The organism is Candidatus Microthrix parvicella Bio17-1 (genome assembly GCF_000299415.1).
GTDB classification, from domain to species: Bacteria; Actinomycetota; Acidimicrobiia; order Acidimicrobiales; family Microtrichaceae; genus Microthrix; species Microthrix parvicella.
Map to the genome: position 1 here is coordinate 55182 of NZ_AMPG01000005.1, position 57014 is coordinate 112195.

Here is a 57014-nt window from a genome sequence, read left to right on the forward strand (position 1 = left end):
CCTGGCCGAGCCTCGCCCAGATCGTGGCGGGCGGCACGAACGGCACTGTTCCGCTGGTGATGCTGGCCATCGGCTCGGCGTTCGCCACCGCAGTGGCACCCCACGTGGCCCGCCCGTTCCGGCGTTTCGGCCAGTGGACGGTCGCCACTGCCGGCGTGTCGGTCGTGATGCTCGAGGCGACGACGCCCATCGGCACCTTGATCAGCCTGCTTCTCGGCACCGCCGCTGCGGCGTTGGTCCACGTCGCGCTCGGCACGACAACGGGCCGACCGACCACGGTCGAGGTCACCAGCGCGCTCGCCGACCTGGGGGTGACGGCGAGCAACATCGAACTTGCGCCTCGACAGTCGGGGGAGTCGTCGCTTTGGACGCCCTCGACGAGCACGGCGATGCCCTGCGGGTGAAGGTGTACGGGCGCGACGCACGCGACGCCCAGCTGTTGGCCCGGGCCTGGCGAGGCCTGTGGTACCGGGGGAGCACTGGAACCCCGGCGGGCCGCCTGCAGCAGGTCGAGCACGAGGCATTCGTGACGTTGTTCGCCTCGGCCCGAGGTCTGCTCGTGCCCGAAGTGGTCGTCGCCGGGAGCGACGCTCGTCAGGACTCGGTCATCGTCGTGCGCGACGTCAGCAGCGCACTCGTCGATCGGTCCACCGACGAGCTGCCAGATGCCGCCGCCCTCGCCGGCATCTGGGGTGTCGTCCGTGGCATGCACCGGCTCGGCCTGACCCATGGGGAGCTCTCGCCCGAGGTCTTCGGGGTCGTCGCCGGTCGGGTCTCGCTGCGGGAGATGAGCCGCGTGGCCCTCGCCGACAGCGACGACCAGCAACAGAAGGACCTGGCGCAGGCGCTGGTGTCGACCGCGCTGCTCGTCGGAAACGACCGTGCGGTCAGCGTCGCCGGCGACGAGCTTGGCCCCGACGGCGTTGCGGCCATGTTGCCGTACCTTCAGCAGGCGGCGCTCGGGACGGCGCTGCGTCATCGGGTCAAGTCCGAGGCATTCGATCTCGCTGCGCTGCGCTCTGCGATTGCTGCGGCGGTGGAAGTGGACGTCCCCAAGGTCGCCGAGCTTCGCCGCGTGAGGCCGCAGTCGCTGGTGACGATGGCCCTGATCGTGTTCGTGGCGTACGCACTGATCTCCGCGTTTGGCAACGTGGACGTGTCGCAACTGGTCGACGAGATCAGCGGCGCTTCGATCGGTTGGCTCGTCGCTGCGTTGATCGCCGCGCAACTGCCCTTCCTTGCCCAGGCCGTGGCCACGCGGGGCGCCTGCCCGCAGGCCGTGCCGCTTGGACCGCTCGCCCTGCTCCAGTCGGGGATCGGGTTCGTGGCGCTCGCCGTCCCCTCCACCGCCGGACGGATTGCACTCGACATCCGGTTCTTCCAGCGTCAGGGGCTGCAGGCAACCACTGCGGTGTCGATCTCTGCGATCGACGGTTTCAGCGGGTTTCTGGTGCAGGTTTCGGTGCTCGTGTTGACCCTCGCGGTGGGCGTGGGGGACGTCGAGCTGCAGTTCAAGCGTTCCGGGAGCGACGGCTCGGGCGGCGGCTCCAACCTGGGGATCGCACTTGGGGTTCTGGCGGCCGTGGTCCTCGTGGCGGCGATCGCAGCGATGGCGCTGCCGAAGATCCGCGCCCGGGTCGTCGAGCGCGTGCGCCCGATACTCGGACAGGTAGCCGACACCGTCCGCTCGCTCCGGTCCCCGAAGAAGCTCCTCCAGCTCTTCGGCGGCAACCTTGCCACCCAGCTCCTCTTCGCCGTCGCCCTGGGCCTGTGCCTGCGGGCGTTCGGGGGCAGCCTGAACCTGGCCACGCTGCTCACCGTCTACGTGGCCTCCGCGCTGTTCGGCGGAATGATGCCCGTGCCGGGCGGGGTCGGCGTGATGGAGGCTGCGTTAACCGCCGGCATGGTCGCCGCAGGCATCGGCTCGACCACCAGCGCCGCAACTGCGCTGGTATTCCGACTGGTCACGTTCTACCTACCACCGCTCTGGGGCTGGCTATCGCTGCGCTGGCTCCGCCACCACGACTACCTCTAGCCAGAAAGCGACCTCACCGTGAGCGACCCGACGCCATCAACACTGTCTCGCCGGACGCGACGCAGGCTCATCATCCTGGGTCTTCTGCGTGCGTGCTCATCCACCGTCGTGTTGCTCGCGCTGTACTTCGTCGTGCCGCTCGACCGCTCCGACGCCATCCCAATCGGGGCCTCGCTTGCGCTCGCGCTCGTCGTGCTGCTCGGCGTGGCCGTGTGGCAGATGAAGGCGACCATCCGCTCCTCCCATCCGCCGATCCGTGCAGTCGAGGCGCTCGGCGTCACCGTGCCGCTGTTCCTGTTGCTGTTCGCGACGAGCTACTTCCTGATGGCGCAGTCCAACCCAGCCAACTTCAGCGCCGGGCTGACCCGGATCGATGCCCTCTATTTCACGATTACCGCGTTCAGCTCCACGGGCTTCGGTGACATCACGGCGACGAGCCAGTCGGCGCGATTGCTCGTCTCGGTCCAGATGATCCTCGACCTGCTCGTCCTCGGTCTCGGCGTCAAGGCGTTCGTCGGAGCGGTCCAACTCGGTCGCCAGCACCACTCGAGTTCGACAGACACGCCCACAGACACCTAGCGACAGAACCTCAGCTGATTTCGGAGGTGGCCTCCTTGACCGCCGATGATGGCCGGCGGGAAGAGGATGCCGATGACGGCTCCCGCTGCGGCGCCGCCCCATCCGCCGTGGCGAGTGGCCATCTCGTCCTTGGTGACGACGGCGGCGTCAGAGGTGCCGACGATGCCGTCCGTGTGGAGGTCCTTGCCCACGGCGTAGTCGGCTCGGGCGGCCGTTTCGCTCCCGTACGTGCCGATGCAGAGGAACGTTCCGTCTGCTGTGGCCATGTGATCCCCCTCCTGTCCCGTGAGTCTTGAACGGCTCATGTCAATCAGCTCGATACTGCGCCGGAGCGACAACGTACTGCGGTGAAGCGCCGCCGCCAGGCGCCGGGCGCGGCAGGGATGCCCGTACTCCTGATGAGGGCGTTCCCTGGTCGGTTCACCCGATCTGGTTGAGGCGGAACCCGGCGCCCTGCTCCAACATGGATCCGTCCTCAACTCTTGAGGGCGGGAGGCGGCTCGGATCTGTGCGATTAACACGTTGGACCATGACGGGACGCGAACTGTCGTGATCCGACTTCCCGGTGGGCTCGATCCGTTCGCCCCCGCCAGGCGGTTACAGGAATGGCTGGGCAATGCCGAGGGCCGGGTGCACCGTCGGACTTCGGTGACGGCGGACCATGCTCACATCGAGGTTCGGGGCATCGATAGTCCCGACCGTTCAGACATGGCGGACAGGCTCAAGGCGGACCTGGAACGGTTGGAGGGGGTGAACTGGGCTGAGATCGATGCGGTCGTCGGCCGGGCTGTGGTGCTGTTCGATCCCGAGTCGATCGAGGTGGACGATCTCATCTCGGTGGTGGAGGACGTCGAGGACGCCCACGGCGCGGCGGAGGAGCGGTTCCCCCACGACAGGCCAGACCACCCGTCCGACCAAGAGCCGATCAAGCGAAACATGGTCGCCCTGGTGGCCGACGCCGCCGGGCTCGGCATCGCCTCGATCAGCCAGGCCCTCAGGTTCATGCCCATCCCGGCGGAGATCCCCGGCGTGGTGTCGCTGATCGACAGCCAGCCGCGGATTCGTCGGATCATCGAGGACCGGCTGGGGCGCCCGGCGGCCGACATGACGGTGGCCGCGACCGCCGCCCTCGCTCAGGCCCTGGGGCAGGGGCCGATCGGCCTTGGCGTGGACATGGCCTACCGCGCGTCGCTCATCTCGGAGCAGCGATCCCGACAGGCCACCTGGGAGCGCCGCGAGCGTGAGCTCGTGCAGGGCCCATACAGCGTTCGGCACCGCGCAACGGTGTTGCCACCCCGTGAGACGCCGCTGCCCAAGGGCCCGATCGAACAGTACGCAGACGCCGCATCCGTTGCCTCCCTCGGCGCTGTCGGGCTCACCCTCGGCCTCACGCGGGATCCCCGGCGCGCTGCTGACCTCATCCTGACCGGGGTGCCCAAGGCCGCCACCCTCGGCCGCGAGGCGTTCGCCGCCCAGCTCGGCGTGGCCCTGTCCAAGAGCGACGTCGTGGTGATGGACCCCGCCGTGCTGCGACGCTTGGACCGGGTCGATGCCATGGTCCTCGACGCCCGGCTGCTCGGCACTGAGCGCTGGTCGATCGATCGGATCGACCAGGTCGATGAGGACATGGATGCCACCAGCTGCGCTGCCCGCGTGCGCTCGCTGTTGGATCCGACGCAACCGGACGCGAGGCGCCGACGGGGTTCGTGGGTGCTGGCACCCTGGGAGTCCGACCCGCGTGCCCCGAGGGGTTCGGTGACCCGCGCCCGTCGTCTCGCTCGCGGGGGTCGCCGGGCGTTGGGGCTGTGGCGGAGTGACCATCTGGTTGCCTTGGTGGCGGTCGCAGAGGAGCCCGTCGCCTTGGCGTGCGAGCTGGTGACCGAAGCGCGGGCCTCGGGCTTGGACGTGTCGCTCGCCGGTGGAAACGACGCGCTCGCCGCCCGACTCGGTGATCTGGTCCGGAGCCCTGCGACCAAGGTGGCGGGGGAGATCCGAGCCGCTCAGACGGACGGCCACGTGGTGATGTTCGTCAGCGGACGGGCGCACGCAGGGCTCCGAGCCGCCGACGTCGGCATCGGCGTTGAGACTCCGGGGAGCAAGGCACCTTTCGGCGCACACCTGCTCATCAAGGAGGGCCTCGGCCAAGGCTGGATGCTGCTCGCTGCAGTTCGACGTGCGCGTAGCGTCAGCCGGCGCAGCGCGCTGATCGCGCTGGCCGGCGCCAGCACGGGTGGTTCGTGGGCACTCCTCGGGTCGGGGCGCACCGCTGCGCAGCGGACCATGCTCGCCGTGAACTCCAGCGCGCTGCTGAGCATGGCCAACGGAGCGGTTGCCGGTGCGGGCATCGGGGCCGTTGCACCGCCACCGGTGCCGTCGACACAGCCGTGGCACGAGCTCGACGGCGCCGGGGTACTTCGTCTGGTCGAGTCGAGCATCGACGGCCTCGACGATGAGGATCGCGCAGCGCGCCAGCGCGCCGAGACCGCTCGTGTGGAGCGCGCCCCAGTCGGGATGGCCAAGGCGGCACTCGACGAGCTGGCAAACCCGTTGACCCCGTTGCTGGGCGTGGGTGCGGCGCTGTCGGCCGCCGTCGGTTCCATGGTGGACGCCGGGCTTGTCCTCGGCGTGGTTGGCGTCAACACAGCAGTCGGCGCGGCCCAACGGGTGCAGACCGAACTCGCGCTGCTGCGCTTGGAACGTAACGGACAGTCGGGCGCCCGCGTGCTGGTGCGCGGGGAGGTGGTGGACGTGCCGGCCGACAGCGTCGTCGTCGGCGACGTCATCCTGCTGGAGGCCGGCGACGCCGTGCCCGGCGACTGTCGGCTGCTCGACGCCACAGCGCTCGAGATGGACGAGTCGGCGCTGACCGGGGAATCGCTGCCGGTGCAGAAGTCCTGCGACCCGACACCCGGTGCGGCGGTGGCAGAGCGCACCTCCATGCTCTACGACGGCACCGTCGTTGCGGTGGGCGATGCCACCGCGGTGGTCGTCGGGGTGGGATCGCACACCGAGGCCGGTCGGAGTGCTGCCGCTGCGGGCGAGGCCCCACCGTCAGGCGTCGAGCAGCGGCTCGGACGCTTGACCCGACTCACCGTACCGGCGACCCTCGCTGCGGGTGCCACGGTGACCGGACTCGGGTTCCTGTACAGGCGCCCAATTCGTCAGTCGATCGGTACCGGCGTCAGCTTGATGGTCGCCGCAGTGCCCGAAGGCCTCCCGGCCCTGGCCACCCTGGCGCAGGTGGCATCCGCACGGCGTCTCGCCGATCGCAACGCACTCGTGCGCAACCCCCGCGCCATCGAGGCGTTGGGCCGAGTGGACCAGATCTGGTTCGACAAGACCGGCACCTTGACCGAAGGGACGATCTCGGTCGCCCACTTGTCCGACGGGTTCGACGAGGAACCCGTCGGAGCGGCCGGCGACTCGCTTCTGGCCGTGCTCGCCGCTGCCCGCCGGGCCACCCCACCGACCAACGGGGATGCTCAGCTGCCCCACGCCACCGATCGTGCCGTTGTCGCAGCGGCCCGAACGGCTGGGCTCGACGATGCGGATACGGGCTGGGAACGTATTGAGGACCTGCCGTTCGAGTCGGCTCGCGGCCTCCACGCCACCGTCGGGCGCCAGGGTCGCCGCCACATGGTTGCGGTGAAGGGGGCCCCGGAGGTGGTGCTGCCCATGTGCGGTGCGTGGCGCCGTGACGGCAGAGAGTCCCCGATGGACGCCGAGGCACACCGGGTGCTGGAGGATCGAATCGAGTCGATGGGGCGCCGCGGGCTTCGGGTGCTTGCAGTTGCGACCGCCGACACACCGTCTCGCACCCGGCTCACCGATCCCGCCGATCTGCCGTCGCTCACGCTGCAGGGTTTTGTGGGCCTGTCGGACGTTGTTCGCCCCAGCGCAGCGGTCGCCGCCGGAACCCTCACCGAGGCCGGTATCCGTGTTGGGATGATCACCGGCGACCACCCGACCACCGCCCAAGCGATCGCCGTCGAACTGGGCATCCTCAACGGCGGCCGCGTCGTCACCGGGGTCGAGCTCGATTCCCTCGACGACGGCGAACTCGACGCGATCATCGACGACGTCACCGTCTTCGCCAGAGCCACCCCGCTGCAAAAGGTTCGCATCGTCGCCGCATCCCAGCGGGCGGGACGATCGGTTGCGATGACCGGCGACGGGGCAAACGACGCCGCTGCAATCCGGCTCGCCGACGCCGGCATCGCCCTCGGCGGGCGGGGGACCGACGCTGCCCGGGCCAACGCCGATGTGATCGTCGTCGACGACCGCATCGAGACGATCGTCGACGCCGTCGTCGAGGGCCGAGCCATGTGGGAATCGGTCCGTGGTGCGGTCGCGATCCTCGTCGGCGGCAACCTCGGAGAGATCGGCTTCACCCTCGCCGGTACCGCCGTCGGCGGTGTCGCACCGCTTAACGCACGACAGTTGCTGCTGGTCAACCTGCTCACCGACATGGCCCCGGCGCTCGCCATCGCCCTCCGAGAGCCCCGCGACCGCTCGCCCGAAACGCTCCTGCACGCTGGGCCGGATGCCTCCCTCGGTGGCGCGCTCACCCGCGACATCGCAGTTCGTGCCGGCGCCACCGCTGCCGGTGCCACCGGCGCATGGGCCGTCGCCAGCCTCACCGGGACGCCGACCCGCGCCCGAACGGTCGGCCTCGCCGCCCTCGTCGGCACCCAACTTGGACAGACGGTCGTCGCCGGCGGGACGAGCCCATTGGTGCTGGGAGCTACGGTCATCAGCGTGGGTGCCCTCGTGACCGCCATCCAGACGCCAGGCATCAGCCAGTTCTTCGGTTGCCGCCCGCTTGGCCCCGTCGGCTGGACCACAGCGGTGTACGCATCACTCCTCGCCACCGGCGGATCGGTGGCGGTTCCGTGGGCTGCAGGCCGGGCGGGTGATGCCATCGTGGTCGCCCACAACAGCGCTCAACGACGGCTGCAGTCGGGGCCTGGCGAGGGCGTCGTGGCCACTCAAACGATTCCAGCGCGCACGTGAAGCGCCCCGAACCTGTAAGAGTCCCGGGGCGCTGGTCGGCGATCGGCACGTCTCCAGCTCCCGAAGCTCCCGAGTCCGCTGTCTCCCGTCGTCGGCAGGGCCTCGCGAGCGTTGCGGAGCACGATGTCCCTGGCGACAGGGTCCAGCTCGAGTTGGCACCCGGCGGGAACTAGGGAAAGCCTTGATCGATGTCGTCAACGAGGTGCCGCCGGCTCCGGCCGAGCATCCGCCGGTAGCGAAGATCGAAGCGGAACTCCTTGCGCTGCTGACCGACACAGTCGAGCACGTCCTTGCCGACGGTCCGGCGCAACCCGCGACCGAGCTGTTGCAGAAAGATCGCGGCGCTCTCGGCCGGCCATGAAGTTGGCGTGGTCGATGCTGACGCACAACCCGAGCACTCGCATCTGCGTTGCGTCGCCGACCGTGTCGCGGACCGGAGCGCCTTCGGCCCGTTTGAGGACCGCTCCGTCGACACGATGGAGGAGCTCTCATGACCAACACCTTCCTCCCGATCCTCCTCGCCAAAGCTGCCCTCGGCGCGCTCACCCAGGGAGGGGTCATCGTAAACATCCCAGGCGTGATCGCGGAACAGAACCTTCCCGGCATGGCCGCCGCACACCGAGACCGGATTGGCGGACCGTCCCATCGAAGGTCGGACGCCCAAGATGTCGAAAGGGCTGGATCCGGTGGACGTCGCAAGCGATGATCTGCGATGCCATCGACGGCGACACCACCGACCTTCCCAGCACAACGTTCGCCTGATTGGCAGCACAACGAAGTCGCTGTGCTGAAGTCTACAAGGTTGACATCAGATTCGTGGGGTCCATACTGGACGATGCAGTTCACCCAATGTGAACACGGAACACCAAGAATGCTGGAAAGGCGAATCCAATGGCTGACCCAATCATCAAAATTGGCTCCAAAGGCCCTGCCGTCAAGAATGCGCAAAAGGCTCTCAATAACCGCGGCGCATGGTTGACAGTTGACGGGATCTTCGGATCATTGACACGTAACGCCGTCATCGACTATCAAACGTACCGATCCTCTGGCCAGTACTGGGCGCTCTCCTATCCATTAAAGGTTGACGGAATCGTTGGACCAGCAACCTGGTCGAGGCTGACTCCGCCGGTGATCAAGAAAAAGTCCACAGGAAACGCAGTACGGCTCCTTCAGGAAATCTTGAAGGACTTCGCCTACCCACCCTTTGATCCCGGCGTGGTCGACGGTAAATTCGGTCCGCAAACCGAAAGCGCTGTCAAGGAGTTCCAGGACTGGTGGCCCCTAACCGTCGATGGAATTGTCGGTCAAGAGACGTGGGCCGCCCTCTGGAGCTGACCGGGCCTCTAGGTGGGTAGTGTTTCCTGTACTGAAGAGGCAGGCGACAATCCGACAAGACGAAGCAGCGTCAACGATGACGCTGAACCAGTTGTCTGATCTGACCCGCAGCGTCTTGGCTGAGACCGACGACGAACTGTTCGGGGTTGGACCAAACTTGCCGCTTGGCAGCTTCCGTTCGGTAGCACCGAGGATCTTCAGCGCTCCCGACCTGCGCACGATGCTGATCTGGATGGATTAAGCGACCTGGGTGCTCACCCCAGCGCCTCTCATCGAGGCCGTGCTCGATGGCGACACGCCCGGGCTAACAGTCGACGTCCACCGGCTGGACGATCCCGGGCACCTCGTGGTCGACGCGTTGATCGCCTTCACCACGGCCCGATCGGGTGGGCGATCGGGCCGTCGCGTGCCCCTCGTATTCCTGGAAATGCCTTACGAGGGACATGAACGGGATGACCGTCCTCGCCGAGGACGAAGACATGCGGCCCGAGGGCGACTGACCATGGGCGGCATCATCAACTGGGATCGTGATGCCGACGGCATCGTCACCCTGACCATCGACGATCCTGGTGCCGGTCCCAACGGCGCGTTGCTCGCTGCCAGGTTCACATCCGCGGTGCCGCCGGCATGCTCGCCCTCACCGATGCAACGAAACGATCCGTCCGGTGTCGGGCGATACGGCGCCGGCATGGACCTCGGCCCAGGTTGCCGCTGCGGCATGCGCTCCAGTGGTGCGCTGGACGTGGAGCCAGTCGCCTGAGCCTTCAACAAACGCGCCGAGCGCAACGATCGAGCGTTCTTGAAGCTCCAAGGCGTCGGTGCCACCCTCGGCGAGTTGGCTCATCGCCGTTGGAGCAAAGAACACCTCGGGGGTGGGGCCATGCTCGGGTCGAGCCGGTGGGGTGTCGTGGTGGGTACGCCCGACGATCATGGAATGGGCCAACGAATCGCCCAGCCTGGCATGCAGTGCGCCGATGGCGGGACCGTCGCCCGCCATGTCCACCGACACCGCCGAACCGGTGGCAATCGATCCGATGTCGTCATAGCTGACGACGTCGCTGTATCGACCCAGCCCACGCACGAAGTCGACGTTGCCCGGCGAGGTCACGCCGATCAAGGCATCAAGGCCCCGCTGGGCGGCACAGTCCGCAAATGCAATGGCGGTCTTCGAAGATGCCGACATGACAATGGCCCGCCGAGCCCCGAACCAGTTGTTGGAGTCGAAGAATGCATCGATGAGGAACCCGGTCATGAAGAGGCCTCGGAGGAGGGCGTGTCGGTCCTCAAGGTCGCCTCGGCGTGCGGCGTCGTCGAAGGCCGTGGGTCCCGACGGATCGGTGCGGCTGTCCACAAACGTGCGATACACCGACGCATGGGCGGCGCGGTGTGCGCCGTCGTCGCGAAGACCTTGCCCGGTGGGATGGACGGCCAGGTCGACGGATCCCACCATGGGGAACCAGCCGTAGTAGCGCCCACCGACCTCGACGTCCGGATGTGCCGAGGCCACCACGTCGGCCCAGCCCATCGCTGGAACCCGGCCCCAGGCGTCGTCGCCGGTGGGGTAGAAGTCCCAATAGCCGAACACGTCGCCCATCTCGGCGTAGGTCACCGTGTTGGCGGTGATGGCCAGGCGGTCCACCCGCATCCGCACCGTTCCGTCGCCAAGTTCGTCCTCATCACAAAGCTGGTCGACCTGCATGCGGGTCAAGGACGTGTCGCGCCGGTTGACCTCCAGCGCATCGGTACTGAATGTCATATGTGGTCCTTCGTGTGAGTTGCTGTTGCGTTGCGTCGGTAGAAGTGCTTACCAGCCCGAGGTGCCTGGCTCGCCCTTGAACGGGCCGACCACATCATCGGTGATCCAGCCGCCGTAAAAGCCTCCGGCCTGAGGGCGTACCGGCTCGTCGTTCACGGTGCAATCCACTCGTCCCGGGTAGAACGACACCCAACCGGCGTGGTCGCTGAACTCCGGATACGGGGTGGGGTAGCGCCAGGCGACCGGCTCGACGGTGCCCTCAACCGCCAGGTACTCGGCGGCCCCCTTCCACTCACAATGCGACGACCCGTTCGTCAGCACGAGGCGACCCGGCACCACCGCGTCGGGCGGCACATAGAAGGCCGGAGGATGAGACGTTTCGAGCACGCGAACCGAGGTTGTCGAGCGGGCAATCAACCGTTCGCCGTGGGTGACCTCGATGGACCGGCCATCGGGTACCACCGCCGGCGGACGCGGATAGTCCCAGACCGATTCCTGGTTGGGCCCGGGCTCGTCGGCAAACGGCGGCCGTTGGTTGCCGCGATGTTGCCAGTGGGCTCGCGCCTGCTGGAGCCAGGCGGGCGGTTCGGTGGACATGTGGGACAGGGTACCCACGTGTGCGCTCAGCCCGGCCGCTGCCCACCTGGGTAATGGCCACCTATTAGGTTGATGTCATGAAAAGTTTCCATGCCCTCCTCGCCGCCATCGTCATCGGGGTGCTGGGGGCCTCCGGATGCAGTTCAGACAACCCGGGTGCGGCCGCACCGACCTCCGCAACCGGCCCAACCACCACGACCGCCGCGGTTCGGTCCGAGGTGTACGCCGACCTCGTCGACCCGCCGGGAGCGGAGGGACGCAAGCTCTCCCTGGTGCGCTACACGATCGCACCAGGCGCCAAGCTGGTTCCACACGTGCACCCGGGCGTGCAGATGGCCCGAATCGAGTCCGGCACGCTCACCTACACGATCGAATCCGGCACGGCACTGGTGCGACGGGCCGGAAGCACCACCGACGAGCCCGAAACGGGCCCGACCACCATCACCCTTGAGGTGGGCGACGCCGTGATCGAACAGGACAACATGGTGCACTTCGGTGAGAATCGGTCGTCGAAGGAACTGGTCATCATCGCCGCGTTGCTGACCAAGGACGGTATGAAGCTCGCCGAACCGGTGACCACAACCTCGGCCCCCGACTGATCAACGGATCCACCCGGCGCGCCGCCGACCAACCTTGGTCGTTGCAGCCCACCGTGGCAGTCTGCTGCGGGTGCTGGATCATCCGGCACGGAAAGGACCGCCATGGCGGAGCCCGCTCAGCAGGTCGATCGTCCCCTTCCTGAACACACCGAGGTTGCTGTCATCGGCGCCGGGCTCGCCGGCCTGGCGGCGGCCCGTCGCCTCAACGACGCCGGCAGGGACGTCGTCGTGCTCGAGGCGACCGACGGCGTGGGCGGACGGGTGCGCAGCGACCTGGTCAAGGGCTACCGGCTCGATCGCGGGTTCCAGGTGCTCTTAACCGCCTACCCCGAACTGGGGAAGCAGTTTGATGTGAACGCGCTCGACCTGAGGCGCTTCGAGCCGGGGGCGCTGGTGTGGAACGGCACGAAGATGCACCTTGTGGGCGACCCGACGCGGCGACCTCGCACCCTCCTGAAGACCGGCCTCGCACCGGTTGGTTCGATCACCGACAAGGTTCGACTGCTGCGGCAACGGATCCGGCTTGGACGCACCTCGGCCCCGGCGCTCCTGCGTCAGGAGGACCTGTCGACGCTGGAAGCCCTGAAGAACGATGGCTTCAGCCAGGCCATGATCGACGGCTTCTTCCGGCCCTTCGTTGGTGGCATCCAACTCGATCCGGCGTTGGCGACCAGCAGGCGGATGTTCGACGTCGTGTTGAAGAGCCTGTTCGCCGGCGCCGCAGCCGTTCCCGCAGGCGGAATGCAGGCGATCCCCGACCAACTCGCGGGCCGGTTACCCAACGGTACCGTGCGGCTGAACGCCCGGGTGGGGGCCGTGCGCCCAGGCGAGGTGGCGCTCGCCGACGGTCGGACCCTCACAGCCGACCGGGTGGTCATCGCCGCCGAGGGTCCTGGCGCCGCCAAACTTCTCGGACTGGCGACCGTCGGATCGAAGTCGGCATCGTGCGTGTGGTTCGGCGCTCCGACACCACCGATCACCGACCGCTACATCGTCGTGGATGGGACCGGCCAGGGCCCGGCGCTCAACATCGCCGTCATGACCAACGTTGCACCGGAGTACGGCCCTGCGGACTCCGCACTGATCGCCGCCGCTTGTCCGGGGGTGGACGACGCCAACCTGGAACCAGCGGTCAGGAAACAGTTGCGGGGTATCTGGGGCCCGACGGTTGACTCGTGGAGCCACTTGCGAACCGATGCGATCGCCCACGGTCAGCCCAAGCAGCAGCCACCGTTCGCACCAAAACAGGCGGTTTCGCTGGGTGATGGCATGTTCGTCTGCGGCGACCACCGCGACACCGCATCCATTCAAGGGGCGCTCTTCTCCGGACGGCGCTGTGCCGACGCGGTGCGGGCCGGCCTCGGCTGAGCCCGACCTGGTCGGTTTGATCCTCGGATTCAGGCCGTCACCGGCTACCCGCCGAGTGCCCCAAGACCCTGTCCGAGGAGTTTGACGCCCAGCACGAGCAACAGGATCATCATGATCGCCGGGTTGTGAACGGACATGAAGTCCTTGATCGACGCAAGCGGCCCGGCGGCCCGTTTGCTCGCCACCAGATAGAACACCACCGGTCCGGCCACCGTGAGTGAACCGATGATCACAAACACCGCCACGGCGATGGCGCTGTCGGTGCCTCCAAGCCCGGCCTGAGAAATGCTGGCCGCCGCAGCGGCGGTGAGCGCCAGGTTCTTCGGGTTCACCCCTGACAGCAACGCGCCGAGTCCAAGCGACTTACCGACGGAGAAAGTGTCGATACTGGCCATCCACGCCGGCATCTCTGCCTCCTCACCTGGTGCGGGACGGTCGCGCCACTGTTTCAAGGCCAACAGCAGAAAGAGTGCGCCAATCGCAACCTGGAACCAGTTCACGCCGGTGGCGGTTGCGCTGGTCGAATCGGAGGCGCCGGAGGTGGCGACCAGAACGATGGTGGAGGCGATGACGAGCCCGGCAATCCAACCAACTGCAAAAGCCGACCCGGTGGCTCGGGCCTTGGGAGTGCCCAACATCAGGATGACCGCAATAATCGGAACCGGGCTGAGCGCCACTCCAAGCGCGGACGGCAGCAGGTCGCCGATCACTTGGATCATAGGACGGCAGCCAATTCATCCTGTCTCATCTCGCAGATGGTAGCCGGATCCCGGACCGTTGCCGGAGACGTCAGCTTGAGGCAACCGGTTTGGTTGCAACGCTCCAAAGGAAACACGGTCGCTACACTCGCCACGATGCCTGGGGGGCCGATGTCACAGAAGAATCGTCAGGGGGTGCTCCGCAGCCGGCCGAAGGGTCTGGTGGCTGATGGCGACATCGAATTGATCGAAACCGAGTTGCCGGAACTCGTCGGAGGCGAGGCGCTGGTGAAGACAACCCTGGTGGGTATCGACGCAGCCGCGCGCACCTGGCTGGACGATCAACCGGGGTACCTGCCGCCGGTGCAGGTCGGTGAAGTGGTGCGTGCTGCGACGGTGGGGGAGGTTGTGGCCACCCGCTGCGACGCCTACGAGGTGGGCGACGTGGTCACCACGCTGGGTGGATTCAGCGCCTACTCGATCTCGCGCGACGATGTGTACACCACGGTGATGGGCCGGGTGAGTGCCGGCACCGCAGGTGTGGACCAAGAGGCGCTGCTGGCGCTCTTCGGATCCACCGGCGCAACGGCGTACTTCGGGATGTATGACATCGGCAGGCCCAAAGCCGGGGAAACCGTGGTGGTCAGCGCAGCCGCCGGTGCCACGGGCTCGATCGCCGGCCAGTTGGCCAAAGCAGCCGGTGCCCGGGTGGTGGGCATCGCCGGGTCGGACGAGAAGTGCGCCGTGGTCACCGACGACTTCGGCTTCGACTCGTGCATCAATTATCGCACCACCGACCTGAGGGCGGCGCTGCGAGAGCATTGCCCGGACCGCGTGGACGTGTACTTCGACAACGTGGGCGGGCCCATCCTCGACGCGGTCCTGGGCCGGCTGGCCATGCACGCCCGAGTGGCACTGTGCGGCGTCATCTCCAGTTACGTCAGCGGGGAGCACCCGGGACCTTCAAACTACGTAAAACTGCTGGCGATGCGGGCCAGCATGGCGGGCTTCAACACGCTGGACAATTGGGGGCGTTTCGACGAGGCCAACGCCGAGCTTCGCCGCCTGTTCGACGCCGGGAAGCTCACCTTTCGCAGCCACGTGTTCGACGGTCTCGACCAGGCGATTCCGGCGCTGAACGCCTTGTTCGAGGGCACCAACATCGGGAAGACGTTCCTGAGGCCCTGAGCCAGGCCGAGTGCCGTGTTGCAGCCACCACCAAACGCGCAGTTAGGCTGACCTTGCAACGAGCCGGGCGTACGCCTCATGTGCAATCCGGCAGTAGACCAGTTGGAGGCGCAGCGCGTGTTTCAAACCTTCCTCACCGGGCTTCGCGAGGGTCTCGAGGCCGCCCTGGTGGTGAGCATCCTGCTGACCTTCCTGGTTCGGGGCGACCACCGTGATCGAATCCCCGCGCTGTGGGCCGGCGTCGGGGTGGCCATCGCGGTGTCGTTCGGTTTCGGCGCCGTCTTGCACTTCACCTCGGCGAACATGAGTTTTGAGGCCCAGGAGGCGTTCGGCGGCATCCTGTCGATCGTGGCCGTCGGATTTGTCACCTGGATGGTGTTCTGGATGAAGCGGGCATCCCGCACGATCAAGGGCGACCTGACCCACAAGATGGAGGCCGCACTCAAGCTTGGCGCCTCGGGGGTGTTTCTTGCTGCCCTGCTGGCCGTGGGCCGCGAGGGGCTGGAGACGGCGTTGTTTTTGTACCCGACGCTTCAAGCTCAAGGCTCGGGAATCGGCCCGGCGCTGGGCGCCGTGCTGGGCATCGCAACCGCTGTGGGCATCGGTTTCCTGCTCTACCGGGGTGCGGTGAACCTGAACCTGGCCACCTTCTTCAAGGTCACCGGCGCCGGTCTGATCGTGATCGCGGCCGGTGTCCTGGCCTACGGCGTCCATGACCTCCAGGAGGCCGCCATCCTCCCGGGCCTTAACACGCTTGCCTGGGACATCAACGGCTGGGACATCACCAGCTGGTACGGCACCCTCCTCAAGGGCATCTTCAACGTCGGCCCGCAGATGACCGTGCTGGAGGTCATCACCTACGTCGCCTACCTGGTGCCCACCATGGTGCTGTTTCTACGGCCCCTGCCTGCATCAGATACGGGATCAACTTCATCTGCGCCCGGGGAGCACACCGCGACGGCTGCTCCAACGCTCACCCCCCCGACCACCGTGCCCGCCGGAGGACACTCGTGAACCCACTGCCCCAACGCGCCGCCACCATGGCACTGGCGCTCCTGCTTCCCATCGCCGGCCTCGCCGCGTGCTCCGGAGGCACGGCCGACAGTGCCACCGCGGTGACGGGCACCGACGACGCCTGCACGCTTGACCGCGACGTGATCGAGGCCGGCAAGATCGACTTTGAGTTCACGAACAACGGCAAGGACGTCTCCGAGCTCTACGTACTGAAGGACAACGGCGACGTGGTGGGCGAGGTGGAAAACGTCACCACCGGCACCTCCCGCACCCTGACGGTCGATCTGGTGGCAGGCGATTACGAGGTCAATTGCAAGCCCGGCATGAAGGGCAAGGGCATCAGTGCCGACTTCACCGTCACGGGCGACGGAGGCACGGCGCAGGCCAAACCCGAACGGACCGTCACCTTCGATGCGGTGGACTTCACCTACGAGGACCTGGACCTGTCATCGATCAAGTCGGGCCAAACGATCCGCTTCGAGATGACCAACAGCGGCACCGAACCCCACGAGTTCGAGGTGTTGGACTCCACCGGTGAGCCGATCGGGGAGGTGGGCGCCACCGAACCTGGCGACACCGGCGGTGCGACGATGACCTTCGGGGCACCTGGCAAGTACACCTACCAGTGCATCCTGATCGATCCAAAGACAGGGAAGAAGCACTCGATGCTCGGAATGACCGGCACCTTCACGGTGGCGCCGGCCTGATCGACCGATGAGTTTGGGCTGCCCAAGCCGTCGTGATGGGTAACCAACCAGGACCGCAACGCTCAGGAGCACACGATGTCCTTCACTCCCTACCTCAACTTCGGCGGCAACTGCCGCGAGGCCTTTACCGCCTACCAGGAGATCTTCGGCGGCGAGCTGTCGATCGTGGCCATGTCGGACGCGCCCGGCGCCGAGCCGGTTCCAGAGGGTATGGCGGACCTGGTCATGAACGCGGCCCTCAAGTTCGAGAACCACCTGTTGATGGCTTCCGACGTGTTCGACATCGACAACTTCGACGCCATGCAATACATGTACGTCAACTTCACCACCACGGATCTGGATCTGGCCGAGCGGGTCTTTGAGGCGTTGGCCGACGGGGGCAAGGTTGAGATGCCGATGGGGGAGACCTTCTGGGCGCCCCGATTCGGGGTGACGGTCGACCGCTTCGGTACCCCATGGATGGTCAACGGCGAGGCCGCCGAGGAGTAGCCCCCGGCCACGAGCGAATCGATCGGCCGTAGGATCGCCCCGGCAACGCAGCCACGATCAGGAACGGGGGCGCAGCGACATGGCTTGGGATTTTTCGACCGAACCGGAGTTTCAGAAGAAGCTGGACTGGGTGGAGCGGTTCTGCCGGGAGCAGGTGGAGCCGCTCGACCTGGTGTTTCCCTACGCGGTGCGCTCGAAGGACCCAAAGCTGAAGGCCCTGGTGAAGGACCTGCAGGATCAGGTGAAGGAGCAGGGCCTGTGGGCACTGTTCCTCGACGAGGACCTGGGCGGGCCCGGCTTTGGCCAGCTCAAGCTGGGCCTGTTGAACGAGATCCTCGGCCGCTACGGGTCGGCACCGCAGATCTTCGGTGCCGGCGCCCCCGACACGGGCAACATGGAGATGCTCGCCGCCTACGGCACCGACGACCAGAAGGAGCGCTGGCTGACGCCGATGCTCAACCAGGAACTGTGGTCGGCGTATTCGATGACCGAGCCCCAGGGCGGATCGGACCCCAACCTGTTCACCACCCACGCGGTCAAGGACGGCGACGAGTGGGTGATCAACGGCGAGAAGTGGTTCACCAGCGCCGGGCGGGTGGCCGACCTGTTGTTCGTCATGTGCACCAACGGCATGTTCGTCGTGCCCCGGAAGACGCCGGGCGTCGAGATCATGCCGGAGCCCCGCAACCACAACCACATCGTCTACACCGACGTTCGGGTACCCGCCGACCACCTGCTCGGCCCGGAGGACGGCGCCAAGGTGCTGGCCCAGCGCCGTTTGGGTGGCGGCCGAATCCACCATGCGATGCGCACGATCAGTCAGTGCACGCTGGCATTCGACATGATGTGCGAACGGGCGCTCAGCCGGGAGTCGCACGGCAAGATCATCGGCGATCACCAGATGGTGCAGGAGAAGATCGCCGACAGCTACGCGTCGATCAGGATGCTGCGGCTGTTCGTGTTGGAGACCGCCTGGAAGATCGACAACACCAGCACCCAGGAGGCCCGCACCGATATCGCAGCGGTGAAGTTCACGATGGCCAAGGTGCTTCGGGAGGTGTCGTTTAATGCGCTGCACATTCTCGGCTCGCTGGGCACCACCAACCTCACCCCGCTGCAGGCGATGTACGCATCGGCCCCGACGATGGGCATCGCCGACGGGGTCGACGAGGTGCACAAGGCCACGGTGGCCCGCAACGTGTTGAAGGGCTACCGACCCCACGAGGGGTTCTGGCCCACCGAGTACCTCCCGGCCAAGCGGGCCGCCGCCCGCGAGCGCTTCGAGCCGATGTTCGCAGCCGACCCGGAGCTGCGCGACAGGGCCGATGCCTACGCCAAGTACCTGGCCACGAAGGGGTGAGGCCCGTGGCCCCCCGGGGCGCATGAACTCCAAGATCGGAGCGCTGCTGGCCGTTGGCTTAGCTGCGCTGTCGTTCGTCGCCTTCGGAGGGTTGGGCTGGGTACTCGACGACGGCAACGTCGCTCGGCTGCTGACCGAGACCGGCCCGATCGGGCCGATCGTCTTCGTGGTCGTCATGTGGGTGACCCAGCCGTTTGGAGTGCCCGGCTTTGTCTACATGGTGCCGGCAGGCATCGTGTGGCCCTCACCCGTGGCCATCGCCGTGTCGTGGGTCGGCAACATGGGGTCGAGCTATCTCGGCTTCAGCTTCGCCCGCTGGTTTGCACGCGATTGGGTCAAGGCGCGCATCCCACCGCGCATGCACGTCTTCGATGACCGGCTCGCAGACGGCGGGATCATGCCGGTCATTGGGTTGCGGCTCGTCTTCGGCCAGCTGCCACCGGCCGACTGGCTGCTCGGCGTCACCAGGCTTTCCAACCTCCGTTTCCTCATCGGAACGGCCATCGGCATCATCCCCGGCGTGGTGATTGCGGTGGTCGCCGGTGGCGGGATCGTAGGGGAGTTGCTGGACCTGCCGCCGATCGTTCAGGTGGTGGCGATCGGTGCCGCCGGCGCCATTGCCCCGTTGGTGGTGCGTCGGCTGCGAAACCGTCGGGCCGCCGACGTGGTTGGCTGACGGCATGGAAGTGCTCAGCGTGTTCGACATGTTGAAGATCGGGGTTGGACCGTCCAGCTCGCACACCCTGGGGCCGTGGCGGGCCATCCAACGTTGGCTCAGGGAGCTTGGCACCGACCTCGGTGGCGCCGGGGGGCTCGGGCCGGTCGACCACGTTCGGGTGGACCTCTACGGATCGCTGGCGCTGACCGGCAAGGGACACGCCACCGACCAGGCGATCAGCCTGGCCCTCCTGGGCCACGACCCGGAGACGGTCGACGTCGAGGCCATCGCCAAAATCGTCCAGGCGCTTGGCCTACAACAGCTGTTGCTCCTGCCGGGCGCCACGGTGCCGATCGCATTCGACCCACAGTCCGACATCGTGTTTCATCGGGACAGGCGGCTACCGGGCCATGCCAACGCCATGCGCTGCACAGCCACCGTTGGTACCCGAAGCCTGTCGTCGGTCTACTTCTCGGTTGGTGGCGGGTTCGTGGTGCGTGAAGATGAGTTGGTCGGCCAGGAACTCACACGTCCGGGGTCGACGGCCGGCCGACCCACACTGCCGTATCCAACCCAGGTGCCCGCCGATCTTCGCTCCCATTGCCACAGGCTGGATTGCTGCATCGCCGACGTGGTGGCCTCCAACGAGGCTGCTTGGCGCTCGCCGGAGGAGGTCGGCGAGGGTCTCGATCGCATCTGGCAGGTGATGCTCACAGCCGCCCACCGGGGCTGCCATACCGACGGAACCCTGCCCGGTGATCTTGGTGTCCACCGGCGTGCCGCGCCGCTGGCGCGGCGGCTGCTGGGCGACGGATCCAACGCCAGGTCGGGCGACTCGCCCGAGGCCTGGATGGCGGCGATCCGAGCCTCCCAGCCCGACTTCGGACAGAAGCTGCAATGGATCAGCACGTTCGCCATGGCGGTCAACGAGGAGAACGCCAACCTTGGACGGGTGGTCACCGCACCCACCAACGGCGCCGCCGGAGTGATCCCCGCAGTGCTGCTGTACCTGCTGTGCCTGTCCGACGAACCGCCGTCCCACGACGACGCCCCGGCCGTCGTCCGCAGCTTCCTGCTGGTGGCCGGAGAGGTGGGCACCCTGTTCAAGAAGGGCGCCACCATCTCGGCGGCGATGGGCGGGTGCATGGCCGAGGTCGGGGTCTCCAGTGCCATGGCCGCAGCCGCCCTCAGCGAGGTGATGGGGGGCACGATGGATCAGGCGTTAATGGCGGCCGAGATCGCCATGGAGCACCACCTGGGCATGACCTGCGATCCCGTGAGCGGACTGGTTCAAGTGCCGTGCATCGAGCGAAACACCATGGGGGCGGTCAAGGCGATCAACGCCGCCGAGCTGGCGCTGGCGAGCGACCCGGCGCTTGCCCGTGTGACGCTCGACGAGGTGATCAACACGATGCGCGATACCGCCGAGTCGATGTCGGATCGATTCAAGGAGACCTCGCAGGGTGGGCTGGCGGTCAACGTGTCGGTGCGCGTGCCGGAGTGCTGAAGGCCGATGACGGACCCAAGGTGCCCTTCGGGGGCTCCTACACTCCGTCGGATGTCCAGCGACAGGCCGTTTCAGCCGTGACGACGGCCGGTGAACTGGCGGAGCACCTCCGACAACTGGTGGTCGCCACCCTGGAGGACGTCGAACGCGCGCACCTGCCTGATTGGCGGATTCCCCGCTTCTTCGCCGGGCATCAGGTGGCCGCCGACGTGCGAGCCGACGTGTGTTTCACCCTGCATCACCTGGCCCGGGCCGGGGTCGGGGAGGTGGCCGGACGACCTCTCGACCAAATCCTGATCGGGTTGCTTGGCGACATCGACGGCGCCGGTACCAACACGTTCTTCTCCTACCGCATCGCCGAGACATTGCTCGCACATGGCCGGTTCGACGGTAGCCCGCTGCTCCGCGCCATGAGCGATGCGCAGGTGGCTCAGGTGGCTCAGGCCGTCGACAGTTCGGACTGGCTGGAACTGCTCGACGCCGGAGTGCTGCCCCGGAACTACGCCGGGGTGCTGGCCCGCTGCGAGCTGAGGCGGGTGCACCTGGGGCTGGTGGACGACACCGCTCGGCTTGACGGGTTGGTGGAACGTGTCCGGGGAGTGGTTGGAGCCAACCCGTTGGGCGCCCTCGACGACTCCAATGATGGCATCGGGCGTTACGACATCTACACCGCCGACGTGTGGCTGTTCACCGAGCCGTTGGCCGACCGGCTTGGTGAGGTGTGGGAACGGGGGATGGCCCGAGCGCTCGACCTGGTGCTGGCTGTGGGGGACCGCCACGGCACGTCGGTGCCGTGGGGTCGCTCCACCGGCGACTTGTCGACGGCGCTCACCCTGGAGCTGGCGGCCTTCGCCATGAGTCGGCCTGAATCCAGGTCGGGCCGACACAATGAGCACCGTGCGCGGGATCCCCAGGATGACCCGACCGGTTTCGGCCTCACCAACCCTGCCGTTTGGCTGCGCCGGGCCGTCGACGCCACCACCACGCTGCTCGACGGGTTCGACGATGGGGGACTCACCACGGCGCACGCTTACCGCGCTCAGGATGCCTACCGGGGTCCGGAGCGGCGCCTGCAGCTGACGTTCGACCTGTTGGGCAAGATCGCATGGGCGGCCGCAGCGCTCGGCGACGTCGACCCTGACCTCACGCCGGCCTCAGCGAGGGAGGCCTACCCGCCGGTCGACCGGCTCGTCGCATTCGAAACCGGCCGCCCGGCCGGTGTGTGGGCCCACCGATCGGCCGGCGCAGGGTTTGCGGTGCCCTTCGTTGGTGCCACACGGAGCCACTATCTGCCTGCATTGCACCGACCGGGGCGTTGGGAGGTGCCTGTCGATCGCGACCTGCCCACCTGGACCCCGCTGGTGATCGACCGTCTGAAGCGGTTCACCGCCGGGGGTCTGCCCAACTCGGTGGAGCATCGGGACGGCAGAGTGGTGGCCCGCTGGGAGTCCTTCATCGAGTCGGGCGCGGGCGTCGAGGGGGAGGAGGCGACGGCACCGCTGGCAGGAAGCCGAACCATGGACCTTTCGGTCGAAGGGCGCACGATCGTGCTCCGCGACGACCTGACCTTCGACCGGCCGCCGGTTGCGGTCGGCGTGATGATCCCCGAGGTGGCCGACGTGCCGTTGACGGTCGAGTGGCAGGTCGACCGCGGCGAGGGTCAGGCCACCACCGTGCCGGTCGACGGGGTGTCGGAGTGGCGAAGTTCGTGGTCGGAGCTTGCCAAAGTGCACCAGTTGGACCTCACCCCGGCCCGTTCGCTGTCCTACTCTGTCAGGGTCACCCCGCTGATCCGGGCGGGCTCCACCGCGTTCGGAAGCCACTATCACCAGGCCCTCTACCCGGCGATGAGGGACCGGGTGGTGGAACGTCGATCGCCGGTGGGGTGGGACGCCGTCGACGACCCCGGGTTTCGCAGCATCGACCTGCTGCACCTGCACTGGCCGGAGTGGACCGCATTCGATGACCTCGACGAACACCGGCGCATCGTCGAGGCGTTGGACGATGCCGACATCCCCATCGTCTGGACGGCTCACAACCTGACCCCGCACGAGAAGCAGCCCGAGATCCACGATCCGATCTACCAACTCTGGGCGGGTGCGGTGGCTGGGGTCATCCACCACAGCGCCTGGGGCGAGGCGCGCCTGCGCAGCCGCTACGACTTCGGCGCGGGCTGTGTGCACCGGGTGATTCCCCACGGCCATTTTGGGGCCACCTGGAACGCCACCGAGCCGCCCGATCGGGCCGAGGCCGAACGCCGCCTCGGCCTGTCACCGGCCGGTTTGCGGATCGGCATCGTGGGCGCGCCCCGGGCCGAAAAGCTGGTGCAGCAGGTGCTCGACGGCGTGGCCGCCTGCAGTCGCGATGACGTTCAGCTGGTGTGCTGGTCGCTTCGGGGTGACGAGCTGGTCCCGGACGACCCCCGCATCCCCATCGCCGAGGCGTACCGCAACGTGGACGCCGCCCACTACGCCACACGGCTGGTGGCCTGCGACGTGTTGGCACTGGTCTTCGACGAGGCGGGTGACATGTTGACCACCGGGGCGGCCGGTGACTCGGTGGGGTTCGGTCTGCCGACACTTCGATCGGAGTGGGGCTACCTCACCGAGCACCTGGGCGCTGCCGGACTGCCGGTGGGGCAGACCTCGGCGTCGATCGCGGCGGCGCTGGACTCGCTGACCGACGCCGACGTCGACCGCGCCCGGCGCGGGGCGCTGCGACGCCGCAAGGAACTCGACTGGAGCGTGCTGGCACCACTGACGGCCGACCTGTTCGATAACGTTCTGCGTCGGGGGACAACACCATGACCGCAACAACGAACGCAGGCCACCGGCGGTGGCTGCCGATGATGGCGCTCGCCGTCCTGCTGGGCACCACCTTGGCAACCCTGGCACCCGCCACGGCGCAGGCGGCTGAACCCGTGCCAGAACCCGGGTTCTGCGGTCCGGTCACCGGCTTCGCCGTGGTGTGGCTCGCCGATCCGATCGACCAGGCGACCTACGAGCTCCAATTGTCCGACGGTCAGGCCGCGTTCGATGCGGCCTACGCCTCGCTCGGCCCCGACGATCCTGCGCCCGGTTTGCTCCAGGAGGGCCTGGCCGCATTTCCATCCGTGCTGGCCCGCTTGACCGACGCGGTCGCCGCCGCCGGAGGCAACTACCTCGACGTCCCCGAGCCCACCCGGGCGGTGTATCGCCAGGACATCACCACCTTCATCAACCGCACCCTGGCCTACATCGAGCCGTATTGCAGCCCACCGGCCCCGGCGGGCGCCCTGTTTGGGCCGTGCACCTTCGGCCCGGTCTCCCTGCCGACGTTGCTTGGCGTGAACACGACCGGACGGCCGGTGACCGCCACGGTCGACGGTAGGGAGTACCAGCTCGTGCCCCACGATGACACCACGGATTTGGTGATCATCGAGGTTCCTCAAGGAGCTTCCGAGGGTGACGTCCTGCTCGATGGGGTGCCTGCCAGGGTGGCCGGGATCGGGTGTTCAAGCATCGCCGATGACGTTGACACGACTGGATTTGGAAATCTGGTGAAGGCGGACTTCGTGCCCGGCTGCTCGTCGCCGGCGACTCAGTCCACCCTCTCGCTCGATCCCAACAAGACGTTGCTGGACTCGGTCGGGCTTCCCGGCATCTACGGCGGGGGCGCCGCCCCCTTTGACCTGACCGTCGAGGTCGACGGCGTCACCAAGGTGGTGCCCATGCCGGAGGGTCAACAGATCAACCTGGACGCCGACGCCAAGGTACCCGTCGTGACGGTCGGCGGTGAGACTGTGGACGTGACGGTGCGGCCCGCATCGTGTCCCGACGCGCCGTCCAGCGACGGTGACGGCGCCTCCAACGACGACCGGGGTGCGGCCGCCAACGATGCGGCGCCCACGGCCACGCCGCTGTCACCCAGGTTCACCGGCTGAGCACAGCCCGGCGGTGCCTCCTACCGCTTGGCCTGCTGCCCGAACATCACGCCGGCCACCCGGCGGATCTGTATCTCCTCGGAGCCCTCGGTGATGCGATAGCGACGGTGGTGCCGGTAGATGTGTTCAAACGGCAGATGTCGGGTGTAGCCCATGCCGCCGCACGTCTGCATGGCCTGGTCGGCGGCGTTACACACCAGCCGGTTGGCCCGGTAGTTACACATCGACACCTCTGAGGTCACCTCAAGGGCGCCGTGGCGATCCATGCGCCAGGCGGTCTGACGAATCAATGCCCGCAGCATGGCGGCTTCGGTGTGCAGCTCGGCCAACGGAAACTGGATGGCCTGGTTCTTCCACAGCGGACGGCCAAACGGCTGACGCTCTGTTGCGTACCTGGCCGCCTCGTCGATGCAGTACTGCGCCGCGCCCAAGCTGGAGGCCGCCTGACGGATGCGGTTCTCGTGCACGAAGATGTTGGCCAGTTCCAGACCCCTGCCCACCTCCCCAAAGACCGCGTCCTCACCGACGACCACATCGGTGAAGTGAACGTCCGGGTGATCGGTGGGCATGTTGAAGGTCCACCAGTAGGTGCCGATCTTCACCCCGGCGGTTGCGGTGGGCACGATGAAGCAGGTGATGCCGTCGGCGTCGCCGGCCGCGCCGCCCGTCCTCGCAAACACCATGTCGTGGGTGGCCCGGTGCATGCCGGTGTTGAACCGCTTCGTACCGTTGATCACCCATGAGCCGCCGCGGCGCACCGCCTTGGTGTCGAGGAAGGTGGCGTCGCTGCCGTGACCGGGTTCGGTCAGACCGAACGCCACCAGGTGCGTGCGGTTGAACGCACCGTCGATGAACTCGGCCTGCTGGGCCTCGGTCCCCTTGGCCAGCATCATCAGGATGAATGGAAAGTTGCCGACCACCGACGTCTCGTTCTGAAGGTCGTTGTGTAGACCCAGGCCACGGGCTGCCAGATGCTCGCGGATGACCGCCATATCCAGGTTGGACCCACCCCTGCCGCCCACCACCTCGGGCAGGGCGTAGCGAAGGTGACCGGCGGCGTCGGCCCGACGCATCATCTCGACGAGCAGTGCCTCCCACTCTGGGCGGGGCAGCCCGTCGTTGTCCCAGTCGGTGCGGGCGTGCTCGCGCCGATGGTCGAAGTACTCGATGTTCTCGGCCTCGAGCGGCGCGATCTCCGCTTCGATGAACTCGTCGAGTTCACCCAGATAGGCGACCAGATCGGACGGCAGATCAAAATCCATCAGAAGCACTCCTCGGGTACGGCGGGGTCGATCAGGTTGAGCAGGTCGTACTCCAACTCGACCACGCGTCGGCCGCCGGCCGCCAGCACGATCGAGTCGCTCATGCCGGCGCTGAACGCCGCCGCCTGAGCGGCCAGGCCACAGGCCCACCAGGCGGTGCGGGCGGCCAGCCACCACCGAAACGCGTCATGGCGCCAGTCGCCACCTCCGGCCTCGTACGCGCCACGCAGTGCCTCCAGGGAACCAAACCCGCCCACCGTCAGGTGGTCGTTGCCAAAACGCCACGTGCGAAGACACAGGTAGGCGAGATCCTCCATTGGGTCGCCGACGTGGGCCAGTTCCCAGTCGAGCACGGCACTCAGCCGACCCTGGTCCACCAGCAGGTTCCCATTGCGAAAGTCAGCGTGGACGATCGCTTGGCGGGGAGGCATCGACGGCCGGTGTCGCCGAAGCCACTCGACGCCGAGGCGTATGGCGGGGTGCGGATCGGGAAGTTGGTCCAGGCTGCTCGTCAGGCGGTCGCAGTAGTCGCCGAATGTGTCACGCGTGCTCAGCCGGTCGAGTTCCGGGGGCGCGGCTCCTGCGGGGATGCGGTGGAGGTTGGCCAGTGCGGTGCCGCAATCCCGGGCGAGTGCCTCGCCGCTCTTCAGCTCGGCGGTCGAGCGCAACACCTGGCGGGGGATCGACAGGCCCGGTGCCCTGCTGAGCACCATGACCGGTCGATCAATGCCGGGAGCCGAGTTCGATGCCGCATACACCTGCGCCACGGGCACACCCTCGGTGGCCGTCAGCATGATCAGCGACGCCTCGGTGACCGCCGGCATGGTCGTCAGGATGCCACCGCCAACCTGGGCGACCGCCGGGGTGGTCTCGCCGCCCTCGGTCACGTCGACGAACAGGGTCGCCCGTTGGGCGCCCACCGATGCGGTTCCGGTCACCGTGACGGTCGGGTCGTCCCAGTGCCGGCCGACGCACAGTTCGGCCAACGCCACCTCGAGCGCCCCAGGTGGCCCACCGGCTTCCTTCACGCCCGTTCGCTGCCCGCCGCGCCAGGGTCGTGCAGATACGACGGCTTCGAGATCGCCAGGCGCCGCTCCACATCCAGACGCAGGATCGGCAACGCCCGCACTGCGAACTCCTCGTCGTGCTCGCGCAGACGGTCGTCGAGCAGCGCCGGCAGGTTGTGCCCGCTCACGCCGGCGCCGACCCGGTCGGTGAGTAACGCCCTGAGCTGCTCGTCGACCTCGCCGGGGCCGGGGGAGGCCAACTCCCGGGCCAGGATGGTGCACAGGTTGGCCACCACCCGGGCGGAGTGCCTCGGCCCGCCCGAGACGTTCGGCACCACCTGATCGGCCAGCGTCGCAGCCATCGCCCGCAGGAGCGCCTCCGCGCTCGGCTGATCCCCCATGCCCGGAATGTATCGGAGGCCATCGCGCCGGGGGAACCAACTGAAACCGGGCAGCCGGGTTGCAACCTTGACCAACCCGGGTACTGTCGAGTCAGCCGGTTGCGCCGACTCCGGGAATCCCGTCGAAATCGTCGGGCACCGCAGTTGTCCAACCGGCTGAAACCATCGACTCAAGGAGACCGCCTGTGTCCACCGCCCAACGTTCCACGGTCAGCCGGGTGCTCGATGCAGCCCCCGTCGAGAGCTTCGATGCCTACGTCGCCGCCGGGGGCGGCGCCGGCCTGGCCGCAGCGGCCGGCATGGATCCCACCGAGGTCATCGCCGTCATCAAGGCCGCGGGGCTACGCGGCCGGGGCGGCGCCGGATTTCCCACCGGCGTGAAATGGCAGACGGTGCTGGGCAACGAGTCGTTCACGGCCCCCACCTCGGTGGTGGTCAACGCAGCGGAGGGCGAGCCGGGAACGTTCAAAGACCGCACCCTGCTGCGCACCAACCCGTACCGGGTGTTGGAAGGTGCGCTGATTGCCGCCTACGCCGTGTCTTCGCCCCGGGTGGTGGTGGCCATGAAGGGTTCGTTCGAGCACGAACTGAAGCGGGTCCGCTCAGCCATCGATGAGTTTCAGGCGAACAAGGTGGCCACCGACGTGAACATCACGGTGGTGGAGGGGCCCGACAGCTACCTGTTCGGTGAGGAGACCGGGTTGCTGGAGGTCATCGATGGGCGGGGCCCATTCCCCCGTGTGGCACCGCCGTACCGGCGCGGCATCGAACCCCAGGACCGCAATCGCGAGCGCAACATGGCATCCAACGTGCAGTTGGCCACCGAGACGGGCAGCGCCGAGTCGCCTGCACTGGCCAACAACGTGGAGACGCTCGCCCACGTCGCTCAGATCCTGGCCCACGGCCCCGAGTGGTTCCGCGAGTTGGGCACCGAGGCATCGCCCGGAACGTTCGTTGCCACCGTCTCGGGAGACACCGCTCGCGCCGGGGTGGGGGAGTTCCCGATGGGTGTCACCCTCCAAGCCGTGATCGACGATCTGGGCGGCCCGCCCAAGGAACAACACCGCTACGTGGCCGCCGTCTCCGGCACCGCCAACGCCATGGTGCCCGCAGACCGCTTCGACACCCCGGTCACCTACGAGGATATGCGCACGATCGGTTCGGGAATGGGCTCGGCCGGCTTTCTGGTGTTCGACGAACGAACCGACCTGGTGGCCGTCGCCGCCGGCATCGCCCACTTTCTGGCCGTCGAGAGCTGCGGCCAGTGCGAGCCGTGCAAGAGCGACGGTGCGACCATCAGCACCCACCTGGACACGATCCTGGCCAACGACGGCTCGCCCCGCACGCTGGCGGCGCTGTCCAGCCTCTCGAAGACCGTGTCCAACGGGGCACGGTGTGGGCTTGGTCGCCAGCAGGAGGACGTCACCGCCGGCGCGCTCAGGTTGTTGCAGACCGAGTTCCGCGAGCACGTCGAGGGACGCCGGCCGAAGGTACAACGAGTGCTGATCGCCCCGATCGCCGACATCGCCGGCGACGAGGTGGTGCTCGACGGCCGCTACGCCGACAAGAACCTCGACTGGAGCCACGGCGGCGCCGATTCGGGAGAGACCCCGGTGGACCGCCTCCGGGGCGCCAGCCCCGAGGTGCTCGAGGCCTCCGAGGAGCGGCCGGAGGCCCCCGCCGTATCCGTCGACGAGGGCAAGGGCTACCCGTTCGAGCTCTTGGACACCGCCCACCAGGCCATGCGGACCTCGCTCGACAACGCCAAGGCCACGGAGGGAGACGAGCGGATGGCGCACCTGGACCGCTTGGAGCGGGTGCTGGCCATCTATCTCGACGTCGGCCAGCGCATTCTGTTTCCGATGTTGCGCCGCGTGGCGTCGGTACCCGGCGATGACGCCGCCTGGACCGCGGCCTACGACGCCGACCTTGCGGAGCAGTGCCTGACGCAGGTGCGGGACGCCCGCGGCGAGGGCACGCTCGATGAGGTGACCGCCGACATCGAGGCACTGATCGCCGAGGAGGAGATGGTGGTGGAGCCACTGCTCAGCCGCCATCTCAGCGACGCTGACATCGAGGAGTTGGGCAGGGCGATGCAGGCAACCATCGACTTCGACCTGGAACGTGGCGCTCCCGAATAGAGCCGCCGAGCGCCCGGCAGTAGCGTCGCCTGCGGGCCGCCGTGAGCGGCCCCGGCGCCGATGTGCGGCGCCCGACATGCAACCGAGGAGCCACCGTGCAGTACCGCACCGAAACCGATTCGATGGGCGACGTCAACGTGCCGGCCGACGCCTACTACATGGCGTCCACCCAACGGGCGGTTGACAACTTCCCGATCTCCAACCTGAGGTTCAGCCGTCGCTTCATCTGGGCGCTCGGCCTGATCAAGGGCTCGGTCGCCACCGTGGCCGCCGAACGGGGAGCGAAGGATTCCGAGGCTTCCGACGCCACGCGTCGTGCCGCCGACGAGGTGATGGACGGGGCACTCGACGACCAGTTCGTGCTCGACATCTTCCAGACCGGCTCTGGCACCTCCACCAACACCAATGCCAACGAGGTGATCGCCGCCCGCGCCTCCGAACTGCTCGACGGCGAGCGGGGCACCCACCGGGTGCATCCCAACGACGATGTCAATTACGCCCAGAGTTCCAACGACGTCATCCCGACCGCCATCCACCTGGCCACAGTGGCCGCGATACGCGAGGAACTTCTTCCCGCCCTCGACACGCTGGCGGGCGACCTGGCTGCCAAGGCCAGCGAGTTTGCCGACGTGGTCAAGTCGGGCCGCACCCACCTCATGGACGCAACCCCGGTGACGCTCGGCCAGGAGTTCGGTGGCTTCGCCAGTCAGATCCGGCACGGCCAGGCCCGCCTCGAGCGGGTGCTGCCCGAGCTCGAAGAGCTGGCGTTGGGTGGCACCGCCACCGGCACCGGCATCAACGCCCCCGATGGCTTCGCTGCCCGGGTGATCGAGCTGATGGCCGAACGCACCGGCATGGCGTTCCGTGAGGCCGACGACCATTTCGAGGCGCAGGGCGCCAAGGACGCGGCCGTCGCCGCCGCCGGGGTGCTCAACACGATTGCCGTCAGCTACGTGAAGATCGCCAACGACATCCGCTTCCTCGGGTCAGGCCCCACCTCGGGCATCTCCGAGCTGAAGATCCCGTCGCTGCAGCCCGGCTCGTCGATCATGCCGGGCAAGGTCAACCCGGTGATGTCCGAGATGATGATGCAGGTGGCCGCCAAGGTGGTTGGAAACGCCTCCACCGTCAGCTGGTCCGGTGCGCTGGGCAACTTTGAGCTCAACGTGATGATGCCGGTGCTTGCCCACTCGCTGCTGGAGTCGGTGGACCTGTTGGCCAACGCCGCCACCACCTTTGCCGAGCGCTGCGTGCGCGGCTGTGAGGCCAACGCCGAGCGGGCTCGCGAGCTCGTGGAGCGCAACGCCATCGTGGTGACCGCGCTCAACCCGTACATCGGTTACGACAACGGCAGCCGGATCGCGAAGACCGCCGTGGCCACAGGCAAGTCGGTACGCGAACTGGTGTTGGCCGACGGGCTGATGAAGGAGGACGAGCTGGATGCCGCCCTCGACATCAAGAAGATGACCGAGGGCGGCGTGATGTAGGCAGCGCTCGTCCGCGATCCGGACCTGGGTTTTTGGCACCGGTCAGCTCTGGTCCACCCGACCATTGCCCCCACGGAGTGGAGGGCGTCCGGTGGACTCCAGGTAGGTGTTCGCCACCAACGCCGGGCCACCGTGCCCGGGACCCGCGATGTAAAACCTGTCGAGATCGCGCTCGCAGATCACGCGGTTCAGGTGGACGTCGATGAAGTTCTGCCCCGGTGTCGTCCCCCATTGGCCGACGACCGGCGGCTTCACGTCCGACGCCGTCGTAGTTCGACATGCTGCTGCCTCGCTTCCGCCTGGGATGCGGGTCACCGAGGTCCGGAGCAACACCGTTCGATCGCCGGGCACGAAGATCACTGGATCCATCCGGTGGTTAAAAGGTACGACCGGCCGAACACGAGCGGCCGACGCGTTCCGCCACTGGAAGGTCTCCGACGCACCGCAGCGACCACTCCAAACGCCGGCCCACGCAGACGACACCGGCGCAGCGTCTCGGACGGTGCGCCGGCGTCGCTGGGCCGAACTAGTCGTCGTTACCGGTGATCTTGTCCTTGACGTCGTCGATGGCGTTCTTGATCTTGCCAGTCGCCTTGTCCGCCTGACCTTCGTGCTTCAGGTCATCATCACCGGTCAGATCTCCGGCAGCTTCCTTGATCTTGCCCTTTACGTTGTCGGTATCGCCTGACATGTAGTGCCTCTCGGTAGGTCCCGCTGGTTGCGAGGACGTTCACCAAGTGGGTACCCGTCGCTGGACTGCTCAAACGCAGGTCGTTGCGACGAGCGGCACACTGCGCGGCCCCCGAAACCTACGCCTAGAAGCGACGGTCGTTGGTCTTCTTCTTCGGCGGAACCTTGAACGGCGCCTCGACCATCATCTCGAAACGGGCGTCGTCGGGCTGGTTGGGCCCATTCAGGTTTTGCAGAAACGTCTTGAGTGATTTGCGGGCGGGTGGCACGTGATCGCCCTTGAGCTCGGCCGAGCGCTTCAGCGCGTCCTTGGCCTTTTCCACCCGCTCCTTGCGCTTGGCCTTCTCCTCATCGGAGAAGGTTCGCTCCTTCTTGTTCGCCTTGGCCTCGGCGGCTGCAACGCGGCGGGCCTCGGTCTCCTGGAGCGGGCTGAGCTTCTGACGGGGCGACATCGGTACAAGTCCTTCGATAGGGGTGGGAGAGAGGGAAGAACCTAGCCGAGCAGCCCCACACCGATCAGCAGCGCGCCGGCGGCGCCCAGCGTTGCCAGCGCCTGAGCGGCGGGCACGGCGGCACGCGGGGCGTTGGGAGACTGTGCGATGAACGCACCCAGGCCCGAGGCGACCGCCAACAAAATTTTGAGACTGAGAGCGATCTGGTACCCGATACCCAGCGTCCTCATCACAGGAATCGACAGGATGTTCCAGATGCCGGTGGCGATCAGGATGCCGTAGGCAGGCCAGGCGAAACGAGCGAAGGCGGCTGTGGCCCTGCCGGGACCGTCCGGATCGATGGCACGAAGCGTGGGAGCGATCCCGGCCAGTGTCACCATGCCGCCAAGCCACACGGTGGCCGATCCGACGTGGAGGAACAGGCGCAGTACGTCGAGTGCGGGGCGCATTGGGGGGCCTTCGGGCGGAGGAGTGCCTCAACACCAAGAGGGGAAAAGAAAGTGGCCCCCGGGATGGGTGGGCATCCCGGCGGGCCGAGGAACAGTATTGCAGATCGCCTCCACGGGATGCCAGACGGGTGACCGACGTCTCAGTCCGGATCGGGGTGGATCTTCACATTCGAGCCGAGGAACTATCCCAGGGCGGCCAGTACGGCCGAGGCCGGCAGCCGACGATCGGCGTCGACGTTGTCGCCCGGGATCCGACCGAACCCCAGGCCGGCGATCAACTCGATGGTGCTCCGCATCTCCCGGAGCGCCCGCGGGGGCGGGAAGTACTCGTCCTCCTCGGTGATACGAAGCTCCTCGACACCAAACGTTGGGGCAAGACGTTCGATCACCGATGCCACCAGATCCTCAGGCGCCGACGCCCCGGCGGTGACGCCCACCGTCCCAACCAGGTCGGACGGCAACTCCTCGGCGGCGTTCACCCGATAGACGCGCTCGCACCCGGCCTCCCGAGCCAGCTTCTCCAGCGCCAGGGTGTTGGACGAGTTGGATGAGCCCACCACGACGACCGCATCGCAGCGGGGGGCAAGCTCCATCAGGGCGGATTGACGGTTGGTCGTCGCGAAACACAGGTCGGATCGGCCCGGCATCCACAGTTCGGGGAACCGGTCGCGCGTGGCCTCGGCCACGTCGGACCAGTCGCGATGGCTCAGCGTTGTCTGGGCCAGCAATGCAACCGGGGTTTCGAACGGAGGAAGCGCCTCCACCTCAGCAAGGGACTCCACGCGGTGGATCGATTCGGGCGCCACCGCCATGGTGCCCACCGCCTCCTCGTGGCCCTCGTGGCCGACATAGACGATCTGGTAACCCTTGCCGGCGCGCACCTTGACCTCGTGGTGCACCTTGGTGACCAACGGGCACACTGCATCCACCACCAGGCCGCCACCGGCACCGGCCTCAACCACGACCTCCGGCGCCGAGCCGTGAGCCGACAACATGACGGGGGCGCCCTCGGGCACCTCGGACACGTCATCGACGAAGATCACACCCTGCTCCTCGAAGCGCTCCACCACGCGGGCGTTGTGCACGATCTCGTGGTAGCAGTACACGGGTCCCTGATGGGCACGGACCAGCCAGGCCAGCGCCTTGATGGCCATCTCCACACCTGCGCAGAAGCCGCGCGGCGAGGCCAACAACACCGCCTCCACGCCCTCGATCGCGTCGATCGGCGCTGTCACCTGGGCTGCGGGTTCGGGGTGCTGGGGTACGGCGGTGCTCACGCCGTCCAGGGTAACGACAGCTACGATGGGTGAGTGTCAGCCCCCGTTGTCGTCGCCGTCATCCCCGACAGCCCCGCAGATCTTGCCGGGCTCGTCGTCGGCGACGAGTTGGTGAGCGTGAACGGCCAGGCCATCCGAGACGTCATTCAATGGCGGGTGCTCACCGACGAGCCCGAGGTGCACCTGGAAGTGGCCAGGGGCGGCCTCGAAACTGAGATCGAGCTGACCAAGGCCGCCGGCGCCCCCCTGGGCATCGAGGTGGATGCCGCCGTCTTCGATCGCGTCCGCACCTGCGACAACCACTGCGAGTTCTGCTTCATCCACCAGTTGCCTCCCGGCATGCGGCGCAGCCTGTCGCTGAGGGACGACGACTACCGGCTGTCTTTTCTGTACGGCAACTTCACCACCCTGACCCGATTCACCGAGGCCGACCTGGAGCGTGTCATCACCGAGGGCCTCAGCCCCCTGTACGTGTCGATCCATGCCACCGACCCGCACGCCCGCACCGAGATGCTGCGAAATCCTCGGGGAGCGACCAGCCTGCGTTGGTTGCGGGCACTCCTCGATGCCGGGGTCGAGGTGCACGGTCAGATCGTGGTGTGCCCCGGGGTGAACGACGGCGAGATCCTGGAGGACACGCTGGCGGGGGTGCTGGAGGAGTATCCACAGCTCGCCGACGTTGCGCTGGTGCCCCTTGGGGTGTCGAAGTACAACAAGGAAGCCCGCATGCGCCCTCACACCATTGCCGAGGCTCGGGCGGTGGTGAGTTCGGCCGAACGCTGGGCCGAGGTTGCGCGCACCGTGCTGGGACGCCGCATGATCCACGTTGCCGACGAGTACTACCTGCTGGCGGGTCTTCCATTTCCCAGCCCGGACGCCTACGAGGGGTTCGGCATGCACGAGGACGGCATCGGCATGGCCCGGGCCTTCGAGGCCGAACTGGTGGGGGCCACCGACGAGGCAATCGGCGTGCAACCGGGCTTTTTCTCGTGGGTCGACGGCGCGCCCGCCACCGGTTACCGGGCCCCCCGATGGGAGGGCGGCGCCGCTTCAGCCGACGATGGGGGAGCGGGCAGCGGCTGCGGTACCGCCGCATTCGGTTCGCAGGCGAACGAAGCGCGTGCCCCCGAAGCACGTCCCGTACCTTCCGAAACGCCGGTGGCCCTTGGGGCCTCCCGCCCGACGCGTCCCAACGTCAACAGCCCGGTCGGGGTGTTGACCGGGCCGCTCGGTGCCCAGGTGCTCGAACCACTGCTGGCACCATTGGGTCTCAGCGACGTTCGTCTTCTGGTGGTCGAGAACCGCTTCTTCGGCGGCAATGTGGGGGTCACCGGCCTCATGGTGGGAGAGGACCTCATCCGCACCTTGAGCGACGAACCGGCCGACCACCGCTACCTGTTGCCGGATGTCTGCCTGTCTCAGGGGCGCTTCCTCGATGGGCTGACCGTTGAGGATCTGCCCCGTCAGGTCGAGGTGGTGGCCACCGACGGTGTCGCGCTTCGCCGAGCCCTGCACTTGGACGAACGGCGCCTTGCCGGACGCCACCAGAACCAACCTGAACTGATCGAGAGTGGCCAGTGACCAACGAGACCGCATACAACTCAGCCGACGTCAGGGACACGCCCCCGCCCGACGCGGCGCTGCCCCGAGTGGCCATCATCGGTCGACCCAACGTGGGCAAGTCCACGCTGTTGAACCGGGTGATCGGTCGCCGCGAGGCGATCGTTGAGGAACGACCCGGCGTCACCCGTGACCGGCACGAGACGGAGGCGTCGTGGGCCGGCCGGCGCTTTGTCATGGTCGATACCGGCGGATGGTCACAACAGGGTGACGAGCTGGACGCCAAGGTGTCGGCCCAGAGCGAGGCCGCCCTCAACGAGGCCGACGTGATCCTCATGGTTGTTGACGCCACCGTGGGCACCACCGAAGACGACGATCAGGTCGCAGCATTGATCCGTCGACGCTCCGGACCGGTGTTGGTCGTTGCCAACAAGGTGGACGACACCGGGCGGGAGGCGCTCATCTGGGACTTCCTTGGGCTGGGCCTTGGCGATCCGTTTCCCATTTCAGCGCTTCACGGACGCGGCACAGGCGACCTGCTGGACGCCATCGTCGAACTGTTGCCCGAGGGGGTGGGCATCGAGCCCGGCCCGGTGGAGGAGCGGGCGCCGTGGGAGCCCTTCGTCGACTCCCATGCGATCCCGGAGCACGACCCCGACGAGGGTCCGATCGATCGGGTCACCGGCAAAGAGGTGTCGGTGGCACTGGTCGGACGCCCAAACGTGGGCAAGTCCACGCTGTTCAACCGCCTGATCGGGTCGGAGCGTGCCGTGGTGCACGATATGCCCGGCACCACCCGAGACTCGGTCGACACCGTGGTCGACACCGAACTGGGGGCCCTGCGATTCATCGACACCGCCGGCATGCGCCGCCGGGCCAGGGTGGACACCGGCACCGAGTACTTCTCGATGGTGCGGGCGCTGCGATCGGTCGACACCGCCAACATCGCCCTGTTGGTCGTCGACGCAACCGAGGGCGTCACCCACCAGGATCAGCGACTGGCCGAACGCATCGATGCAGCCGGGTGCCCCATCGCCGTCGTGCTCAACAAATGGGAACTGCTCAGCACCGAGGCACGCCACGACGTGACCTATCAGGTGGGCCAGAAGCTGCACTTCATCGGCGAGTCACCGGTGCTGCGCATCTCGGCGCTGACCGGCAAGGGGGTGCAACGAATTCTTCCGGCCCTCGAGTCGGCCATCGACGCCTACCAGACCCGCATCCCGACCCGCCTGGTCAACGAGGCCATCCGGTCCGCGCAGCAGGCCCAACCGGCCCCCCACGGGGCCCGGGTCCTCTATGCCACCCAGGGCGCAACCCAGCCGCCCACCTTTACGCTGTTCACCAACCGGGACCTGCCCACCAGCTACGTGCGCTACCTGGAGCGGAGCCTGCGGGAGCGATTCAACCTGGAGGCCTCGCCGGTGAAGCTTCGGGTCAAGCGCCGCGATTAGGCGATCGCCGGTGGGCGTTTCGACGAGAACCGGCGACAGGTAGTGTGGCGAGCGTGAGCGCGACCGCCCTGCAACTGATCGTGGCCGTCGTCGCCGCCCTGGGAACCGGCCAGTGGGCGGCCGCCACCTGGTCCAGATGGCGGGGAAGCCAGCGCATCCTCGCCGATGAGCCACGAAGCGACGCCGCATCGATGGCACGGGCATCGATCCGCCAGCACCTTCACGCCACATCGCTCTGGTTGGTGGTGTGCCTGGTGGCGGGCGTCCATGCCCTTGACGGCACCGCCACCGACTGGGCCAGCTCGGTGGTGGCCGTCGTGTTCCTGATCGTCCCCGTGTGGATCACCATCATCCAGGTTCGGCGGGGCTCCGAGGACGGCCGGCTGTTTCTCACACGGCTGCGACTCGACCAGCAGGCTCAAGAGGTGATCGCTCAGGAGTCCGAAGTGACCGCCCAGTGGACAGAGCGGCTGGTGCCCGCGCTGATGGCTGACGTCGAGGACCTCGAGTTTGGTCGGGCCGGCCACGCCGGAGCCGGCATCGTGACCGGTGACTTCCTCGACGTGGTACCACTGGATTGTGGCCGTCTTGCAGTGGTGATCGGCGACGCCACCGGCCACGGGGTTGAGGCGTCGATCTCTGCGTTCCAGAGCAAGTACGTGTTGCGCTCGTTCCTGCGCCGATTTCGGGACCCCGGTCAGGCGCTCGAGGAGCTGAACGAACACCTCGGTGCCAGCTCCGGCCCGGAGGATCTGTTGTCGTTGCTGGTTGCCGTGATCGACACCAAGGCGGGCACCCTTCGCTACGCCTCCGCCGGCCACTGCACCAACATGGCCCTGATCGAACGGGAACTCATCGCCATGCGTTCCACCGGCCCGCTCCTCATGCTCAGCCCCGATGCCCGCTACGCCAGCCGTGAACTTCAATTCGCAGCCGACGATCTGCTGGTGCTCTACACCGACGGCCTGGTCGAGGCCCGTACCTCCGGCGGCGCTCAATTCGGTACCGACCGCATCGGCGCCCACCTGCGCCGGGAGGCCGGTTCGGCAGCCGACGTGGTGGCCAAGGGCCTTCTGGACGCCGCCGTCGACCACGCGTCAGGACATCTGGAGGACGACCTGACGGTGCTGGCGGTCCGACGTCGATGAACCGAAATGAGGACACAGCGAACCTTTCAACCGACACAACGAGTGCTGTCGTCGAGCCGGGCGACGGTGCCGATGACACCGCGCGGTTGGCCGCTGCGCGCGAACGGGCCCGGGCGGGCAACCTTGAGCGCGGCCGGGCCAAGCTTGACGCGCAGGGAAAGCTGTTCGTCCGGGACCGCATCGACCTGCTCTGCGATCCGGGGACGTTCATCGAGGACGCCCTCTTGGCCAACGCCTCGGCCCGCGATCTGCCGGCCGACGGCGTGGTCACAGGCATTGGCGACGTCGACGGCCGACCCGTCGTGGTTGTGGCCAACGACCCGACGGTCAAGGCCGGCTCGTGGGGTGCCCGCACGGTGGAGAAGATCGTCCGGGCCACCGAGGCCGCACTCAGCCAGGAGCTTCCGATCGCCTGGCTGGTCGACTCTGCAGGGGCCCGCATCACCGACCAGGTGCAGCTGTTTCCGGGGCGCCGCGGCGCCGGACGCATCTTCCACAATCAGGTCAAGCTCTCCGGCCGGGTCCCCCAGGCCTGTGCCCTGTTTGGCCCCTCGGCCGCCGGCGGCGCCTACATTCCGGCGTTCTGCGACCTGGTGATCATGGTCGAGGGCAACGCCTCGATGTACCTGGGTTCCCCCCGCATGGCCCAGATGGTGATCGGCGAAGAGGCGACGCTGGAGGAGACCGGCGGGGCCCGCATGCACGCCACCGTGTCCGGTTCCGGCGACAACCTGGCCGCCGACGACTTCGAGGCGATCGCCGCGGTGCGTGCGTACCTCACCTACCTGCCGTCCAACTGGCGTCTGCCGCCCCCGACCTACCAGCCCGTGCCGCCGGCGCGCGAGTTGGACGACACCATCGTCCCCGCCGCCGAGACCGCCGGTTACGACGTGCGGGACGTGATCGACGGGTTGATCGACGCCGAGTCGTTCTTCGAGATCAAGCCGCTGTTCGCACCGGAGTTGGTCACCGGGTTCGGTTTGCTCGAGGGCCGTCCCGTCGGCATCGTGGCCAACAACCCGGCCGTCGTCGGTGGCGTGCTGTTCGTCGACTCGGCCGACAAAGCGGCCCGCTTCATCTGGCTGTGTGACGCCTTCAGTATTCCGCTGGTCTTCCTGGCCGACGTACCCGGTTTCATGATCGGCACGGCCGTCGAACGTCAGGGCATCATCCGTCACGGCGCCAAGATGATCACCGCTGTGTCCGAGGCCACCGTGCCAAAGATCTCGGTGATCCTTCGCAAGGCCTACGGAGCCGGGCTCTACGCCATGGCCGGCCCGGCGTTCGATCCGGTGGCCACCCTGGCCCTGCCCACCGCCAAGATCGCTGTGATGGGCCCGGAAGCCGCCGTCAACGCCGTGTTCGCAAACAAGATCGCCGAGATCGAAGACCCGGACCAACAGGCGGCGTTCGTCGCGGAGCGCCGCTCCGAATATGAGGCCGACGTCGATCTGCTGCGGTTGGCCTCCGAGCTGGTGGTGGACGCCGTGATCGACTGGGGCGACCTGCGCCGGGAGATCCATCTGCGCCTACTGCGGGCCGAGGGCAAGGATCGTCACTTCTCCGACCGGCGCCACGGCGTGCCGCCGGTGTAAACCAGTACCCGAATCAAGCGCATACCCCTTCGCCATCGGGTCGTGCGTCCCCGGAGGTTTTGTTTTGCCCTGGTGTACCGACTGCAATCGCTTCTACACACAATCCACGCTGAACCCCGACGGCACCTGTCCGGACGGCCACCAGGCCGCCCCTCTACCCCCACCTGGCGTGGCCGCATCGAACGAGGCCATCCCGACCGACGCCGTCGATGCCGACCAGGAGGCGAAGGCCAGCGGCAAGGTGGCGCCCTGGCACTTCTGGGTGATGGTGGTGGTGCTGTCGATCTACCTCGGCTGGCGCCTCGTCCAGGGCATCGTCTGGTTGATCGGCAAGTTCTGACGCCTGGGGTCCATCGTCGAGCCCCGGAGCGACCTCAGCGAGGCTGGACGCTGTTCACCCGAAGCAGGAATGCGGCGAGCATCGTGGCAAGCGCCAACGGAACCGGTGCGCTCAGGAAGGGCAGGACACGTTGAATGGCATCTGACGTTCCGTAGACGTCACCAAAGTCATCCACCTGGAGATACAACCCGTATCCGGAAATGGCGAGAAGCGATCCTCCGAGGAGGAAGGTCAGCACCGCGGTCGGAACCCGCGTTCTCGTGGCCAGGGCCAACAGCGTCAGCACGCCGAGCACCAGATGGCCCGACTGCAACGCAAAACTGAACTGTTGCCGGAGCGCGAGGTCGCCGAGGTCGCCGACCATGTCAGCCAACTGCCACGTGCTGCCGATGGCGACAAGCGAGGTAGCGGCGGCGACGCCCGCCCACAGGTTCCAACGGCGGGGACCCACCGCCGGGTTCGATCCTGGCGAGACCTGCGGCTGGGGCTGGGGCTGGGGCTGAGGGTAGGGGTAGGCCTGGGTGGGCGGCGAAGCCTGGGGCTGGGGTTGGGTAAATCCGGGTGTGACTGCCGGTTGCTGTTGTGCCCCGGGGACCGGCTGCACCAGCGTCGGGTGAGGATCTGCGGGTTGCGGCGGTGTCTGATCGCCGGGCGTGTACCACGAGGGTGCCGTCGCGGTGGTGCCTGGTGATCCGTACACCCCGGTCTGATCCGGTTCCGGCGCCGGTGTGGACCCCACCCCATACACCCCGGTTGGTTCGAAACCGGGATCTGCACCTTCATCCGCTGCGGGGTCGAAGCCCCGGTCAGTGTCGTTGCGATCATCGGAACCGCCATCGTTGCTCATGTTCGGCGACGCTACCGCCCTGAGCAGGGGGTGCACTCCATCGTTCACTTTCGCGCCCTGGGCGGTCCGGGGATACACTCACCGACTCACTCGGGCTGTGGCGCAGTTTGGTTAGCGCGCTTGACTGGGGGTCAAGAGGTCGGGAGTTCGAATCTCCCCAGCCCGACTCCACTGCTCGGAACCCCCGCCCTGGCGGGGGTTCCGTCGCGTCGCAGCACCGCCTCAACGTACGCTCGCGCTCATGACCCCAGCAGAGCTTGCAGACATGGACGCCATCGCCCAACGCAACGCCATCAGCAGCCACGATCTCAGCAGTGTCGAGGCCGTCGAAGCGGCCATCGCCGGCGCCCGGGCGGTGAACCCGGCACTCAACTGCATCGTGCACGAACGCTACGAACGGGCCCTGGACGAGGCGGCCACCGCCGACGCCGCCGCCCCCGACCAGCGCGGTCCGCTGCACGGTGTCCCGGTGGTGGTCAAGGACCTGGACGGCACCTTCGCCGACGAGCCCTACTGGGCGGGCAGCAATTACCTGAAGCGGCTGGGGTACGTCGCCACCGAAACCTCACTGTTGTTCCGGCGGCTGATCGATTCGGGGGCCATCATCATCGCCAAGACCAACACCCCGGAGCTTGGCCTGGTGCCCTCCACCGAGCCGGTGTCGGTGGGACCATGTCGCAATCCCTACGACCTCACCCGATCCCCGGCCGGATCATCGGGAGGGTCGGCTGCCGCGGTGGCCGCCGGTGTCGTCGCCATCGGCCATGCGGGCGACGGGGGCGGCTCCATTCGGCTCCCGGCGTCCAATTGCGGCCTGGTCGGGTTGAAGCCGTCCCGCGACCTGGTGCCCACCTTCCCCGACATCGACCCGTGGGGTGGCCTGGTGGCCCGACTCGGGGTCACCCGCACCGTCGCCGACACCGCATTGCTTGTCGATGTTTTGGCGGGTCCCGACCCACTCGCCTCACCGCAGGTGCACACGCGGTTCCCGGCCGGCTCGGCCCAATCGCCGGCTGCATCGCCGCCCCTCCGCATTGCCTGGACCACGGCGGCACCGGGCGGCGTCGTGGTGGAGGCGGCTGTGCGGGGCGTGGTCGAGGCGACCGCCTCGATGCTGGCCGAGGCTGGCCACCAGGTGGAGGAGACCACCCCCCCGATCCTCACCGACGAGGCGTTCTACGGGCAGGTGATGGGCTGGTTCCTCGACGCCTTCTCGGTGTGGGTTCGCCGCAGCGTCGACGGCTTCGAGGTGCTCGGTGGCGAGCCGGTCACCGAGGCCGACGTCGAAGCCCACACCTGGGCGCTGTGCGCCATGGGTGCCGACGTTCCCGGCCCACGTTTCGACGCGGCCATCGACGGTCTGATGCGGGCGGGTCGCCGGATCCGTTCGTTCTGGGAGGACGAGCGCTACGACCTGTTATTGACCCCCGTCTGCGCCGAGGTGCCCTGGGCCCTCGGCGGGTTCCGGCCACAGGACGACAACCCGCTTGCCGGCGTGATGCGATCGGCGGAGCTCGTCACCTACGCATCGCCGTTCAACATCTCGGGACAGCCCGCCATCTCGCTTCCGGTCGCCATGGTCGACGGTTTGCCCGTGGGAGCCCAGCTGGTTGGACGGTGGGGTCGGGATCACCAGCTGCTGGCGGTGGGGGCCCAACTGGAGGAGCGGCTGGCGTGGCAGCACCGCCGGCCGGCCACCCACGTGGCCCGCATCTGAATGAAACAGTCCGCTACCCGACGGCTCGGAGCGCCTCGTCGCGTTCTCGTCGGCGCCAGGTGAGGTTGACGTTGAGGAAGTAGCTGGCCTGAAATGCCACCAGGATGGCGATCAGCTGATGGAGCGCTGCGGCAACCCCTTCGGACAGCAGACCGCCACCCAGGTTGAGCGTGTCGAACCATTTGGCGACCGCAAACTGAATCATCAGCCCGTAGGCGGAGATCACAGCAAAGAGCCCAAAACCCACCAGCAGTCGCGAACCCTGGTATCGGTTCTCCCAAAAGGTGAACCAGTTGTTGGCGGTGAAGGTCATCACCAGCTGGGCGAGGAGGCCCACAACCACGGGGATCGCCAACGGATCGATGGCCTCCGACCCGGTGGTGATCGATCCGAGCCCAACGGCCTCACCCACCACGATGGCGCCGAAGTTGACCCCCACCCCCGCCAGCCCGACCAGGGTGTACAACAACAACTGCGGCTTGACCATGTGACCAAAGCGCAGGTCGAACACCGCCAGCAGGTACGAACGGATGACCGACGAGTTCAGTTTGGTCTCGCCCGCCGTGCGGCTACGGAAGGTGTAGCCCATCTCTGCGACCGACAATTCCGGGCGACGCCCCAGAAACTCCAGCAGTATCTTGAAGCCCTGCGGGTTGACATCGGGTGCGGCGTCCTCGAATGCCTCCCGGCTGATCACAAAATAGCCGGACATCGGGTCGGTCAACGGCACCCGCAGAAACAGTCGGGCGATCAGCGTGGCCACCCAGGACACCAGTCGCCGCCCGCGCGACCAGTCGCCGTAGCTTCCCCCGTCGCTATTGCGGGACCCGACGCAAACATCGGCCTCGCCCGAGTCCACCCGCCTGGCCATCGCAGCCAGGATCGACTCATCGTGCTGCCCGTCGGCGTCGATCACCGCCAACGTTCGTCCCTCGGCCAACTCCATTCCGGCAAGGACGGCGGGCGACAGGCCCTTGTCGTGAAATCTTCGAAGCACTCGCACCAGCGGGTGGGCGGCGGCATGGTCTTCGGCGAGTTGCCAGGTGCCGTCCGGGCTGTCGTCGTCCACGACGATGATCTCGTAGGTGACCTCGGCCAGCGCCCGCTCCAGGTTCTCCAACAAGACGAGAATGTTCCCGGCCTCGTTGTAGGTGGGGGTGATCACCGACAGCAGCGGTGGCGCGTCGAGAGGGGGCGGGTTCGTTGGTGAGGTGGCGGAGGTCATGGGGGAGCGGTCGCATCCGTCGAGGCGACAGCGAAACGATACCGCTGCGCCCTGCCGACATCGGCGTTCGGTAGCCTCGCACACCGTGTGCGGTCGCTTTGTCTCCACAACTCCACCCGACGAGTTGGCGTCCTACTTCCAGGTGGACGTCAACGGCATTGATTCCAGCAACGCCGAGCGATCCAACGACCGCACGCCTCACCACGGCACAACCACCGGCCGCTACAACGTTGCTCCAACCGCCGAGGTGTTCGTCGTGTACGAAGACGGTGACCTGCGGCGCCTCGACGGATTTCACTGGGGGCTGGTACCCGGTTGGGCACAGGACCTGAAGGTCGGCAATCGCATGATCAACGCCCGGGCCGAAACGGTGGCGGAGAAGCCCGCGTTTCGCAGGGCGTTCGCCAAGCGCCGCTGCATCGTGCCCGCCGATGGCTTTTATGAGTGGACCAAGGAACCCGATCCGAACAACCCAAAGAAGCCCCGCAAGCAGCCGCACTACATCTCCCGACCCGACGGCGAGCCCTATGCGTTCGCCGGGCTGTGGGAGCGCTGGCGCGGCGACCTCAACGGCGACGGCACTGAGACCGAGGTTCGTTCAACCACCATCATCACCACTGCGGCAAACGAGCCGATGTCCGAACTGCACGATCGCATGCCGGTCATGCTGGCGCCCGACGATTGGGATACCTGGCTCGACCCCGGCAACGCCGACACCGATGCGCTCGGACAACTGCTGGTGCCTGCGCCGGCACGGCTGATCACGCACCACCGGGTGAGCGTCGAGGTCAACAACGCCCGCAACCAGGGGCCCCACCTGATCGACCCGGTCGATCCACCAGCGGCATCGGAACAGCTCAACCTCGTCTGACCAGGTTGGGCCCGGCGTCACGTGAGCTCAGGCCGGGGCGGCACCGGGCAGATGGTCCCGAATCGCCTGGGCCGCCGCGTCGAGCGATTCGCCGGAGGCACCGGTGTCGGCACTTGCGAAGTTGAGGTCGGCCTCCGACTCGATGGGAATGACGTGAAGGTGACAATGAGGAACCTCCAGCCCGGCCGCGATCAGCCCGATGCGGTTGGGCGAGAACGCCGCCATCTGAGCCACTCCGATGCGACGTGCCAGGTCACCCATGTCGGCCCACAGCCCGCCCGGCACATCCAACCAATGATCGATTGGTTCAACCGGCACCACCAGGACGTGGCCCGGCCGGATCGGGGCGATGGTGAGAAATGCAACCTTGTCGGGGTCGCGCCACACGAAGCGTCCCGGCAGGTCGCCGTCGATGATTCGTGAGAAGAGTGTCGGCTGGGGCATCTCTGCGGTGTCGTCAGGACCTCGTTCGTTCATCAACCGATCGTAGAACGCCTCGGTGTCCCGTGTTGGGCTTGCGTCGTGCTTCTAGATTGGGGGACGTGACCGCACCTTCGCCACAGGCCGCAGCGAACGATCCCGCGGCAGCGGCCGGTGACGACGGCCCCAGCGATGCCGAGCTGAGTCGAATCCTGACCGTGCCCAATGTGGTCACCCTGATTCGTCTGGCGTTGATCCCCGTCTTCCTCTGGGTGCTCTTCGGTCTGGACCGCCCAGGCCCGGCCGCCGTGCTGCTCGGGTTCATCTCGGCGACCGATTGGGTGGACGGGTACGTGGCCCGCCATTTCAACCAGGTGTCCAACCTGGGCAAGGCAATCGATCCGGCGGCCGACCGGGCGCTGATCATCTTCGGCTTCGGCGGCATCCTGGTGGCAGGGGCGGTGCCCACCTGGGCGGGCATCGTGGTGCTGGCCCGAGAGATCGGCATGTCGGTCTGGGTGCTCGGGCTGTTGGCCGCCGGGGCCAAGCGGATGGATGTCACCTGGTACGGCAAGGCGGGCACGATGTGCCTGATGATCTCGTTCCCGTCGTTTCTGGCCTCGACCGACCTCAACTGGTCGCACGGCGTCACCACCTACTTTGAGTGGCAGGCCTGGCTGACCTTGATTCCCGGGTTGATCTTCAGCTTCATTGCCGTGACGCAGTACATCCCACGAGGCCTGACGGCGCTGCACGAGGGGCGGGCGGCCCGCAGCACATCGGCCTGAGCCTCCCCGCCTCGGCCTCACCGGTCGGGTAACCTCGACTCTCATGGACGTGCCTGACGACCTCAACTATTCAGCCGATCACGAGTGGATCAAAGCCGGTGACGACGGGAGCCGCGTCGGCATCACCGACTACGCCCAGGATGCACTGGGCGATGTGGTGTTCGTGGAACTCCCCGAGGTTGGCACCACCGTCGCCGCCGGCGACAAGGTGGCGGAGGTGGAGTCAACCAAGTCGGTATCCGACATTTACGCGCCGATGAACGGCACGGTGGTCGCGGTGAACGACGACCTGGATGCCACACCTGAGCTGGTGAACTCCGACCCCTACGGGGAGGGCTGGTTCATGGTGATCGAAACGACCGAGGCCGCCGGCGACATGCTGGACGCCGCGGCCTACCGAAAACTCACGGAGGGCTGATGGCCGGCGCGCTGATCTGCGAGGGCTGTTCCTCGACGGCGCCGGCCGATGCGCGCTTCTGCCCGGCCTGCGGGCTGCCGCTTCCCGAGGTGGAGTCCCAGCCGACCGGGGTTCTGTCCGCCGTCGGCGGCGACCCCGCACTGGGAACACCCCTGCTGATCGTGACCCGTGGCGCCAACGCGGGCAGCCGTTTCGCGCTCGGGGAAGGCACCACCTCCATCGGCCGCCAGGAGGACAGCGACATCTTCCTCGACGACGTCACCGTGTCCCGGCGCCACGCACAGTTGCTGCGGTCGCCGGACGGCATCGAGGTGCAGGACTCGGGCTCGCTCAACGGCACCTACTTGAACGACCGGCGGATCGAACGGGCACCGTTGGCCGAGGGCGACCGGCTGCAGGTCGGCAAGTACAAGCTGCTGTTTGTCCTCGAGGTGGCCTAGCACGGTGGCCCCCTCCGACGATCTTACGGTTGGCGAGGTTCTTTCCCTGCTGCAGGAGGACTTCCCCGAGGCCACCCTCGGGCGCCTCCGCGAGTTTGAGGATCTTGGTCTGATCTCACCCGAGTTAAGCCCAAGCGGCCATCGTCGCTATCCCGCCGGCACCTTGGAACGTATGCGTTGGGCGCTCACCAAAATGCGCGACGGGTTCGATCCAGCCGACCTGACGGACGACTCGTCCGAATCGTCGGACCTGGCACCGTCAGACCCTCGTCCCAGCGGGTCGGCCGCTGTGGTTCGAAAGAAGTCGGGTGGAGACTCCGTGGCCGAACCCACGCTGTTCGATGACGCCGAGCGCCAGGATCAAGCATCTCCCATGGACGATCACACTGCAGTTCAGCCGTTGCCAACGCTTGCTGGAGGCCGGCAGCGGGCGGCCACACCGGCGGCACCCAAGCCCCCGGATCGAGCTGCCTCCAAGCCGGCGGCTGCCGAATCGACATCGACCCATCAAGCGGTTGAGTCAACGGCCAAGCCTTCTCAGCGCGCGCCCCGCCGTCAACCCGAACCTCCCGTCTCCCATCGGCCAGAGCCGGCAACCCCACCACCGGCCGCAGACGAGGCGCTCAAGCGGGTGGCCAAACCCCAGACGGAACGCCCAGCCAAACCATCGAAGCCCACGACGGCACCACCAAAGCCGGTACAGCCTGTGGCTCCGGTACAGCCTGTGGCTCCGGAGCAGCCGGAACCGTCCTCCACGGCACCTTCGCCGTCGTCTGTCGAGGAGGAGCGCAAGGCACGCATCGAAGCAGTGACGGCCCTACAGGAATCACCCCAGGTGGAGCCTGCGGCACGACCCAGGCCGTCGCGCACCAGGGATCTCCCAAGCGCCACCCAGGCGGCCGAGTTGCTGGCCCGCACCGACTTCCTGACGGAGGTCAACATCGATGAGACCACGCTTGGTGAGATGGAGCGCTTCGGCGTCATCAGCCCGGTGACCATCGGCGGCACGTCGTCCTATGACCAATCTGCGGTGCGCGTCGGGCACATCATCGCCAACCTGCTGAAGCAGGGTTACGAGGCACGTCACCTGCGGATGTTCCGTATGTCTGCGGAACGTGAGGTTGATCTCCTGCGACAGATGTCGCTTCCGTTGTTGAAACAACGCAACCCCGTCGGACGCGAACAGGCCCGTGAACGCCTCCAGCGGGCCGCCGATCTGGGCGGCGAGCTGCGCGCTGCGCTCGTGGCCGAAGGCATCGCCGAAGTTGTAGATCATTCAGGCGCCGCCGACGCAGACTCCTGATACGACTCCGAACCGGTCGGCCTTCCACGAACACACGGCTACACTCGGAACAGTGTCTGAGACCACCGTGAAGATGCAACTCACCGGCGTTCGCCGAGAGAACCCAGGCGATGCGTTTGTCGTTGACCTCCGCGAGGTGGAGGCACCAGGGCGAATGCTGACCATCTTCATCGGGGTGGGGGAGTGGCAGGCCATTCGCTTCGCTTTGGAGGGTCGAGATACCTCACGCCCGTTGACCCACGACCTGCTCAAGTCGGTGATCGAATCGCTGGGAGCCTCCCTGGAGACGGTCGTCATTACGGAACTGCGTGACGAGGTGTACTTCGCCGAGTTGCTGCTGAACACCGGCGACACCACCATCACCGTCGAATCAAGAACCTCCGATGCGTTGGCCCTTGCGGCGCGCTTCGACGCCACGGTGCTCGTTTCCTCGAAGGTTCTTGAGGCTGCCGGATATCGGGACAGCGACGACGACCAGCCGGAGTCGGTCATCGCCGAGTTTCGCGAGTTCATCGACACGGTGAGCCCCGACGACTTCGAAGAGTCCTGACCCGGGCAATCCCGGAGCATCACGAGAGGGTCGTTGTAGGCCGGGGGGCTCACTCGCTAGGGTGAGTTTCACCGATGTGATTCCTGTCGCTTCCTGCCTTGGGGCGACAGTTCCAGCAGCGGACCATGTTGCGTCGACCGGCTGTCGACGCACCCGGACGAGGAGCACGTTGTGGCCAGCACAGGGACCACCCCGATCGAGGCGACGCCTCCCAAGACGGTCGACCAGGGGTACAGCGGCAAGCGCACCGCCGAGATCGTTGGTATTTCGTACCGCCAGCTCGACTACTGGGCCCGAACCGACCTGCTGCGCCCATCGCTGAGCGACGCCACCGGTTCGGGATCGCGACGTCGCTACAGCTACCGCGACCTGCTCGAACTCAAGGTGATCAAGAGCCTGCTCGATTCCGGTATCAAGCTGGAGCAGGTTCGCAATGTGTTCTCGTACGTGAAGGAACGACTGGGCGAGGACGTCACCACCGCCAACCTGGTCATCCAAGGCACCTCGTCGGTGCTGGCGGGTGACGGAGATGAACTGGTCGACGTGCTTCGCAACGGCCAGGGCGTGCTCAACGTGTTGCCGCTTGGCACCGTGCAGGCCGACCTCGACGCGTCCATCCTGAGCCTCCACCCTCAAACCGGCACCGCCTCGGTGTCTTCGGCCGAGCCGACCGCGGTCGCCCAGTGAGCGAAACACCGCTCAAGTCGTCGCCCCTGCACGACCGTCACCAGGCATTGCACGCCAAACTTGCCGAGTTTGGCGGTTGGAACATGCCGCTCTCCTACCCCGACGGCACCTTGGCAGAGCATCGGGCCTGCCGTTCAGGCTCCGCAGTGTTTGACGTGTCCCACTTGGGTACGGTTCGGGTGGAGGGCCCCGGAGCGCTCGGTCGTCTTCAGGCAGCCTTCACCAACGACCTGACAAAGATCCAGCCCGGACGGGCGCAATACACCCACCTGTTGGCTGAGGACGGGTCGGTCTCAGACGACATCATCGTGTGGTGGGTTGCCGAGCAGCGCTTCGACGTCATGCCCAACGCGTCCAACACCTCCGGCGTGCTGGCGGCGCTCGGGGCCGACTCCGTGGGTGACGACACCATCGCCGACGTCACCTCCACCCGGGCCGTCCTGGCGGTGCAGGGCCCCGAGGCGCGCAGCGTGCTGGCCTCGGTGCTCCCCGAGGCCGCAGACGTCGGACGGTTCCGTGTATGCACCGTCACCACCGAGGCGCTCGGCGCCCCGGCGGTGGAGGTGACGGTGGCGGGCACCGGCTACACCGGCGAGGACGGGGTCGAGATCGCCCTGCCAACCGACCGCGCCGCAGCGCTCTGGGACGCGTTGATTGCGGCGGGTGTTACGCCTGCCGGCCTTGCGGCCCGGGACACGCTTCGTCTGGAGGCCGGATTGCCGCTCCACGGTTCGGAACTGGGTCCCGGCATCACCACGCTGAACGCACGTCTCGGTTGGGTCGTGGCCTGGGACAAGCCGGTCGGCTTCCCCGGCCGGGATGCCCTCGTTGCCCAGCGGGCCTCAGGGCCGACGCCGCTGCTGTGGGGGCTCCTGACCGAAACCCGCAGGCCGCCCCGGTCCGGCCAGCAGGTCCTCCTCGACGGCACCGTGGTTGGCCACGTGAGTTCGGGCAACTTCTCGCCCGCACTGGGCGTGGGCATCGCCCTGGCGTTCCTCGATTCCACCGTCGGGCCCGGCGCCAAGGTGACCATCGATCAGCGTGGCACCGAGGTGCCGGCAACGGTCGTCAAGCCTCCCTTCCTCAGCTGAGGCGGCAGCGCGACGACGTCGGCGTGCCCGTTCGGGCGAGACTGGATTTGTTCACCAGTTCCCGCCCCGAAATCGGAGTCACATGTTTGGCCGCAAGCCCGCCCCGCCACCGGAACCCGAAAGCTGCCTGCCCGGCCGCGAGACCCCCATGGCCGTCCCCGCCACCCACGAGGTCAACGGCCATCCGCTGCAGGGCCCATGGCCCGCAGGGCTCGACACGCTGGTGGTCGGCATGGGCTGCTTCTGGGGGGCCGAACGCCTCTTCTGGCAACTGCCCGGCGTGTACAGCACGGCCGCCGGGTACGCCGGGGGCACCACTCCAAACCCGACCTATGAGGAGACCTGCACCTCGATGACCGGCCATACCGAGGCCGTCCTGGTGGTCTTCGATCCCAACCAGGTGGCGCTCGACGAATTGATGAAGGTCTTTTGGGAGAACCACGATCCAACCCAGTACATGGGCCAGGGCGGCGACATCGGCAGCCAATACCGGTCGGCCGTCTATGCCAACTCAGCCGATCAGCTGGCTGCTGCCGAATCGACCCGGGATACCTACCAGGCCCACCTGACCGACGCCGGTTACGGCGAGATCACCACCGAGATCGCCCCCGTCGGCCCCTTCTACTACGCGGAGGACTACCACCAGCAGTACCTGGCCAAGCACCCGGGCGGCTACTGCAACCACGGCTTCTGCCAGGTCGCCTACGCCTGAGCTGTCAAACATCATCCACGTCACGAGATTCGAGGACCCACCAGTGAGCAACGACAAAACCACGAAGGCCGGCACCACCTTTGACGCCGCATCCCTCAAGGAACGCCTGACCCCCGAGCAGTACGACGTCACCCAGAATGCAGGTACCGAGCGGGCCTTTTCCGGTGCCTATTGGGATTCCACCGACGCAGGCGTGTACCGCTGCGTGGTGTGCAACACCGAGCTGTTCGACAGCGAGACCAAGTTCGATGCCGGCTGTGGCTGGCCCTCCTTCTTTGCCGAACTCGGCGAAGGACGGGTTCGCCGGATTGAGGACAGATCCCACGGCATGGTCCGCGTCGAGGCGCGCTGCGCCAACTGCGACGCCCACTTGGGCCACGTGTTTCCCGACGGCCCCCGGCCCACCGGTGAGCGCTACTGCATGAACTCGGCCTCGCTCACGCTCGAACCGACCGACTGACGGCCCGAGCCGCACCCGGCCGGCCGGTTGCGCTCAACGCAGGCCGGCGACCACCTCGGCAAAGTGCAGCGAGTCTGGCGCCCGGTTGTTGACCAGGCTCACGTGATCTGAGATGCCGACGAGGCGCCTGCGCAGCGCCGGCGCAATGGCATCCGGTTCACCAACGACGGCAACCGCCTCCAGAAACTCGTCATCAATCAGTTCGGCCATCTGCACCCACTCACCGCGCTTCGCCCGGGCCTTGAGCTGCTGGTGAAGGTGGCCTCGCCCGTGTAGGTCGAGCACCGGGCGATAGGCCGGGGTGGTGCCGTAAAAGGCCAGCTGAGCCCGAACGGCCTCACGCGAGCGATCGAGTTCGGTTTCATCCCGCCCGGTCACGATGATCGTGACGCAGGTGAGTTCGACGTCGGCGGGGGAGCGGCCGGCACGCGCCGCACCCCGGGTAATCGCCGGTACGGTGAGTTCCTCCAGCGATCGGCGGGTGTTCAGCGGGTGCACCAGGAAACCGTCGGACACCTCGCCCGCCACCTCGGTCATGCGCGGCCCAAATCCGGCGGTCAGGATTGGTGGTGGGCCGAACGGGTTGGGGCCAGGATCGAACGCAGGGACCATCCGGGTGTGACGGTAGAACTCGCCCTCGAAGTTGAGCGGATCCCCGGTCTCCCACGCCTCCCAGATCGCCCGGATTGCCAGCACCATCTCGCGCATGCGGGCCGCCGGACGCGACCATTCCATGCCGTAGCGCTCCACGATGTGGGGCCGGACCTGCGAGCCCAGCCCCAGAGCGAAGCGTCCACCGGTGATCGTCTGCAGGTCCCACCCGGCGTTGGCCAACGTCATCGGCGTCCGGGCGAACGCGATGGCGATCGCCGTGCCCAGCTGGATGCGCTCGGTGTGCTGGGCGGCGACGGCGAGCGGGAGGAACGGGTTGTGCTTGGCCTCGAAGGAGAAGGCTCGGTCGTAGCCGAGCGCCTCGAGTTCGGGGTAGATCGTGGGCGCCTTCCGCAGGTCATCGGTGGGCACCGTCATCGAAACGTGCATCATCCCAGCGTGCCACGGGTCCATCGACGGGCCGAAGCGTTGCTCAGTACGGCCCGAGAGAGCTCAGTACTCGACCGAGGTGAGCTCTGTTGTACTGACGCGCAATCGACGATGGGGGACCGACAGGACGTTCAGGAAGAGCTCGGCCTCCTCGATCGCCACACTGGCGGCTGCAGCCGAGAGGTCGCCACCCAGTTCGGGCTCATCGTCGAGCCGCACCTCGATGCGCAACGAGAAGGAATCCAGGGCCGGCGTGTAGGTCAGGTTCGGTCCCTGGCCGAATGCCGCACTGCTCGGGCTGTGGTCCGCGATGGAGCGAACGAGGAAACTCCGAGTGGACTCGGACAGGGCGCCGAAATGTCCACTGACCCGGACTCGAAAAACCCGCGTGCTCACGAAACCAATGCTACGCGTGCGACGGCGTCGGGTCTCCCCGTCCGGACCACATGAGGGCACCCAGCCCGGCGATGCCGAACCCGGTGGCCCCGACGAGCATCGGGGTCACCGTCTCGCCGATACGGGCATCGACGAGGGCGGCCAACAGGGAGCCCGCCCCGAGCTGGCCGAGCCCGAGCACGGCGCCGGCCATGCCCGCCTGGTCGGCCATCGGCCCCAGGGCGAGCGCAGCGCACATCGGGGTCATGATCATCGTCATCGCGTTGGCCACGACCGCCCAGGCGAACCAGGCCCACAGCGGGGGCACACCGCCCCACGCCAACGCCACCACCAGCCCGGCCAGCCCGGCAACGACGAAGACCCAGGCCGCCCGGATGGCCATCGGGCGCACTCCGAAGCGAGCGATCAGGCGGTTGTTCACCAACAGTGCGATCGCCATGCCCAGCCCGGAGAGCCCGAACAGCAGGGTGAACTGCGCCCCCCGTCCGTAGATGCGGTCGATCACCGGCTGGGCGCTGCCGAGCCAGATGAAGAAGGCGGCGCTAAAGAACGCCTGGGCGATGATGGTCCACAGGGTCACGCGAGTGGTCATCACCGCTGCGAAGGCCCGACTGATCGGTCGAAGCCGCAACGGCTGACGGAGCTCGGGCGCCAGCGTCTCACCGAACGCGAACGCCCAGACCAGCGCCACCACAGCCAGCGCGATCGCCACGGCGAACACCGCCCGCCAAGACCCGGTGAGCAGGATTGATTCACCGATGAACGGCACGAGGATGGGACCGATCAAAAACACCGCGGTCACCAGAGAGACCACGCGTGCCATGCGCTCGCCGGAGTAGAGATCGCGGGCGATCGCCATCCGCAGCACCGCCGGGGCCGCGGCGCCGATGCCCCACACGAAGCGACCGGCGAGCAGCACCTCCAGGCCGTCGGCCGATGCCGCCCCCAACGCCCCAAGCGCATAGACGCTGAGGCCCGCCATCATGATCGGACGACGGCCGAACCGGTCGGCGAGCACGCCGAAGATCAGTTGCCCGATCGCCATGCCGACGAAGTAGGGGGTGCCGGTGATCGCCGGGCTGAGCCCGAGCGCGTCGAGGCCGAAGTCGCGCCGCAACTCGTCGAATGCGGGCAGCGCCGCATCGATCCCGAAGGCCATCAGCACGCTGACGAAGGCCAGAAAGGTGACGACGGCCACCTCGGAGCGCGCCACGGCCCGCACCGCCGGGGCCGCACCGACCCGGGCGCTCACGCCGGACCCAACAGTTCCGCCGCTCGCGCTGCGACCCGGTCCGGCACCTCGACGCGTTTGGCTCGACCGGTGTGGCCACCGACGATGCGTACCTCCCGCTTGGCGACGTTGAGAGCCTCGGCCAGCGTCGCCACGACGGCGTCGTTGGCCTGGCCGTTTATCGGGCGCGCGGCGACGGCAACGATGAGGGCGTCGCCGTGACGACCGCCGACGCCGGGTTTTTTCGATCCGGGCTTGGCCCACACCGACACGATCGCCATCGGGACCCGCTAGGCCTCGGCCAGCACCTCGATCGGTGGGCACGAGCACACCAGGTTGCGGTCGCCGTAGCCACCGTCGATGCGAGACACCGGCACCCAGTACTTGTTGCGTCGCAGCTCGGGCAGCGGGTAGGCAGCCAGCTCGCGGCTGTAGGGGTGGGTCCACTCGTCGACCAGCAGGTCCTCGGAGGGGTGCGGGGCGTTGACCAGCGGGTTGTCGCCCGCCGGCCAGGCGCCGGTGACCACCTGATCGATCTCGGCGTGTATCGCCACCATCGCGTCGCAGAACCGGTCGAGTTCGGCCTTGGACTCCGATTCGGTCGGTTCCACCATCAGGGTGCCGGACACCGGAAAGCTCATCGTCGGGGCGTGAAATCCGTAATCGATCAGCCGCTTGGCCACATCCTCGTTGGTGATGCCGCTCGCTTTGGTCAGGGGGCGCAGGTCGAGGATGCACTCGTGGGCGACCTGGCCCCGGGCACCGGTGTAGAGCACCGGGAAGTAGTCACCCAATCGCTTGGCGACGTAATTGGCGGTGAGGATCGCGCCCTCGGAGGCGGCGGTCAGCCCGTCGGCACCCATCATGGCGATGTAGGCGTAACTGATCGGCAGGATCGAGGCCGAGCCCAGGGGAGCAGCCGAAATGGCGCCCACCCGATCGGCCCGCTGGGTTTCGCCCGCCGGATTGGTGGCCTGGTCGGTGGCCGGCCGGAACGGCGCCAGGTGCTCGCGCATCACCACCGGGCCCACTCCCGGGCCGCCCCCACCATGGGGGATGCAGAACGTCTTGTGCAGGTTGAGGTGGCTGACGTCGGCGCCGAACCTGCCGGGTCGGGCCAGGCCAACCATGGCGTTGAGGTTGGCGCCGTCGAGGTACACCTGGCCACCGGCATCGTGCACGGCGCCGCAGATCTCGCTGATCGCCTCCTCGAACACCCCGTGGGTGGAGGGGTAGGTGATCATCAGGGCGGCCAGGTCGCTTGCGTGTTCGACCACCTTGGCGTTGAGGTCGTCGAGGTCGACGTTTCCCTCGTCGTCGCAGCCGACAACGATCACCTTCATGCCCGCCATCACCGCGGACGCGGCGTTGGTGCCGTGGGCCGATTCAGGGATCAGGCACACGTGACGCGCCGAGTCCCCTCGGCTCTGGTGGTAGGCGCGGATCGCCATCAGCCCGGCCAGCTCGCCCTGGCTGCCCGCATTGGGCTGGATTGACGCGGCGTCATAGCCGCAGATGTCGACCAGCCACTGCTCAAGGTTGCGGGCCAGCTCGGTGATGCCCTCCAGCTGGTCGGCGGGGGCGAACGGGTGCAGTTCTGCGAACTCCGGCCAGGTCACCGGCAGCATCTCGGTGGTGGCGTTCAGCTTCATCGTGCAGCTGCCGAGCGGGATCATCGAGCGGTCGAGCGCCAGGTCGGCGTCGGCCAGGCGGCGCAGGTAGCGCAGCATCTCGGTCTCGGTGCGGTGGCTGTGAAACGTCGGATGCGTCAGGAACGGGGTGGTGCGCACCAGGCCGGCCGGAATCAGCCCGGTGGTGTTGGCCCCGGCACCGGCGACGGCGGCCTTCAGCACCTCGACGGCCGACGCTTCGTTGACGCCGGCGATTGCGGCCAGCGCCAACGCCAGAGCCGCAGGGCTGGTGGTCTCGTCAACCGACAGGCCCACCGTGTCGGCGTCGATCCGCCGCAGGTTGATCTCGTCGGAGAGCGCCGCGGCCACCACGGCGTCGGCCCGGCCGGGCACCGATGCCCACAGCGTGTCGAACGCCTCGGTGGTCGCCACCTCCACCCCGGCGTTGCGCAGTGAGTCGGCTGTCGTCTTGGTGAGCGCCGCAACCCGTCCGGCGATCGCCAACAGGCCCTCGGGGCCGTGGTAGGTGGCGTAGCTGGCCGCCATGACCGCCAGCAGCACCTGAGCGGTACAGATGTTGGAGGTGGCCTTCTCACGCCGGATGTGCTGTTCGCGGGTCTGCAACGCCAGGCGCAACGCCGGACGTCCTGCAGCATCGATCGAGACACCCACCAGTCGGCCGGGCAGCGAGCGCCGCAGCTTGTCGGTGACCGCCATGAACCCGGCGTGTGGCCCACCGGCACCCATCGGCACGCCGAAGCGCTGGGCGGAGCCGACGGCGATGTCGGCGCCCCATTCACCGGGCGGGGTCAACATGGTGCAGGCCAGCAGGTCGGTGGTCGCGGCGACGACGGCGCCGACCTCGTGGAGCGCGGCAGTGAGCGCCGCGAAGTCGGTGATCGTGCCGTCGGTGGCCGGGTAGGCAAGCAGCGCCCCGAAGTAGTCGGCGGCATTCACCTCGCTGGTGCGAGGGTCGATCAGGTCCAGCTCGATGCCCAGCGGTTCGGCCCGGGTGGCCACCACGGCGATCACCTGTGGGTGGCACCGTGAGTCGACCAGAAACCTCTCGGCCCTGCTCTTCGACTGACGGCGGCACAG

Annotated in this window: 56 protein-coding genes, 1 tRNA gene and 1 pseudogene (2 of these 58 cut by a window edge); 38 read left to right on the top strand and 20 right to left on the bottom strand. The window is 67.4% G+C overall.

Going from position 1 to position 57014, the window contains the following annotated elements; genetic code table 11:
- The 3 genes in view from MPARV_RS0117225 to MPARV_RS0117235 are tightly spaced (at most 18 nt apart) and all read left to right on the top strand, a layout consistent with a single transcriptional unit that may run on beyond the window.
- On the top strand, positions 1-404 hold the 3' portion of the coding sequence (locus MPARV_RS0117225; RefSeq protein ID WP_157789705.1) for a hypothetical protein. 334 nt of this gene lie to the left of the window's left edge; 404 of the gene's 738 nt are visible here — the last part of the coding sequence; its start codon lies beyond the left edge, outside the window; it ends in the stop codon at positions 402-404.
- Entirely contained in the window at positions 365-2035 is a 1671-nt protein-coding gene (locus MPARV_RS0117230) for a lysylphosphatidylglycerol synthase transmembrane domain-containing protein (protein ID WP_020379151.1), read from the top strand. The genes MPARV_RS0117225 and MPARV_RS0117230 overlap by 40 nt, the downstream gene beginning before the upstream one ends.
- An 18-nt stretch (positions 2036-2053) precedes the next feature.
- Complete coding sequence (locus tag MPARV_RS0117235; protein ID WP_012228522.1) at positions 2054-2614, top strand: potassium channel family protein; 561 nt, start codon at positions 2054-2056, stop codon at positions 2612-2614.
- Here the strand turns inward: MPARV_RS0117235 and MPARV_RS0117240 are convergent.
- Positions 2611-2880, bottom strand: coding sequence for a hypothetical protein (locus MPARV_RS0117240; protein WP_020379153.1), 270 nt, complete (start codon positions 2878-2880; stop codon positions 2611-2613). The genes MPARV_RS0117235 and MPARV_RS0117240 overlap by 4 nt on opposite strands.
- Positions 2881-3163: 283 nt before the next feature.
- On the opposite strand from MPARV_RS0117240, the gene MPARV_RS0117245 reads away from it, so the two are divergent.
- The 5 genes from MPARV_RS0117245 (at position 3164) to MPARV_RS24980 (ending at position 9203) form a co-directional block, all read left to right on the top strand.
- Positions 3164-7627, top strand: a complete 4464-nt coding sequence (locus tag MPARV_RS0117245; RefSeq protein WP_020379154.1) for a cation-translocating P-type ATPase — start codon at positions 3164-3166, stop codon at positions 7625-7627.
- A gap of 181 nt (positions 7628-7808) precedes the next feature.
- On the top strand, positions 7809-7988 hold the full coding sequence (locus MPARV_RS24970; RefSeq protein ID WP_157789706.1) for a hypothetical protein: 180 nt from the start codon (positions 7809-7811) through the stop codon (positions 7986-7988).
- Positions 7989-8117: 129 nt separating this feature from the next.
- Positions 8118-8333 (top strand): hypothetical protein, encoded by a 216-nt coding sequence (locus tag MPARV_RS24975; RefSeq protein ID WP_157789707.1) that lies wholly within the window; start codon positions 8118-8120, stop codon positions 8331-8333.
- 185 nt (positions 8334-8518) lie between these two features.
- Positions 8519-8962 carry a peptidoglycan-binding domain-containing protein gene (locus MPARV_RS23920; protein WP_012228529.1) on the top strand — a complete coding sequence of 148 codons (444 nt, stop codon included), beginning with the start codon at positions 8519-8521 and terminating at the stop codon, positions 8960-8962.
- A 76-nt stretch (positions 8963-9038) separates the two neighbouring features.
- Positions 9039-9203, top strand: coding sequence for a hypothetical protein (locus MPARV_RS24980; RefSeq protein ID WP_020379156.1), 165 nt, complete (start codon positions 9039-9041; stop codon positions 9201-9203).
- Between the two features lie 396 nt (positions 9204-9599).
- On the opposite strand, the gene MPARV_RS0117270 is transcribed toward MPARV_RS24980, so the two are convergent.
- Positions 9600-10718: a DUF2855 family protein gene (locus tag MPARV_RS0117270; RefSeq protein ID WP_020379158.1), complete on the bottom strand. Its 1119-nt coding sequence runs from the start codon at positions 10716-10718 to the stop codon at positions 9600-9602.
- Positions 10719-10766: 48 nt separating this feature from the next.
- Complete coding sequence (locus MPARV_RS0117275; RefSeq protein ID WP_020379159.1) at positions 10767-11315, bottom strand: DUF427 domain-containing protein; 549 nt, start codon at positions 11313-11315, stop codon at positions 10767-10769.
- 77 nt (positions 11316-11392) lie between these two features.
- Between MPARV_RS0117275 and MPARV_RS0117280 the strand changes: the two genes are divergently transcribed.
- Together MPARV_RS0117280 and MPARV_RS0117285 are read left to right on the top strand one after the other, a co-directional pair.
- Positions 11393-11914, top strand: coding sequence for a cupin domain-containing protein (locus MPARV_RS0117280; RefSeq protein WP_012228536.1), 522 nt, complete (start codon positions 11393-11395; stop codon positions 11912-11914).
- Positions 11915-12016: 102 nt separating this feature from the next.
- Complete coding sequence (locus MPARV_RS0117285; RefSeq protein ID WP_012228538.1) at positions 12017-13282, top strand: NAD(P)/FAD-dependent oxidoreductase; 1266 nt, start codon at positions 12017-12019, stop codon at positions 13280-13282.
- A 44-nt stretch (positions 13283-13326) separates the two neighbouring features.
- On the opposite strand, the gene MPARV_RS0117290 is transcribed toward MPARV_RS0117285, so the two are convergent.
- Complete coding sequence (locus MPARV_RS0117290) at positions 13327-14001, bottom strand: GAP family protein (RefSeq protein WP_012228539.1); 675 nt, start codon at positions 13999-14001, stop codon at positions 13327-13329.
- Positions 14002-14136: 135 nt separating this feature from the next.
- Here MPARV_RS0117290 and MPARV_RS0117295 point away from each other — a divergent pair, with 135 nt between their 5' ends.
- The 9 genes from MPARV_RS0117295 (at position 14137) to MPARV_RS0117335 (ending at position 24825) form a co-directional block, all read left to right on the top strand.
- The gene (locus MPARV_RS0117295) at positions 14137-15168 is read left to right on the top strand and encodes an NADP-dependent oxidoreductase (protein ID WP_031279058.1); all 1032 of its coding nucleotides are present in this window, start codon (positions 14137-14139) and stop codon (positions 15166-15168) included.
- Between the two features lie 117 nt (positions 15169-15285).
- Positions 15286-16182, top strand: coding sequence for an iron uptake transporter permease EfeU (gene efeU / locus MPARV_RS0117300; RefSeq protein WP_034394128.1), 897 nt, complete (start codon positions 15286-15288; stop codon positions 16180-16182).
- Positions 16179-16889, top strand: a complete 711-nt coding sequence (locus tag MPARV_RS23055; protein WP_020379161.1) for a cupredoxin domain-containing protein — start codon at positions 16179-16181, stop codon at positions 16887-16889. Before efeU ends, MPARV_RS23055 begins: the two co-directional genes overlap by 4 nt.
- Before the next feature lie 75 nt (positions 16890-16964).
- Positions 16965-17378 (top strand): VOC family protein, encoded by a 414-nt coding sequence (locus tag MPARV_RS0117310; protein WP_012228543.1) that lies wholly within the window; start codon positions 16965-16967, stop codon positions 17376-17378.
- Positions 17379-17457: 79 nt separating this feature from the next.
- Positions 17458-18738 (top strand): acyl-CoA dehydrogenase family protein, encoded by a 1281-nt coding sequence (locus MPARV_RS0117315; RefSeq protein WP_012228544.1) that lies wholly within the window; start codon positions 17458-17460, stop codon positions 18736-18738.
- A 22-nt stretch (positions 18739-18760) separates the two neighbouring features.
- Entirely contained in the window at positions 18761-19414 is a 654-nt protein-coding gene (locus MPARV_RS0117320; RefSeq protein ID WP_020379162.1) for a TVP38/TMEM64 family protein, read from the top strand.
- A 4-nt stretch (positions 19415-19418) separates the two neighbouring features.
- On the top strand, positions 19419-20903 hold the full coding sequence (locus MPARV_RS0117325) for an L-serine ammonia-lyase (RefSeq protein WP_012228547.1): 1485 nt from the start codon (positions 19419-19421) through the stop codon (positions 20901-20903).
- A gap of 77 nt (positions 20904-20980) precedes the next feature.
- Positions 20981-23710: a hypothetical protein gene (locus MPARV_RS0117330; RefSeq protein WP_157789708.1), complete on the top strand. Its 2730-nt coding sequence runs from the start codon at positions 20981-20983 to the stop codon at positions 23708-23710.
- Entirely contained in the window at positions 23707-24825 is a 1119-nt protein-coding gene (locus tag MPARV_RS0117335; protein ID WP_020379164.1) for a hypothetical protein, read from the top strand. The genes MPARV_RS0117330 and MPARV_RS0117335 overlap by 4 nt, the downstream gene beginning before the upstream one ends.
- Before the next feature lie 20 nt (positions 24826-24845).
- Here the strand turns inward: MPARV_RS0117335 and MPARV_RS0117340 are convergent, their stop codons facing one another.
- From MPARV_RS0117340 to MPARV_RS0117350, 3 genes are read right to left on the bottom strand one after another with little or no spacing between them, the layout of a single operon-like run.
- Positions 24846-26087 (bottom strand): acyl-CoA dehydrogenase family protein, encoded by a 1242-nt coding sequence (locus MPARV_RS0117340; protein ID WP_020379165.1) that lies wholly within the window; start codon positions 26085-26087, stop codon positions 24846-24848.
- Entirely contained in the window at positions 26087-27115 is a 1029-nt protein-coding gene (locus MPARV_RS0117345) for a phosphotransferase family protein (protein ID WP_020379166.1), read from the bottom strand. The genes MPARV_RS0117340 and MPARV_RS0117345 overlap by 1 nt, the downstream gene beginning before the upstream one ends.
- Positions 27112-27495, bottom strand: a complete 384-nt coding sequence (locus tag MPARV_RS0117350; protein ID WP_020379167.1) for a DUF6285 domain-containing protein — start codon at positions 27493-27495, stop codon at positions 27112-27114. Before MPARV_RS0117350 ends, MPARV_RS0117345 begins: the two co-directional genes overlap by 4 nt.
- A 185-nt stretch (positions 27496-27680) precedes the next feature.
- Here MPARV_RS0117350 and MPARV_RS0117355 point away from each other — a divergent pair, with 185 nt between their 5' ends.
- Both MPARV_RS0117355 and MPARV_RS0117360 read left to right on the top strand, forming a co-directional pair.
- Positions 27681-29636, top strand: coding sequence for an NADH-ubiquinone oxidoreductase-F iron-sulfur binding region domain-containing protein (locus MPARV_RS0117355; protein ID WP_012228557.1), 1956 nt, complete (start codon positions 27681-27683; stop codon positions 29634-29636).
- 95 nt (positions 29637-29731) lie between these two features.
- On the top strand, positions 29732-31123 hold the full coding sequence (locus MPARV_RS0117360) for a class II fumarate hydratase (RefSeq protein WP_040055717.1): 1392 nt from the start codon (positions 29732-29734) through the stop codon (positions 31121-31123).
- A gap of 90 nt (positions 31124-31213) precedes the next feature.
- Here the strand turns inward: MPARV_RS0117360 and MPARV_RS26185 are convergent.
- The 5 genes and pseudogenes from MPARV_RS26185 to ispH all read right to left on the bottom strand — a co-directional run.
- Positions 31214-31387: pseudogene (locus tag MPARV_RS26185) on the bottom strand (phosphoketolase family protein); the annotation flags it as partial.
- 262 nt (positions 31388-31649) lie between these two features.
- On the bottom strand, positions 31650-31814 hold the full coding sequence (locus MPARV_RS23925; RefSeq protein WP_012228560.1) for a CsbD family protein: 165 nt from the start codon (positions 31812-31814) through the stop codon (positions 31650-31652).
- Positions 31815-31938: 124 nt separating this feature from the next.
- Positions 31939-32265, bottom strand: a complete 327-nt coding sequence (locus MPARV_RS0117375; RefSeq protein ID WP_012228562.1) for a hypothetical protein — start codon at positions 32263-32265, stop codon at positions 31939-31941.
- A gap of 41 nt (positions 32266-32306) precedes the next feature.
- Positions 32307-32714, bottom strand: coding sequence for a hypothetical protein (locus MPARV_RS0117380; RefSeq protein ID WP_020379171.1), 408 nt, complete (start codon positions 32712-32714; stop codon positions 32307-32309).
- 182 nt (positions 32715-32896) lie between these two features.
- Positions 32897-33991, bottom strand: coding sequence for a 4-hydroxy-3-methylbut-2-enyl diphosphate reductase (gene ispH, locus MPARV_RS0117385; protein WP_020379172.1), 1095 nt, complete (start codon positions 33989-33991; stop codon positions 32897-32899).
- 33 nt (positions 33992-34024) lie between these two features.
- On the opposite strand from ispH, the gene MPARV_RS0117390 reads away from it, so the two are divergent.
- The 5 genes from MPARV_RS0117390 to MPARV_RS24985 all read left to right on the top strand — a co-directional run bounded on the left by MPARV_RS0117390 (position 34025) and on the right by MPARV_RS24985 (position 40088).
- The gene (locus tag MPARV_RS0117390) at positions 34025-35572 is read left to right on the top strand and encodes a DUF512 domain-containing protein (protein ID WP_012228568.1); all 1548 of its coding nucleotides are present in this window, start codon (positions 34025-34027) and stop codon (positions 35570-35572) included.
- Positions 35569-37005, top strand: a complete 1437-nt coding sequence (gene der / locus MPARV_RS0117395; protein ID WP_020379173.1) for a ribosome biogenesis GTPase Der — start codon at positions 35569-35571, stop codon at positions 37003-37005. The genes MPARV_RS0117390 and der overlap by 4 nt, the downstream gene beginning before the upstream one ends.
- A gap of 53 nt (positions 37006-37058) precedes the next feature.
- On the top strand, positions 37059-38153 hold the full coding sequence (locus MPARV_RS0117400; protein ID WP_012228572.1) for a PP2C family protein-serine/threonine phosphatase: 1095 nt from the start codon (positions 37059-37061) through the stop codon (positions 38151-38153).
- Positions 38150-39748 (top strand): acyl-CoA carboxylase subunit beta, encoded by a 1599-nt coding sequence (locus tag MPARV_RS0117405; protein WP_020379174.1) that lies wholly within the window; start codon positions 38150-38152, stop codon positions 39746-39748. Before MPARV_RS0117400 ends, MPARV_RS0117405 begins: the two co-directional genes overlap by 4 nt.
- 169 nt (positions 39749-39917) lie before the next feature.
- Positions 39918-40088: a hypothetical protein gene (locus MPARV_RS24985; RefSeq protein WP_020379175.1), complete on the top strand. Its 171-nt coding sequence runs from the start codon at positions 39918-39920 to the stop codon at positions 40086-40088.
- A 34-nt stretch (positions 40089-40122) separates the two neighbouring features.
- Here the strand turns inward: MPARV_RS24985 and MPARV_RS0117415 are convergent, their stop codons facing one another.
- On the bottom strand, positions 40123-40935 hold the full coding sequence (locus tag MPARV_RS0117415) for a hypothetical protein (protein WP_031279067.1): 813 nt from the start codon (positions 40933-40935) through the stop codon (positions 40123-40125).
- Between the two features lie 91 nt (positions 40936-41026).
- Between MPARV_RS0117415 and MPARV_RS0117420 the strand changes: the two genes are divergently transcribed.
- A tRNA-Pro gene (locus MPARV_RS0117420) sits at positions 41027-41101 on the top strand.
- Between the two features lie 75 nt (positions 41102-41176).
- A complete protein-coding gene (locus tag MPARV_RS0117425) occupies positions 41177-42652 on the top strand; it encodes an amidase (protein ID WP_020379176.1) in 1476 nt (491 codons plus the stop codon).
- Between the two features lie 13 nt (positions 42653-42665).
- Here MPARV_RS0117425 and MPARV_RS0117430 read toward each other — a convergent pair whose 3' ends face one another.
- A complete protein-coding gene (locus tag MPARV_RS0117430) occupies positions 42666-43877 on the bottom strand; it encodes a glycosyltransferase (RefSeq protein WP_012228588.1) in 1212 nt (403 codons plus the stop codon).
- An 85-nt stretch (positions 43878-43962) separates the two neighbouring features.
- Here MPARV_RS0117430 and MPARV_RS0117435 point away from each other — a divergent pair, with 85 nt between their 5' ends.
- On the top strand, positions 43963-44748 hold the full coding sequence (locus tag MPARV_RS0117435) for an SOS response-associated peptidase (protein WP_020379177.1): 786 nt from the start codon (positions 43963-43965) through the stop codon (positions 44746-44748).
- A 27-nt stretch (positions 44749-44775) separates the two neighbouring features.
- On the opposite strand, the gene MPARV_RS0117440 is transcribed toward MPARV_RS0117435, so the two are convergent.
- The gene (locus MPARV_RS0117440) at positions 44776-45225 is read right to left on the bottom strand and encodes an HIT family protein (protein WP_012228590.1); all 450 of its coding nucleotides are present in this window, start codon (positions 45223-45225) and stop codon (positions 44776-44778) included.
- A gap of 65 nt (positions 45226-45290) precedes the next feature.
- Between MPARV_RS0117440 and MPARV_RS23060 the strand changes: the two genes are divergently transcribed.
- The 9 genes from MPARV_RS23060 to msrB all read left to right on the top strand — a co-directional run bounded on the left by MPARV_RS23060 (position 45291) and on the right by msrB (position 51617).
- Positions 45291-45956: a CDP-alcohol phosphatidyltransferase family protein gene (locus MPARV_RS23060; protein ID WP_020379178.1), complete on the top strand. Its 666-nt coding sequence runs from the start codon at positions 45291-45293 to the stop codon at positions 45954-45956.
- A gap of 43 nt (positions 45957-45999) precedes the next feature.
- Positions 46000-46374 carry a glycine cleavage system protein GcvH gene (gene gcvH, locus MPARV_RS0117450; RefSeq protein ID WP_020379179.1) on the top strand — a complete coding sequence of 125 codons (375 nt, stop codon included), beginning with the start codon at positions 46000-46002 and terminating at the stop codon, positions 46372-46374.
- A complete protein-coding gene (locus MPARV_RS0117455) occupies positions 46374-46814 on the top strand; it encodes an FHA domain-containing protein (protein WP_012228593.1) in 441 nt (146 codons plus the stop codon). Before gcvH ends, MPARV_RS0117455 begins: the two co-directional genes overlap by 1 nt.
- Before the next feature lie 4 nt (positions 46815-46818).
- Complete coding sequence (locus tag MPARV_RS23065; RefSeq protein WP_020379180.1) at positions 46819-48117, top strand: hypothetical protein; 1299 nt, start codon at positions 46819-46821, stop codon at positions 48115-48117.
- Between the two features lie 52 nt (positions 48118-48169).
- Complete coding sequence (locus MPARV_RS0117465; RefSeq protein WP_012228597.1) at positions 48170-48667, top strand: bifunctional nuclease family protein; 498 nt, start codon at positions 48170-48172, stop codon at positions 48665-48667.
- Positions 48668-48838: 171 nt separating this feature from the next.
- Positions 48839-49354 carry a MerR family transcriptional regulator gene (locus MPARV_RS0117470; RefSeq protein ID WP_012228598.1) on the top strand — a complete coding sequence of 172 codons (516 nt, stop codon included), beginning with the start codon at positions 48839-48841 and terminating at the stop codon, positions 49352-49354.
- Positions 49351-50445 carry a glycine cleavage system aminomethyltransferase GcvT gene (gene gcvT / locus MPARV_RS0117475; RefSeq protein ID WP_020379181.1) on the top strand — a complete coding sequence of 365 codons (1095 nt, stop codon included), beginning with the start codon at positions 49351-49353 and terminating at the stop codon, positions 50443-50445. The genes MPARV_RS0117470 and gcvT overlap by 4 nt, the downstream gene beginning before the upstream one ends.
- Positions 50446-50527: 82 nt before the next feature.
- Positions 50528-51157, top strand: coding sequence for a peptide-methionine (S)-S-oxide reductase MsrA (msrA, locus tag MPARV_RS0117480; protein WP_020379182.1), 630 nt, complete (start codon positions 50528-50530; stop codon positions 51155-51157).
- Positions 51158-51200: 43 nt separating this feature from the next.
- Positions 51201-51617, top strand: a complete 417-nt coding sequence (gene msrB, locus MPARV_RS0117485) for a peptide-methionine (R)-S-oxide reductase MsrB (RefSeq protein WP_012228601.1) — start codon at positions 51201-51203, stop codon at positions 51615-51617.
- Between the two features lie 33 nt (positions 51618-51650).
- Here the strand turns inward: msrB and MPARV_RS0117490 are convergent, their stop codons facing one another.
- The 5 genes in view from MPARV_RS0117490 to gcvP are tightly spaced (at most 39 nt apart) and all read right to left on the bottom strand, a layout consistent with a single transcriptional unit that may run on beyond the window.
- Positions 51651-52682, bottom strand: a complete 1032-nt coding sequence (locus MPARV_RS0117490; protein ID WP_081582411.1) for a TIGR03617 family F420-dependent LLM class oxidoreductase — start codon at positions 52680-52682, stop codon at positions 51651-51653.
- Positions 52683-52721: 39 nt separating this feature from the next.
- Positions 52722-53054 carry a DUF6204 family protein gene (locus MPARV_RS0117495; protein ID WP_020379184.1) on the bottom strand — a complete coding sequence of 111 codons (333 nt, stop codon included), beginning with the start codon at positions 53052-53054 and terminating at the stop codon, positions 52722-52724.
- Between the two features lie 10 nt (positions 53055-53064).
- Entirely contained in the window at positions 53065-54306 is a 1242-nt protein-coding gene (locus tag MPARV_RS0117500; protein WP_012228604.1) for an MFS transporter, read from the bottom strand.
- Positions 54303-54566 carry a DUF167 domain-containing protein gene (locus tag MPARV_RS0117505; protein ID WP_020379185.1) on the bottom strand — a complete coding sequence of 88 codons (264 nt, stop codon included), beginning with the start codon at positions 54564-54566 and terminating at the stop codon, positions 54303-54305. Before MPARV_RS0117505 ends, MPARV_RS0117500 begins: the two co-directional genes overlap by 4 nt.
- Positions 54567-54575: 9 nt before the next feature.
- Positions 54576-57014, bottom strand: the 3' portion of a protein-coding gene (gene gcvP / locus MPARV_RS0117510; protein WP_020379186.1) for an aminomethyl-transferring glycine dehydrogenase. It continues 507 nt past the right edge of the window; the window shows 2439 of its 2946 coding nt (coding positions 508-2946); its start codon lies beyond the right edge, outside the window; it ends in the stop codon at positions 54576-54578.

What these genes read in the sequence shown, in the direction of transcription:
- MPARV_RS0117240 (WP_020379153.1), bottom strand. Translation starts at nt 2,880, where the DNA reads ATGGCCACAGCAGACGGAACGTTCCTCTGCATCGGCACGTACGGGAGC.
- MPARV_RS24975 (WP_157789707.1), top strand. Translation starts at nt 8,118, where the DNA reads ATGACCAACACCTTCCTCCCGATCCTCCTCGCCAAAGCTGCCCTCGGC.
- MPARV_RS23920 (WP_012228529.1), top strand. Translation starts at nt 8,519, where the DNA reads ATGGCTGACCCAATCATCAAAATTGGCTCCAAAGGCCCTGCCGTCAAG.
- MPARV_RS24980 (WP_020379156.1), top strand. Translation starts at nt 9,039, where the DNA reads ATGACGCTGAACCAGTTGTCTGATCTGACCCGCAGCGTCTTGGCTGAG.
- MPARV_RS0117270 (WP_020379158.1), bottom strand. Translation starts at nt 10,718, where the DNA reads ATGACATTCAGTACCGATGCGCTGGAGGTCAACCGGCGCGACACGTCC.
- MPARV_RS0117275 (WP_020379159.1), bottom strand. Translation starts at nt 11,315, where the DNA reads ATGTCCACCGAACCGCCCGCCTGGCTCCAGCAGGCGCGAGCCCACTGG.
- MPARV_RS0117280 (WP_012228536.1), top strand. Translation starts at nt 11,393, where the DNA reads ATGAAAAGTTTCCATGCCCTCCTCGCCGCCATCGTCATCGGGGTGCTG.
- MPARV_RS0117285 (WP_012228538.1), top strand. Translation starts at nt 12,017, where the DNA reads ATGGCGGAGCCCGCTCAGCAGGTCGATCGTCCCCTTCCTGAACACACC.
- MPARV_RS0117290 (WP_012228539.1), bottom strand. Translation starts at nt 14,001, where the DNA reads ATGATCCAAGTGATCGGCGACCTGCTGCCGTCCGCGCTTGGAGTGGCG.
- MPARV_RS0117295 (WP_031279058.1), top strand. Translation starts at nt 14,137, where the DNA reads ATGCCTGGGGGGCCGATGTCACAGAAGAATCGTCAGGGGGTGCTCCGC.
- MPARV_RS0117310 (WP_012228543.1), top strand. Translation starts at nt 16,965, where the DNA reads ATGTCCTTCACTCCCTACCTCAACTTCGGCGGCAACTGCCGCGAGGCC.
- MPARV_RS0117315 (WP_012228544.1), top strand. Translation starts at nt 17,458, where the DNA reads ATGGCTTGGGATTTTTCGACCGAACCGGAGTTTCAGAAGAAGCTGGAC.
- MPARV_RS0117320 (WP_020379162.1), top strand. Translation starts at nt 18,761, where the DNA reads ATGAACTCCAAGATCGGAGCGCTGCTGGCCGTTGGCTTAGCTGCGCTG.
- MPARV_RS0117325 (WP_012228547.1), top strand. Translation starts at nt 19,419, where the DNA reads ATGGAAGTGCTCAGCGTGTTCGACATGTTGAAGATCGGGGTTGGACCG.
- MPARV_RS0117335 (WP_020379164.1), top strand. Translation starts at nt 23,707, where the DNA reads ATGACCGCAACAACGAACGCAGGCCACCGGCGGTGGCTGCCGATGATG.
- MPARV_RS0117340 (WP_020379165.1), bottom strand. Translation starts at nt 26,087, where the DNA reads ATGGATTTTGATCTGCCGTCCGATCTGGTCGCCTATCTGGGTGAACTC.
- MPARV_RS0117350 (WP_020379167.1), bottom strand. Translation starts at nt 27,495, where the DNA reads ATGGGGGATCAGCCGAGCGCGGAGGCGCTCCTGCGGGCGATGGCTGCG.
- MPARV_RS23925 (WP_012228560.1), bottom strand. Translation starts at nt 31,814, where the DNA reads ATGTCAGGCGATACCGACAACGTAAAGGGCAAGATCAAGGAAGCTGCC.
- MPARV_RS0117375 (WP_012228562.1), bottom strand. Translation starts at nt 32,265, where the DNA reads ATGTCGCCCCGTCAGAAGCTCAGCCCGCTCCAGGAGACCGAGGCCCGC.
- MPARV_RS0117380 (WP_020379171.1), bottom strand. Translation starts at nt 32,714, where the DNA reads ATGCGCCCCGCACTCGACGTACTGCGCCTGTTCCTCCACGTCGGATCG.
- MPARV_RS0117405 (WP_020379174.1), top strand. Translation starts at nt 38,150, where the DNA reads ATGAACCGAAATGAGGACACAGCGAACCTTTCAACCGACACAACGAGT.
- MPARV_RS0117415 (WP_031279067.1), bottom strand. Translation starts at nt 40,935, where the DNA reads ATGAGCAACGATGGCGGTTCCGATGATCGCAACGACACTGACCGGGGC.
- MPARV_RS0117425 (WP_020379176.1), top strand. Translation starts at nt 41,177, where the DNA reads ATGACCCCAGCAGAGCTTGCAGACATGGACGCCATCGCCCAACGCAAC.
- MPARV_RS0117430 (WP_012228588.1), bottom strand. Translation starts at nt 43,877, where the DNA reads ATGACCTCCGCCACCTCACCAACGAACCCGCCCCCTCTCGACGCGCCA.
- MPARV_RS0117440 (WP_012228590.1), bottom strand. Translation starts at nt 45,225, where the DNA reads ATGAACGAACGAGGTCCTGACGACACCGCAGAGATGCCCCAGCCGACA.
- gcvH (WP_020379179.1), top strand. Translation starts at nt 46,000, where the DNA reads ATGGACGTGCCTGACGACCTCAACTATTCAGCCGATCACGAGTGGATC.
- MPARV_RS0117455 (WP_012228593.1), top strand. Translation starts at nt 46,374, where the DNA reads ATGGCCGGCGCGCTGATCTGCGAGGGCTGTTCCTCGACGGCGCCGGCC.
- msrA (WP_020379182.1), top strand. Translation starts at nt 50,528, where the DNA reads ATGTTTGGCCGCAAGCCCGCCCCGCCACCGGAACCCGAAAGCTGCCTG.
- MPARV_RS0117490 (WP_081582411.1), bottom strand. Translation starts at nt 52,682, where the DNA reads ATGGACCCGTGGCACGCTGGGATGATGCACGTTTCGATGACGGTGCCC.
- MPARV_RS0117505 (WP_020379185.1), bottom strand. Translation starts at nt 54,566, where the DNA reads ATGGCGATCGTGTCGGTGTGGGCCAAGCCCGGATCGAAAAAACCCGGC.